Source organism: Shinella sp. R2-11 (assembly GCF_055330205.1).
The window spans coordinates 55,186-111,300 of record NZ_JBVAPC010000009.1 but is presented as its reverse complement, the minus strand read 5'-3'; the positions used below and the strand labels follow the sequence as shown (position 1 = coordinate 111,300).

Annotated in this window: 51 protein-coding genes, 2 tRNA genes and 1 other RNA gene (2 of these 54 cut by a window edge); 22 read left to right on the top strand and 32 right to left on the bottom strand. The window is 67.1% G+C overall.

All coding sequences use genetic code 11. From position 1 onward, the window contains the following. On the top strand, positions 1 to 106 hold the final stretch of the coding sequence (gene fabI / locus ACZ1A1_RS20945) for an enoyl-ACP reductase FabI (RefSeq protein WP_463621434.1). The gene continues 701 nt to the left of window position 1, outside the view; the window shows 106 of its 807 coding nt (coding positions 702-807); the start codon falls outside the window, past its left edge; its stop codon occupies positions 104 to 106. Positions 107 to 161: 55 nt separating this feature from the next. Here fabI and ACZ1A1_RS20940 read toward each other — a convergent pair whose 3' ends face one another. The 11 genes from ACZ1A1_RS20940 to rimP form a co-directional block, all read right to left on the bottom strand. Next, on the bottom strand, positions 162 to 1,178 hold the full coding sequence (locus ACZ1A1_RS20940; RefSeq protein ID WP_463621433.1) for a class I SAM-dependent methyltransferase: 1,017 nt from the start codon (positions 1,176 to 1,178) through the stop codon (positions 162 to 164). Between the two features lie 88 nt (positions 1,179 to 1,266). Beyond that, positions 1,267 to 3,408 (bottom strand): polyribonucleotide nucleotidyltransferase, encoded by a 2,142-nt coding sequence (gene pnp, locus ACZ1A1_RS20935; RefSeq protein ID WP_415213993.1) that lies wholly within the window; start codon positions 3,406 to 3,408, stop codon positions 1,267 to 1,269. Between the two features lie 305 nt (positions 3,409 to 3,713). Then, positions 3,714 to 3,983, bottom strand: coding sequence for a 30S ribosomal protein S15 (rpsO, locus tag ACZ1A1_RS20930; protein WP_119257629.1), 270 nt, complete (start codon positions 3,981 to 3,983; stop codon positions 3,714 to 3,716). Positions 3,984 to 4,143: 160 nt separating this feature from the next. After that, a complete protein-coding gene (locus ACZ1A1_RS20925) occupies positions 4,144 to 4,470 on the bottom strand; it encodes an SH3 domain-containing protein (RefSeq protein ID WP_463621432.1) in 327 nt (108 codons plus the stop codon). A gap of 38 nt (positions 4,471 to 4,508) precedes the next feature. After that, positions 4,509 to 6,236 (bottom strand): sensor histidine kinase, encoded by a 1,728-nt coding sequence (locus ACZ1A1_RS20920; RefSeq protein ID WP_463621514.1) that lies wholly within the window; start codon positions 6,234 to 6,236, stop codon positions 4,509 to 4,511. A 151-nt stretch (positions 6,237 to 6,387) separates the two neighbouring features. After that, positions 6,388 to 7,320 (bottom strand): tRNA pseudouridine(55) synthase TruB, encoded by a 933-nt coding sequence (gene truB / locus ACZ1A1_RS20915; protein ID WP_463621431.1) that lies wholly within the window; start codon positions 7,318 to 7,320, stop codon positions 6,388 to 6,390. Between the two features lie 12 nt (positions 7,321 to 7,332). Further along, positions 7,333 to 7,743, bottom strand: coding sequence for a 30S ribosome-binding factor RbfA (rbfA, locus tag ACZ1A1_RS20910; RefSeq protein ID WP_119257772.1), 411 nt, complete (start codon positions 7,741 to 7,743; stop codon positions 7,333 to 7,335). Between the two features lie 72 nt (positions 7,744 to 7,815). Next, positions 7,816 to 10,473, bottom strand: a complete 2,658-nt coding sequence (gene infB / locus ACZ1A1_RS20905) for a translation initiation factor IF-2 (RefSeq protein ID WP_313194446.1) — start codon at positions 10,471 to 10,473, stop codon at positions 7,816 to 7,818. A gap of 103 nt (positions 10,474 to 10,576) precedes the next feature. Further along, positions 10,577 to 11,230, bottom strand: coding sequence for an RNA-binding protein (locus ACZ1A1_RS20900; protein ID WP_313194447.1), 654 nt, complete (start codon positions 11,228 to 11,230; stop codon positions 10,577 to 10,579). A gap of 76 nt (positions 11,231 to 11,306) precedes the next feature. Beyond that, complete coding sequence (nusA, locus tag ACZ1A1_RS20895; RefSeq protein ID WP_313194448.1) at positions 11,307 to 12,905, bottom strand: transcription termination factor NusA; 1,599 nt, start codon at positions 12,903 to 12,905, stop codon at positions 11,307 to 11,309. Positions 12,906 to 13,018: 113 nt separating this feature from the next. Further along, positions 13,019 to 13,633, bottom strand: a complete 615-nt coding sequence (rimP, locus tag ACZ1A1_RS20890) for a ribosome maturation factor RimP (RefSeq protein WP_119257623.1) — start codon at positions 13,631 to 13,633, stop codon at positions 13,019 to 13,021. A 369-nt stretch (positions 13,634 to 14,002) separates the two neighbouring features. Between rimP and ACZ1A1_RS20885 the strand changes: the two genes are divergently transcribed. Further along, positions 14,003 to 15,631: an MFS transporter gene (locus tag ACZ1A1_RS20885; protein WP_463621513.1), complete on the top strand. Its 1,629-nt coding sequence runs from the start codon at positions 14,003 to 14,005 to the stop codon at positions 15,629 to 15,631. A 19-nt stretch (positions 15,632 to 15,650) separates the two neighbouring features. On the opposite strand, the gene ACZ1A1_RS20880 is transcribed toward ACZ1A1_RS20885, so the two are convergent. Both ACZ1A1_RS20880 and recR read right to left on the bottom strand, forming a co-directional pair. Next, positions 15,651 to 16,856, bottom strand: coding sequence for a lytic murein transglycosylase (locus ACZ1A1_RS20880; protein ID WP_463621430.1), 1,206 nt, complete (start codon positions 16,854 to 16,856; stop codon positions 15,651 to 15,653). Between the two features lie 189 nt (positions 16,857 to 17,045). After that, a complete protein-coding gene (recR, locus tag ACZ1A1_RS20875) occupies positions 17,046 to 17,651 on the bottom strand; it encodes a recombination mediator RecR (protein WP_203317496.1) in 606 nt (201 codons plus the stop codon). Positions 17,652 to 17,710: 59 nt separating this feature from the next. Between recR and ACZ1A1_RS20870 the strand changes: the two genes are divergently transcribed. Further along, entirely contained in the window at positions 17,711 to 18,322 is a 612-nt protein-coding gene (locus ACZ1A1_RS20870; RefSeq protein WP_463621512.1) for an MOSC domain-containing protein, read from the top strand. On the opposite strand, the gene ACZ1A1_RS20865 is transcribed toward ACZ1A1_RS20870, so the two are convergent. The 4 genes from ACZ1A1_RS20865 to ffs all read right to left on the bottom strand — a co-directional run bounded on the left by ACZ1A1_RS20865 (position 18,323) and on the right by ffs (position 21,395). Beyond that, a complete protein-coding gene (locus ACZ1A1_RS20865; protein ID WP_463621429.1) occupies positions 18,323 to 18,934 on the bottom strand; it encodes a LysE family translocator in 612 nt (203 codons plus the stop codon). Between the two features lie 34 nt (positions 18,935 to 18,968). Then, on the bottom strand, positions 18,969 to 19,292 hold the full coding sequence (locus ACZ1A1_RS20860; RefSeq protein WP_203317494.1) for a YbaB/EbfC family nucleoid-associated protein: 324 nt from the start codon (positions 19,290 to 19,292) through the stop codon (positions 18,969 to 18,971). 86 nt (positions 19,293 to 19,378) lie between these two features. Then, complete coding sequence (locus ACZ1A1_RS20855; RefSeq protein WP_463621428.1) at positions 19,379 to 21,253, bottom strand: DNA polymerase III subunit gamma/tau; 1,875 nt, start codon at positions 21,251 to 21,253, stop codon at positions 19,379 to 19,381. Between the two features lie 44 nt (positions 21,254 to 21,297). Beyond that, positions 21,298 to 21,395, bottom strand: an RNA gene (gene ffs / locus ACZ1A1_RS20850) — signal recognition particle sRNA small type. A 144-nt stretch (positions 21,396 to 21,539) separates the two neighbouring features. On the opposite strand from ffs, the gene ACZ1A1_RS20845 reads away from it, so the two are divergent. After that, on the top strand, positions 21,540 to 21,965 hold the full coding sequence (locus tag ACZ1A1_RS20845; protein WP_463621427.1) for an HIT domain-containing protein: 426 nt from the start codon (positions 21,540 to 21,542) through the stop codon (positions 21,963 to 21,965). Continuing rightward, on the top strand, positions 21,962 to 22,936 hold the full coding sequence (gene nudC / locus ACZ1A1_RS20840; RefSeq protein WP_463621426.1) for an NAD(+) diphosphatase: 975 nt from the start codon (positions 21,962 to 21,964) through the stop codon (positions 22,934 to 22,936). The genes ACZ1A1_RS20845 and nudC overlap by 4 nt, the downstream gene beginning before the upstream one ends. On the opposite strand, the gene ACZ1A1_RS20835 is transcribed toward nudC, so the two are convergent. The 3 genes from ACZ1A1_RS20835 to ACZ1A1_RS20825 all read right to left on the bottom strand — a co-directional run bounded on the left by ACZ1A1_RS20835 (position 22,937) and on the right by ACZ1A1_RS20825 (position 24,878). After that, positions 22,937 to 23,173 carry a hypothetical protein gene (locus ACZ1A1_RS20835; RefSeq protein ID WP_463621425.1) on the bottom strand — a complete coding sequence of 79 codons (237 nt, stop codon included), beginning with the start codon at positions 23,171 to 23,173 and terminating at the stop codon, positions 22,937 to 22,939. A gap of 83 nt (positions 23,174 to 23,256) precedes the next feature. Continuing rightward, positions 23,257 to 24,108: a prephenate dehydratase gene (locus tag ACZ1A1_RS20830; protein WP_119257615.1), complete on the bottom strand. Its 852-nt coding sequence runs from the start codon at positions 24,106 to 24,108 to the stop codon at positions 23,257 to 23,259. A 14-nt stretch (positions 24,109 to 24,122) separates the two neighbouring features. Continuing rightward, a complete protein-coding gene (locus ACZ1A1_RS20825; RefSeq protein ID WP_463621424.1) occupies positions 24,123 to 24,878 on the bottom strand; it encodes a 3-deoxy-manno-octulosonate cytidylyltransferase in 756 nt (251 codons plus the stop codon). A 152-nt stretch (positions 24,879 to 25,030) separates the two neighbouring features. Here ACZ1A1_RS20825 and ACZ1A1_RS20820 point away from each other — a divergent pair, with 152 nt between their 5' ends. Continuing rightward, a complete protein-coding gene (locus ACZ1A1_RS20820; protein WP_463621423.1) occupies positions 25,031 to 25,777 on the top strand; it encodes a c-type cytochrome in 747 nt (248 codons plus the stop codon). Between the two features lie 70 nt (positions 25,778 to 25,847). Here ACZ1A1_RS20820 and ACZ1A1_RS20815 read toward each other — a convergent pair whose 3' ends face one another. Beyond that, complete coding sequence (locus ACZ1A1_RS20815; RefSeq protein WP_463621422.1) at positions 25,848 to 26,792, bottom strand: AEC family transporter; 945 nt, start codon at positions 26,790 to 26,792, stop codon at positions 25,848 to 25,850. A 511-nt stretch (positions 26,793 to 27,303) separates the two neighbouring features. Between ACZ1A1_RS20815 and ACZ1A1_RS20810 the strand changes: the two genes are divergently transcribed. After that, on the top strand, positions 27,304 to 32,754 hold the full coding sequence (locus tag ACZ1A1_RS20810) for an alpha-2-macroglobulin family protein (RefSeq protein WP_463621511.1): 5,451 nt from the start codon (positions 27,304 to 27,306) through the stop codon (positions 32,752 to 32,754). 11 nt (positions 32,755 to 32,765) lie between these two features. Further along, positions 32,766 to 34,850: a penicillin-binding protein 1C gene (gene pbpC, locus ACZ1A1_RS20805; RefSeq protein WP_463621421.1), complete on the top strand. Its 2,085-nt coding sequence runs from the start codon at positions 32,766 to 32,768 to the stop codon at positions 34,848 to 34,850. Positions 34,851 to 35,518: 668 nt separating this feature from the next. On the opposite strand, the gene ACZ1A1_RS20800 is transcribed toward pbpC, so the two are convergent. The 8 genes from ACZ1A1_RS20800 to ACZ1A1_RS20765 all read right to left on the bottom strand — a co-directional run bounded on the left by ACZ1A1_RS20800 (position 35,519) and on the right by ACZ1A1_RS20765 (position 45,041). Then, positions 35,519 to 36,319 (bottom strand): crotonase/enoyl-CoA hydratase family protein, encoded by an 801-nt coding sequence (locus ACZ1A1_RS20800; protein WP_463621420.1) that lies wholly within the window; start codon positions 36,317 to 36,319, stop codon positions 35,519 to 35,521. Continuing rightward, positions 36,316 to 37,191, bottom strand: a complete 876-nt coding sequence (locus ACZ1A1_RS20795) for a hydroxymethylglutaryl-CoA lyase (protein WP_463621419.1) — start codon at positions 37,189 to 37,191, stop codon at positions 36,316 to 36,318. Before ACZ1A1_RS20795 ends, ACZ1A1_RS20800 begins: the two co-directional genes overlap by 4 nt. Then, positions 37,188 to 39,173: an acetyl/propionyl/methylcrotonyl-CoA carboxylase subunit alpha gene (locus tag ACZ1A1_RS20790; RefSeq protein WP_463621418.1), complete on the bottom strand. Its 1,986-nt coding sequence runs from the start codon at positions 39,171 to 39,173 to the stop codon at positions 37,188 to 37,190. Before ACZ1A1_RS20790 ends, ACZ1A1_RS20795 begins: the two co-directional genes overlap by 4 nt. A gap of 14 nt (positions 39,174 to 39,187) precedes the next feature. Further along, positions 39,188 to 39,571, bottom strand: a complete 384-nt coding sequence (locus ACZ1A1_RS20785) for a RidA family protein (RefSeq protein WP_463621417.1) — start codon at positions 39,569 to 39,571, stop codon at positions 39,188 to 39,190. 12 nt (positions 39,572 to 39,583) lie between these two features. Next, the gene (locus ACZ1A1_RS20780) at positions 39,584 to 41,191 is read right to left on the bottom strand and encodes a carboxyl transferase domain-containing protein (protein WP_463621416.1); all 1,608 of its coding nucleotides are present in this window, start codon (positions 41,189 to 41,191) and stop codon (positions 39,584 to 39,586) included. Beyond that, positions 41,191 to 42,339, bottom strand: coding sequence for an isovaleryl-CoA dehydrogenase (locus ACZ1A1_RS20775; protein ID WP_463621510.1), 1,149 nt, complete (start codon positions 42,337 to 42,339; stop codon positions 41,191 to 41,193). The genes ACZ1A1_RS20780 and ACZ1A1_RS20775 overlap by 1 nt, the downstream gene beginning before the upstream one ends. 154 nt (positions 42,340 to 42,493) lie before the next feature. Then, the gene (locus ACZ1A1_RS20770) at positions 42,494 to 43,648 is read right to left on the bottom strand and encodes a fumarylacetoacetate hydrolase family protein (protein WP_463621415.1); all 1,155 of its coding nucleotides are present in this window, start codon (positions 43,646 to 43,648) and stop codon (positions 42,494 to 42,496) included. A 202-nt stretch (positions 43,649 to 43,850) separates the two neighbouring features. Beyond that, positions 43,851 to 45,041 carry an MFS transporter gene (locus tag ACZ1A1_RS20765; RefSeq protein WP_463621414.1) on the bottom strand — a complete coding sequence of 397 codons (1,191 nt, stop codon included), beginning with the start codon at positions 45,039 to 45,041 and terminating at the stop codon, positions 43,851 to 43,853. Between the two features lie 78 nt (positions 45,042 to 45,119). Here ACZ1A1_RS20765 and ACZ1A1_RS20760 point away from each other — a divergent pair, with 78 nt between their 5' ends. Continuing rightward, positions 45,120 to 46,142: an AraC family transcriptional regulator gene (locus tag ACZ1A1_RS20760; protein ID WP_463621413.1), complete on the top strand. Its 1,023-nt coding sequence runs from the start codon at positions 45,120 to 45,122 to the stop codon at positions 46,140 to 46,142. On the opposite strand, the gene ACZ1A1_RS20755 is transcribed toward ACZ1A1_RS20760, so the two are convergent. Continuing rightward, positions 46,121 to 46,195: transfer RNA gene (locus ACZ1A1_RS20755), tRNA-Thr, on the bottom strand. The genes ACZ1A1_RS20760 and ACZ1A1_RS20755 overlap by 22 nt on opposite strands. A 147-nt stretch (positions 46,196 to 46,342) precedes the next feature. On the opposite strand from ACZ1A1_RS20755, the gene ACZ1A1_RS20750 reads away from it, so the two are divergent. The 12 genes from ACZ1A1_RS20750 (at position 46,343) to ACZ1A1_RS20695 (ending at position 54,180) form a co-directional block, all read left to right on the top strand. Beyond that, positions 46,343 to 46,531 (top strand): hypothetical protein, encoded by a 189-nt coding sequence (locus ACZ1A1_RS20750; RefSeq protein ID WP_313194470.1) that lies wholly within the window; start codon positions 46,343 to 46,345, stop codon positions 46,529 to 46,531. A 169-nt stretch (positions 46,532 to 46,700) separates the two neighbouring features. Next, positions 46,701 to 47,993 (top strand): UDP-N-acetylglucosamine 1-carboxyvinyltransferase, encoded by a 1,293-nt coding sequence (gene murA / locus ACZ1A1_RS20745; RefSeq protein WP_313194471.1) that lies wholly within the window; start codon positions 46,701 to 46,703, stop codon positions 47,991 to 47,993. Positions 47,994 to 48,087: 94 nt separating this feature from the next. Then, entirely contained in the window at positions 48,088 to 48,525 is a 438-nt protein-coding gene (locus ACZ1A1_RS20740) for a DUF2948 family protein (RefSeq protein ID WP_463621412.1), read from the top strand. 46 nt (positions 48,526 to 48,571) lie between these two features. After that, a complete protein-coding gene (gene hisD, locus ACZ1A1_RS20735) occupies positions 48,572 to 49,870 on the top strand; it encodes a histidinol dehydrogenase (RefSeq protein ID WP_463621411.1) in 1,299 nt (432 codons plus the stop codon). A gap of 3 nt (positions 49,871 to 49,873) precedes the next feature. Continuing rightward, positions 49,874 to 50,350, top strand: coding sequence for a UPF0262 family protein (locus tag ACZ1A1_RS20730; protein WP_415213332.1), 477 nt, complete (start codon positions 49,874 to 49,876; stop codon positions 50,348 to 50,350). Positions 50,351 to 50,354: 4 nt separating this feature from the next. Then, complete coding sequence (locus tag ACZ1A1_RS20725) at positions 50,355 to 50,816, top strand: arsenate-mycothiol transferase ArsC (RefSeq protein WP_119257594.1); 462 nt, start codon at positions 50,355 to 50,357, stop codon at positions 50,814 to 50,816. Positions 50,817 to 50,960: 144 nt separating this feature from the next. Continuing rightward, positions 50,961 to 51,179: a translation initiation factor IF-1 gene (gene infA, locus ACZ1A1_RS20720; protein WP_004435948.1), complete on the top strand. Its 219-nt coding sequence runs from the start codon at positions 50,961 to 50,963 to the stop codon at positions 51,177 to 51,179. Positions 51,180 to 51,272: 93 nt separating this feature from the next. After that, the gene (locus tag ACZ1A1_RS20715; RefSeq protein ID WP_463621409.1) at positions 51,273 to 51,893 is read left to right on the top strand and encodes a Maf-like protein; all 621 of its coding nucleotides are present in this window, start codon (positions 51,273 to 51,275) and stop codon (positions 51,891 to 51,893) included. Between the two features lies 1 nt (position 51,894). Further along, entirely contained in the window at positions 51,895 to 52,104 is a 210-nt protein-coding gene (yacG, locus tag ACZ1A1_RS20710) for a DNA gyrase inhibitor YacG (RefSeq protein WP_415213334.1), read from the top strand. A gap of 174 nt (positions 52,105 to 52,278) precedes the next feature. Then, positions 52,279 to 52,354: transfer RNA gene (locus ACZ1A1_RS20705), tRNA-Phe, on the top strand. 277 nt (positions 52,355 to 52,631) lie between these two features. Beyond that, positions 52,632 to 52,814 (top strand): hypothetical protein, encoded by a 183-nt coding sequence (locus ACZ1A1_RS20700; RefSeq protein ID WP_463621408.1) that lies wholly within the window; start codon positions 52,632 to 52,634, stop codon positions 52,812 to 52,814. Positions 52,815 to 53,013: 199 nt separating this feature from the next. Next, on the top strand, positions 53,014 to 54,180 hold the full coding sequence (locus ACZ1A1_RS20695; RefSeq protein WP_463621407.1) for a pyridoxal phosphate-dependent aminotransferase: 1,167 nt from the start codon (positions 53,014 to 53,016) through the stop codon (positions 54,178 to 54,180). Here ACZ1A1_RS20695 and ACZ1A1_RS20690 read toward each other — a convergent pair whose 3' ends face one another. Beyond that, positions 54,181 to 54,714, bottom strand: coding sequence for an AAA family ATPase (locus tag ACZ1A1_RS20690; RefSeq protein ID WP_463621406.1), 534 nt, complete (start codon positions 54,712 to 54,714; stop codon positions 54,181 to 54,183). It lies immediately after the preceding gene. Between the two features lie 104 nt (positions 54,715 to 54,818). On the opposite strand from ACZ1A1_RS20690, the gene galE reads away from it, so the two are divergent. Continuing rightward, positions 54,819 to 55,811 (top strand): UDP-glucose 4-epimerase GalE, encoded by a 993-nt coding sequence (gene galE, locus ACZ1A1_RS20685; protein ID WP_463621405.1) that lies wholly within the window; start codon positions 54,819 to 54,821, stop codon positions 55,809 to 55,811. Between the two features lie 11 nt (positions 55,812 to 55,822). On the opposite strand, the gene ACZ1A1_RS20680 is transcribed toward galE, so the two are convergent. Beyond that, a protein-coding gene (locus ACZ1A1_RS20680; RefSeq protein ID WP_463621404.1) for a chorismate mutase family protein crosses the window boundary here: on the bottom strand, positions 55,823 to 56,115 show its 3' portion. 7 nt of this gene lie beyond the right edge of the window; only the last 293 of its 300 coding nucleotides appear in the window; its start codon lies off the right edge, out of view; it ends in the stop codon at positions 55,823 to 55,825.

Here is a 56,115-nt window from a genome sequence, read left to right as displayed (position 1 = left end):
CGACATGTCGAGCGGCGTCACCGGCGAGATCCACTACGTGGACGCGGGCTACAACATCACCTCCATGCCGACGCTGGAGCGGCTGGCAAAAGCGGACAGCGAATAAGAAAACGGCGCGAAGGTCTCCCTTCGCGCCGTTTTTGCTTGTCCTCGAATTCCCGTCAGCGCTTGCCCCAGAGCACCTTGAAGCGGGCGTTGCGGCAAAGCTCGCCGCTTTCCTTGAAGACGTCCTTCAGCACCGGCTCATAGGGCAGGCCGCGATTGGCGACCATCAGCAGGCGGCCGCCGATCTTCAGCGACTTGGCCGCCATGCGGATCATGCCCGCGCCCAGCGAATGGTCCGCGGCATGGCCCTCATGGAAGGGCGGGTTCATGACGATGAGGTCGTAGTGATCGCGCGGCGTCTCGGCCGTCAGATCGAACCAGTAGTAACGTGCCGGGATATTCGGGCAGTTCTCCGCCATGTTCTCCTTGGCCGCTTCCAGCGCCTCGTAATGCGCCTCGAAGAGGTCGATGCCCTTTGCCTGCGGCGCGCGGCCACCAAGCATGACCGAGAGATAGCCCCAGCCCGCGCCGAAATCGGCGGCATGGCCGTTGAAATCCTCCGGGATGCGGGTGGCGAGCAGTTCGGAGCCGTCGTCGATGCGGTCATGCGAGAACATGCCCGGCGCGGCCGTGAAGCGGCCGACGATGCGCACCGGCTTGGCCGCAAGCTTCGAGATTGCCTCTGTCGGGTCTTCCGGGCGGGCGAACCAGATGGCGAGGCCATGGTATTTCGGCATGGAATCGCCGGTGAGGCCGAGCTGGTCGAGGCGCTTGCGCATGGACTGCACGCCGTCTTCCTTGCCGCCGGCAACGACGATCAGGCCGCCCGTGCGCACCCGGCGCAGGGCTTCCGCGATGCGGTTCTCGTTCTCGCCCTTGTGCTTGGTCATCAGGATGAGCGCGCCGTCGAAGTCCTCACCCTCGATGACGGGCTTCACGTTGGCACGCACGGCCTCCAGCCCGCGATAGAGCGAGCGTAGCGGCTGTACCGCCTCCAGCGCCGCGCCAAAGCCTTCCGGCGGGCGCTGGCCGGCTTCCGCGCCGAGGAAGAGGTAGCGCTCCCCCTCGCCCGGCAGGCCAAGCGTGCCGGAGGCGAAGGGATGGAACAGGGTTTTCAGGGCGTCGCGGGTCATGGTCGGCTTTCGGCAGGATGGGGAGCGGTCAAAGAAAAGGGGCGCGGAACGTGCCGCTCCGCGCCCCCCTTCATGCATTGGTGTGCGATTACTCGGCGGCTTCGCCGTCGCTCTTCTTCTCGGCGGCGATTTCCTTGCCGGTCGCCTGGTCGACGACCTTCATGGAGAGGCGGACCTTGCCGCGCTCGTCGAAGCCCATCAGCTTGACCCAGACCTTGTCGCCTTCCTTGACGACGTCGGAGGTCTTGGCAACGCGCTCCTGGGCGAGCTGCGAGATGTGCACGAGGCCGTCGCGCGGGCCGAAGAAGTTGACGAAGGCGCCGAAGTCGGCGGTCTTGACGACCGTGCCTTCGTAGACCTGGCCGACTTCCGGTTCCGCGACGATGGAGTGGATCCACTTGCGGGCCGCTTCGATCTCCTTGCCGGACGAGGACGCGATCTTGATCGTGCCGTCGTCTTCGATGTTGATCTTGGCGCCGGTCTTCTCGACGATCTCGCGGATGACCTTGCCGCCCGTGCCGATGACTTCACGGATCTTGTCGACCGGGATGTTCATGACTTCGATGCGCGGTGCGAATTCGCCGAGCTGGCCGCGGCTCTCGGTGATGGCATTGGCCATCTCGCCGAGGATGTGCTTGCGGCCGCCCTGTGCCTGGCCGAGAGCGACCTTCATGATCTCCTCGGTGATGCCGGCAATCTTGATGTCCATCTGCAGCGAGGTGATGCCGTCGGCCGTGCCGGCGACCTTGAAGTCCATGTCGCCGAGGTGGTCTTCGTCGCCGAGGATGTCGGAGAGAACCGCGAAGCGGTCACCTTCCAGGATGAGGCCCATGGCGATGCCGGCAACCGGCTTTGCCAGCGGAACGCCGGCGTCCATGAGGGCGAGCGAGGTGCCGCAGACGGTGGCCATCGAGGACGAGCCGTTCGACTCGGTGATCTCGGAAACGACGCGGAGCGTATAGGGGAACTGTTCCGCCGTCGGCAGCATCGGGCGGATGGCGCGCCATGCGAGCTTGCCGTGGCCGATTTCGCGGCGGCCCGGGGAGCCCATGCGGCCCGTTTCACCGACCGAGTAGGGCGGGAAGTTGTAGTGCAGCAGGAAGCGTTCCTTGTACATGCCGGTCAGGCTGTCGACATACTGCTCGTCCTCGCCGGTGCCGAGCGTGGCGACGACGATCGCCTGCGTCTCGCCGCGGGTGAAGAGGGCCGAGCCGTGCGTGCGCGGCAGGATGCCGACTTCCGAGACGATCGGGCGAACGGTTTCGAGGTCCCGGCCGTCGATGCGGCTCTTGGTGTCGAGGATGTTCCAGCGGACGATCTTGGCCTGCAGGTGCTTGAAGACGGCGCCGATGACTTCGGCGGTGTACTTCGGCTCGACGCCTTCCGGCAGGAAGTGCGCCTTGACCTTGGCCTTCACGGCGTCGACGGCAGCGTAGCGGTCGGCCTTCTGGGTGATCTTGTAGGCGTCGCGCAGTTCCGCTTCGGCAAGGCCGAGCATTTCGGCTTCGAGGGCGGAATAGTCTTCCGGCTGGAAGTCGCGCGGCTCCTTGGCAGCCACTTCAGCGAGCTTGATGATCGCGTCGATGACCGGCTGGAAGCCCTTGTGGCCGAACATGACGGCGCCGAGCATGACGTCTTCGCCAAGTTCCTTGGCTTCGGACTCGACCATCAGGACGGCGTCCTGCGTGCCAGCGACGACGAGGTCGAGAACCGACTCGTCCATCTCGTCGAGATGCGGGTTGAGGACGTATTCGCCGTTGATGTAGCCGACGCGGGCAGCGCCCACCGGACCCATGAAGGGAACGCCGGAGATCGTCAGCGCTGCGGAAGCGGCGACCATCGACAGGACGTCGGGATCGTTTTCGAGGTCATGCTGGACGACCGTGACGACGACCTGCGTGTCGTTCTTGTAGCCTTCCGGGAAGAGCGGGCGGATCGGGCGGTCGATCAGGCGGGAAACCAGCGTTTCCTTTTCCGAGGGACGGCCTTCGCGCTTGAAGTAGCCGCCCGGGATCTTGCCGGCGGCGTAGGTCTTTTCCTGGTAGTTGACGGTCAGCGGGAAGAAGTCCTGGCCGGGCTTCGGCGCCTTGGCGGAAACGACGGTGGCGAGAACGACGGTCTCGCCGTAGGTCGCCAGAACCGCGCCGTCAGCCTGACGGGCGATCTTGCCGGTTTCCAGCTTGAGCGGACGGCCCGCCCATTCGATTTCAACCGTATGGGTATCGAACATGTCTTGTCCTTCTTGGCGGATACGCGCACCGCCGCCCGAAAAGGCGCAGGTGGTCTATCCGCGTTCGTGACGCATCATGGGCAAGACAACGGGAGGCTTCCGTAATGGCGCCGCGCGCCCGAAGCATCCTGCAATCCTGCCCCATGACAGGTCATCGGTTGGTTCCGCAGGACCGGCCCATCCGGCCTGCTGGAAAATCCCGTTCCGCGAGGCGGTCGCAACCGGCACAGGCGAAGCGGTAAGGCGGAAATCTCTTCCGCAAAAGAAAGCGGCGGGCGTTCACGAGGAACGCCCGCCGAAATTGCTTAGCGGCGAATACCGAGGGCAGCAATCAGCTTGCTGTAACGGGCTTCGTCCTTCTTCTTGAGGTAGTCAAGAAGCGAGCGGCGGCTGGAAACCAGCGTCAGAAGGCCACGACGGGAGTGGTTGTCCTTCTTGTGGTCCTTGAAGTGGCCGGTCAGGTTGTTGATACGCTCGGTCAGGATCGCGACCTGAACTTCCGGAGAACCGGTGTCGCCTTCCTTGGTGGCGTATTCCTTGATCAGCGCAGCCTTGCGCTCAGCAGTGATCGACATCGTATGTCCTTTCATGAATGGGAACAAAGGTCGCCAAAAGCCGGGATGTCGTCCAGCGATGGCCGTTAAGGCAAGCGGGCAGACCCGCATTGCTGGCGGTGCCTATAAACCATTAGCGGGCGAAATGGAAGGGGCCGCGATCAACCGCCGCCCGAGGCCGTCAGAAGCGGCTGGCCGGCTGGCTTGGCGCCAGGTCGGGCACGTCGCCGCCCTTCGGGCAGACGACATAGGCGCCGAATATCCAGCCGAGGCGCTCGCCCCCGAGCGAGACGAAAAGCCAGCGCTTGGCGCCGATCCTCGTTTCCTCGATCACCTCGAGCCGCGTGCCGTTCCGCAGCGTCGTCACGATCGGCCCGTTCGGCGCGGAGCGGACATTGAGCGGCGTGCCGGTCGGATCGTCGACCACGCATTCGCCGGCGGCAAGGGCGGGCGTCACGGCGGCCGCGAGGATGGCGGCGGCGATGGCCGCGCGCAGGAAAAGCATCATGGCGTGAACCCCGGCATGGGAGGAAGAAGCAGCTCTCGTCATTCGAAGGAGCCCGGCTGGTGAGCCTCCTCGTCGCGCAGGCGGGCGAGCGGGATCGTCACCCGCCATTCGATGCCGTCGTCATGCACGATGAATTCCAGCGTCGCGTCGAGCGCCATGCCGAGCATGCGCTCCAGCACCACGCTGCCGAAGCCCTTGCGGCTGTCCGCTATGGCCTGCTTGTCGATCGTCGCGCGGCTTTCGAGCCAGACGAGGTCGAGGTTCTCGCCGGCCGTCACCCAGCTCAGCGAGACGATGCCGGTGTCGTTGGCAAGCGCGCCGTATTTGGTGGCATTGGTCGACAGTTCGTGCAGCGCCATGCCGAGCGTCTGGGAGGCCTGCGGATCGAGCAGCACGGCGGGGCCTGCGATGCGCACCCGGCTCGTATCGTCGGGCGTGAAGGGCTTGAGCTGGTTGCGGGCCAGTTCGGCGAGGTTCACGCCCTGCGTCGCATTGGCGATCATCAGGTCGGTCGAGCGGGCAAGGCCCGAGACGCGCCGGCGGAAGGTCTCGGCGAAGTCGGCGGCATTCTCCGCGCCCGCCACCGACTGGTTCAGCATGGCCTGGATGACGGTGAGCTGGTTCTTCGAGCGGTGAGCGACCTCGCGCATCAGGAAGCGCACCTCGTTTTCCGACTTCACGCGGGCATCGGCCGCCTCGGCGAGCGCGCGGGAAACCGTCTCCAGCTCGGAGATCGCATAGCGGCGCGAGGCGACGCGCTCGCCGCGGCCGAGCCGGCGCGCGTCATGCGCCAGGAGCCGCACATCGCGCGAGAGGACGCGCGCGATGCCGACGGCGCCCGCCGCCGCCAGCGCCGCGAAGACCGCCCCGCCAATGGTGAGCCAGAGGAAGGAGGAGACCGCGGGCGCCTGCACGTCGGAGGACTTCGCCCAGGCGATCATCCGCCAGCCGGCCAGCGAGGAGAATTCGGTGACGACCTGGTAGTTGACACTGTCCTGGCGCATCGTGCTGACGCCGAGGCGGAGCGAGGGCACGACGCGCAGGAAGAACGGCTGGCCCGCCTTCTGCTTCTCATCCGTCGAGACGATGACCTTGCCCTCGGTGTCGAGCACCGCCGCGTTCCAGCCGGGCGAGAGGATATCCGGATTGACCGCGCGCCGCAGCGCCTCGGCATTCTTGGTCAGCGTCAGGAGCACCTGCTGGCCGTTGTGAAGGCGCATGGGCTGGTAGACGTTGAAGACCCATTGCTGGGCGGTCTTGCCGAAGAAGAGGTCGGAGACCATGCGCTCGCCGCGCGACAGCGCGAGCCCCGCCGAAGCCGGCTCCGACGCCGCGCTCAGCGCCGTGCCGTAGGGCACGCGCGTGTTGAGGATCTGGTGCATCGTCGGGTCGATGAGGATGAAATAGATGTCGGTGCCTTCGAGCGCCTTGCTCGCCTGCCTGTGCAGGGCGGCATAGTCGCCCTTCTGCAGGCTGTCCGACGTCGAGAGGAAATTCAGCGTCGAGAACATGCCGGAGATCTCACGCTCGACGGCGCGGTTCACGGCGCTCGTCGAGGTGCGCAGCAGCGATTCGAAGATGCGCTCCTGCGCCTCGTTGGTGCGCTTGAGGACAATGATCGAAAACAGGAAGGCCGGAATGACGGCGACGAGGATGAGGCAGACGAGATAGAAGGCGACCGGATGATGCATGCGCCTGCGGGCCTCGCCGGCGTCGGCGCCCCTCTCCACATCCCCGGCGGATGCCGTTCGGTCGTTTGGCATCATCGTCAACGGCCAGCCCCTTCACCCCTTGCCTGCGAGCCGGCCCGGCGGCCAAGCGCCGCCGTGCCCGTCCTAGAACGGACCTCGCCGGCCCATAAAGCCAATAGCTTGTGGTGAAATCAAGTCGGAGGCGTTTCGTTCCGCCCCCCGATTATTAGCCTGCGAAAACCCGCTTGGGACGGAACTCGCCGCCACCGATCTCGCCGATGGCGATCAGCTTTCCGCGCGCCGTGGCATAGGCCTCGTCCGCCGAAACGGGCGCATCGCGGCCGCGAACGATGATCGGGTTGCCCATGCGCAGGCGGTGCGCCTGGTCGTCGTTGACGATGATCTGCGGCAGGCTCGACAGGGCCTCGCCGGTATCGATGAGGAAGGCGTCGAGCGCCGCAAGCCGCTCAGTGTCGTCCTCGATTTTCTCCAGTACCGTCAGGTCCGCCAGCGGCACCATGTCGTCCTCGCCGAAGGGGGCGACGAAGGTGCGGCGCAGAGCCGAGATGTGGCCGTAGCAGCCGAGCTGGCGGCCGAAATCGCGGGCGAGCGCGCGCACATAGGTGCCCTTGCCGCATTCGACCTCGAAGGCGGCCGTATTTTCGTCCGAGCCGATCAGCGTCAGGCGGTGGATCTCCACCTCGCGGGAGGGGATCTCGACCGTCTCGCCTTCGCGGGCGAGGTCATAGGCGCGCTCCCCGTCGATCTTGATGGCGGAGAACTGCGGAGGAACCTGCCGGATGACGCCGGTATAGCCGCCGAGGATCGCGGTGATCTCGTCGGCGGTCGGGCGCTTGCCGGATGTCTCAGTCACCTCGCCCTCGAGGTCGTCCGTCGTGCGCTCCTCGCCCCAGGTCACCGTGAATTCGTAGATCTTGCGGCCGTCCATGACATAGGGAACGGTCTTGGTGGCGTCGCCCAGCGCGATCGGCAGCATGCCGGAGGCGAGCGGATCGAGCGTGCCGGCATGGCCGGCCTTCTGCGCCTTGAACAGCCACTTGATCTTGGAGACGGCCTCGGTCGAGCCGAAGTCGAACGGCTTGTCGAGGATCAGCCAGCCGGAAACCGGCCGGCCCTTGGGTTTGCGGGGTCTGGACATCTGTATCCTGGATTATTGATCGTCGTCGCCGTCTTCGGCGTCAAGATCGCGGGCGACTTCCGGCGAGCGCAGGAGGTCGTCGATCTTCTTGTAGTTGTCGAAGCTGGTATCGTCGCGGAAGCGCACGTCCGGCATATATTTCATCTGGCGAAGCTGCGGGCCGAGACGGCCGCGGATGAACTTCGCATTGCGGTTCAGCGCCTCGATCACCGCCTCGTGGTCCTTCACGCCGAGCGGCGTGACATAGGCGGTCGCGTGCTTCAGGTCGGGCGACATGCGCACTTCCGAGATGGAAATCACGGTCTTCTCCAGAAGCGGATCGCGTACTTCGCCGCGCTGGAGCACCTGGGTGATCGCCGCGCGCACCTGCTCGCCCACGCGCAGCATGCGTTGCGACGGCGCCGAGGATGTTGCTCTGGTCATGGTGGTCACCTTCAAAAAAATGCGAGCGCCGAAAATGTCCGGCGCCCGCATGATGATCTGATCGCCGGCAGCTTACAGCGTGCGCGTGACGTGCTCCACGCGGAAGCATTCGATCTGGTCGCCGACGCGGATGTCCTCGTAGTTCTCGAAGGCCATGCCGCATTCCTGGCCGACATTGACTTCCGAGACCTCGTCCTTGAAGCGCTTGAGCGTCTTGAGCTTGCCTTCGTGGATGACGACGTTGTCGCGCACGAGGCGGACGCCCGAGCCGCGCTCGACCTTGCCTTCGGTGACGCGGCAACCCGCGACCTTGCCGACCTTCGTGATGTTGAACACCTCGAGGATCTCGGCGTAGCCGAGGAAGGTTTCGCGGCGCTCCGGCGAGAGCAGGCCCGACATCGCCGCCTTCACGTCATCCACCAGGTCGTAGATGATGTTGTAGTAGCGGATTTCGATGCCCTGGCGCTCGGCGAGCGAGCGGGCCTGTGCGTTCGCACGGACGTTGAAGCCGATGATGGCGGCGTTGGACGCTTCGGCGAGCGAAATGTCCGACTCGGTGATGGCGCCGGCGCCGGAATGGACGATGCGCACCCGCACCTCGTCCGTGCCGAGCTTGTCGAGCGCGCCGGCAATGGCTTCGATAGAGCCCTGCACGTCGCCCTTGATGAGCAGCGGGAATTCCTTGAGACCGGAATTCTGGAGCTGGTTCATCATCTGCTCGAGCGAGCCGCGCGAACCCGTCTGGCGCGCCACCTGCTTTTCGCGGGCGAGGCGCTGGCGATATTCGGAGATCTCGCGGGCACGGCCCTCGTTCTCGACGACCGCGAACTTGTCGCCCGCAGCTGGCGTGCCGGAAAGACCGAGAACCTCGACCGGCATGGAGGGGCCGGCATCCTTGACATGCTCGCCCTTGTCGTTGACCAGCGCGCGCACACGGCCCCACTGGTCGCCGGCGACGATGATCTGGCCCGGCTTCAGCGTGCCCGTCTGCACGAGGACCGTCGCGACGGCACCGCGGCCGCGGTCGAGCTGGGCTTCGACGACGACGCCCTCGGCCGTGCGGTTCGGGTTCGCCTTGAGGTCGAGGATTTCGGCCTGCAGCAGGATGGCTTCGAGCAGCTTGTCGAGGTTCGTGCCGTTCTTGGCCGAGACTTCGACGTCGAGCGTCTCGCCGCCCATGGATTCGACGAAGACCTCGTGCTGGAGGAGCTGCGTGCGAACGCGCTGGACGTCCGCCGTCGGCTTGTCGATCTTGTTGATCGCCACGATGATCGGGACACCCGCCGCCTTGGCGTGGTTGATGGACTCGATCGTCTGCGGCATCACGCTATCGTCGGCCGCCACCACGAGGATCGCGATGTCGGTCGCCTGCGCGCCGCGGGCACGCATGGCGGTGAAGGCGGCGTGGCCGGGCGTGTCGATGAAGGTGATCTTGTGACCGTCCTGCTCGACCTGGTAGGCGCCGATATGCTGCGTGATGCCACCGGCTTCGCCGGCAACCACGTTGGCGTGGCGGATGGCGTCGAGCAGCGAGGTCTTGCCGTGGTCGACGTGGCCCATGATGGTCACGATCGGCGGACGGGATTCCATGTCGCCTTCCTGGTCGGCGACGTTGAAGATGCCTTCCTCGACGTCGGATTCCGAGACGCGCTTGACCGTGTGGCCGAATTCGCCGGCGATGAGTTCGGCCAGGTCGGCGTCGATCAGATCGCCGGGCTTCATCATCTGGCCTTCCTTCATCAGGTACTTGATGACGTCGACGGCGCGTTCGGACATGCGCTGCGACAGTTCCTGGATGGTGATGGTCTCGGGCAGGACGACTTCGCGCGAAATCTTCTCGCGCGTTTCCTGCATCATGGAGCGCTTGAACTTCTCCTGGCGGCGGCGCATCGCCGAGAGCGAGCGGCCGCGCTGCGAGCCGTCCTCGTCACTCGAAGCGGTGGTGAGCGTCAGCTTGCCCTGGCGGCGGCCGTCGTCGCCCTTCGGGCGTGCGGGTGCCTTGGCCGGTTCCGGGCGCTTGACCGCGCCGCGGTTGGCAGGCGCACCGCCGCGCGGACGCTTGTCGTCGTCCTCGTCGGCTTCGCGGCGGCCACGGCCGGCGACAGGCGCTACGGCCGGAGCCGGCGCGCGGCCGGGCTGCGGGCGGGCTTCGGCGACAGCCGGCGCGGCAGCGGCGGGCTTTGCCACCGGCTGCTCGGCTGCTTCTTCCACGGCGGGAGCCGGTGCGGCTGCCTCGGTGGCGCGGCGCTCGGCCTCTTCCTTCTCGCGGACGATGCGGGCTTCTTCCTCGGCCTTGCGGCGGGCTTCCTCTTCCACCTTGCGGCGGGCCTCGTCCTCGGCGCGCTGGCGCGCCTCGGCGGCGTCGCGAATCTGCGCTTCGGCAAGCGCGCGGCGACGGGCCTCGACCTCATCGGGGGAAAGCTGGTTCAGCACGACGCCGACACGCGGGCGGCTCTGCTCGGCCTGCGGCTGGTGGGCCGGGCGCGAGGGCTGCTGCACGGGACGCGACTGCTGCGGCTCGGGCTGGCGCTGCACCGGCGCGACCGGGGTCACGGGACGCTCGTCTTCCGGGCGGTTGATGCGGCGCTTGCGGGTCTCGACCACAACGGCCTTCGTGCGGCCACGACCCATGTCCTGGCGCACGGTGCCCTGCTGAACGCCCGAAGGCTTCAGGGTCAGGGTCTTCTTGCCCGCCACGCTGATCGTCTTGTCGTCTTTGTTGTCGGTCATTCCGTTCCGTTCCTAAGATCAGGGCCGGATGCGTATCACCAGACCCTGTCGTTCAATTGTTTTCGTCCAATGCGATAGCGGCCGGCGAAAGCCGGTGACCGCGTCATTGGTTTGGCTGGCCAGCGCCGCCATGTGCCCCCACCCGGGCGCCGCCCCGGTATTTTTCGAGCATGATTGCGCGCTTCACTACACCCTCACCCGCCTGCCCTGCAAGCGCTGCGGCATGGATAAAAGCATTCTGGCCCAAAAGGCCCTCCAATTCGCCCTCGGAGAAGAGCCTGAAGGAGGGTATTTCCATCTCGTCTTCGGTGAGGAAGCTTGCAGCCTTCCTCGCCTGGTCGATCTTCCTCACACCGTCCCCGGCCGCATCCGTCGCATGGAACACGGCAAGGGCGGCGAGCGAGCGCACCGCCTGGTCGACCTTCGTCGAGCCGGTGATGAACTGGCCGGCCTTGCGCGCCATGTTCATCATTCCGCCGAGCTGGGCCGCGATAAGCCGGTCCACATCGGCCCCGAGCTCCGGGCCCGCCTTGGCGTCCGCCCGCAGCGCGCGCGCGAAAAGCTTCCTGGCGACCGCCTTGTCGACGATCGCCCGTTCGGCTTTCACCCAGCATCCACGTCCGGGGAGTTCACGCTTCAGGTCCGGCACGACGCTGCCGTCGGGACCTGCGACGAAGCGGATGAGGTCATCCGCATCGCCGCTTTCGCGCGTCACGATGCACATGCGGTCGTTCACGCCGTCGTCCTTCTTGCCCATATAGGTTTCCGCTCTCGCCAACGCAAACCGCTGTGCAACGTGGCCAACGGCATGTCGAACCGCGCGGGACGGCCGGTCAGGCGTCCTGCTCGGCGCCTTCCACGGCCTCTTCCTCGGTGGCGAGGTCCTCTTCCGTGATCCAGCCGGCCGCAAGGCGGGCCTGCACGATCATGGCCTCGGCCTCGGCGCGGGAGACCTCGAACTTCGAGAAGAGACCCTCGAACTTCTTCGTCTCGCCGTCCTTGCGCTCGGTCCAGCCGACGAGGTCGTCGGCGGCGCAGCCGGCGAAGTCCTCGATCGTCTTGATGCCGTCCTCGCCGAGGGCGACGAGCATCTGGCCCGTCATGCCGTCGATCTGACGCAGCTCGTCGGCAACGCCGAGTTCCTTGCGCTTGGCGTCCATCTCGGCCTCGATGCGCTCGAGATATTCGCGGGCGCGGGTCTGGATCTCCTGGGCCGTGTCCTCGTCGAAACCGTCGATGGAGGCGATTTCGTCGAGATCGACATAGGCCAGTTCCTCGACGGCGGCGAAGCCTTCCGAGGCCAGGACCTGGCCGACCATCTCGTCGACGTCGAGCGAGTCCATGAAGAGGTTGGTGCGCTCGTTGAATTCCTTCTGGCGGCGCTCGGATTCCTCGGCTTCCGTCAGGATGTCGATATCCCAGCCGGTGAGCTGCGAGGCGAGGCGCACGTTCTGGCCGCGGCGACCGATGGCGAGCGAGAGCTGCTCGTCGGGAACGACCACTTCGATGCGCTCGGCATCCTCGTCCAGAACGACCTTGGCGACTTCCGCCGGCTGCAGGGCGTTGACGATGAAGGAGGCCGGGTCCTGCGACCACGGAATGATGTCGATCTTCTCGCCCTGCAACTCGCCGACGACGGCCTGGACGCGCGAGCCGCGCATACCGACGCAGGCGCCGACCGGATCGATGGACGAGTCGTTCGAGATGACGGCGATCTTGGCGCGCGAGCCCGGATCGCGGGCGACCGACTTGATCTGGATGATGCCGTCGTAGATTTCCGGCACTTCCATGGTGAAGAGCTTCACCATGAACTGCGGATGGGTGCGCGACAGGAAGATCTGCGGGCCGCGCTGCTCGCGGCGCACGTCGTAGACATAGGCGCGGACGCGGTCGCCGTAGCGCATGTTCTCGCGCGGGATCATCTCGTCGCGGCGGATGATGCCTTCGCCGCGGCCGAGGTCGACGATGACGTTGCCGTATTCGACGCGCTTGACCGTGCCGTTGACGATCTCGCCGATGCGGTCCTTGTATTCGTCGTACTGGCGGTCACGCTCGGCCTCGCGCACCTTCTGCACGATGACCTGCTTGGCCGACTGGGCGGCGATGCGGCCGAAATCCATCGGCGGCAGCGGGTCGGCGATGAAGTCGCCGAGCTTGGCATCCGGGTTGCGGTCGCGCGCCAGTTCCAGCGGGATCTGGGTGGAATAGTCCTCGGCATGCTCGACGACTTCCAGCAGGCGCTGGAGGCGGATTTCGCCGGTCTTGGAATTGATGTCGGCGCGGATGTTGGATTCCGTGCCGTAACGCGAGCGGGCCGCCTTCTGGATGGCGTCGGCCATCGCGGCAAGCACGATCTCGCGGTCGATGACCTTTTCACGGGCCACGGCATCCGCGATCTGCAGAAGCTCAAGCCGGTTCGCACTGACTGCCATTGTCTCAGGTCTCCATGGTCGAGCCGGGGCGTTGCCGCCGGCATCCGTGGAGCGGCGCACCGCTCCGGTTCCGTCCTCTTCGCTCCGCCGCGAGGGCGGAGCGCACTCACAAACTATTCTTCGTCGTCGCCGTCTTCGTCGTTCTGGTTGGCGGCCTGCGCGGCCTTCGCCTTCTTGTCGGCGGCCAGCGCGTCGCGGATCAGCTCGTCGGTCAGGATCAGCCGGCCCTCGGCAAGCGCCGTGAAGGGGATGACGACCGTCGGCTCGTCGCCGGCGGCGGGCTGGTCGCGTTCCAGCGTGAAGCCGTTCTCGTCGGTCGCGACGATCTTGCCGCGGAAGCGCTTGCGCCCGTCGACGAGGATCGACGTCTCGCATTTCAGGAGGTGGCCGAGCCACCGCGAAAAGTCCGACTTGCGCACCATCGGCCGGTCGATGCCGGGCGACGACACTTCCAGATGATACGCCTTGTCGATCGGATCCTCAACGTCGAGCACCGGCGAGACGGCCATGGAGACCTGCTCGCAGTCCTCCACGGTCATCGTGCCGTCCGGGCGTTCGCACATGATCTGCAGCGTCGCGCCGTTCTGCGCGGAAAGCCGGACCCGCACGAGGCGGTAGCCGATCTGCTCGATGGTCGGCTCGATGATGTCGGCAACGCGCCGGTCGAGGCCGGTCTCGACGACGAGCCGCGGTTCGGCGGCGATTTCTGTCTGGGTCGTGTCGGTCATGACATGCCCTCCCGGGAAAGTCGTTATGATGCGCTCGATCGGGGCAATAAAAAAGAGCGGGTCCTCGCGGGCCCACTCTTCATCTGACGATCAAGAATTTGAGGGTGATATAGACCGGGTTCGCCGGAATTGCAAGTTCCGCGTAAGTTCGCCTTCGCCAGCCGGCATTTGCCCACGGGGGGAGAAAGATGGAGGCTTGCTCATCGTTCGAAATGGAATGCAGAGGGCACGGCACATTAAGCCCCTCCCCCTTGTGGGGAGGGGTTGGGGAGGGGACTTTCTTCCCCGCCAATTTCCCGCCACCGGCTTGCCGCTTTCGTCCCATGGACTAGATTGCACACAACGCTGCGTCGAGAATGAGTGCCCATCGTGCCGGACCGGACATCCCCCCTCGCCCCCTTCCGAAACGAAACCTTCCGGCTGATCTGGGCGGCAAGCCTGATCTCCAATTTCGGCGGGCTGATCCAGTCCGTCGGCGCGGCCTGGATGATGGCCTCGATCTCCTCCTCCGCCAACATGGTGGCGCTGGTGCAGGCCTCGACTTCCCTGCCGATCATGCTCTTCTCCGTCGCCGCCGGGGCGCTTGCCGACAATTTCGACCGGCGCAGGCTGATGCTGACGGCGCAGTGTTTCATGTTCGCGGTCTCGATCGCGTTGACGGTCTGCGCGTGGTACGGCGTCATCACGCCCTGGCTGCTCCTCGCCTTCACCTTCCTGATCGGCTGCGGCACCGCGCTCAACAACCCGGCCTGGCAGGCCTCGGTCGGCGACATGGTGCCGCGCGAGGACCTGCCGGCGGCCGTCTCGCTCAACAGCATGGGCTTCAACATCACCCGCAGCGTCGGCCCGGCCATCGGCGGCGTGATCGTCGCGGCGGCGGGCGCGGCGGCCGCCTTCGCCGCGAACGCGCTCAGCTATTTCGCCCTGCTCTATGCGCTCTTCCGCTGGAAGCCCGACATCTCGCCGCGCGCCTTGCCGCGCGAGGATTTCGGCCGCGCCATCTCGGCGGGGCTGCGCTATGTCTCCATGTCGCCCAATATCGGCAAGGTGCTGCTGCGCGGCTTCGCCTTCGGCCTTGCGACCAGCTCAATCCTCTCGCTGCTGCCGCTGATCGCCCGCGACCTCGTTGCCGGCGGGCCGCTCACCTTCGGCATCCTGCTCGGCTGTTTCGGGCTCGGCGCCATCAGCGGCGCGCTGATGAATGCCTCGGTGCGCGAGCGCCTGACCAGCGAGACCATCGCGCGCCTTGCCTTTGCGGGCTTTGCGGCAAGCGCGAGCGTCTGCGCGCTCAGCTCTTCCGCCATCCTCACCGGCGCGGTGCTCCTGATCGCCGGTGCCTCCTGGGTGATGGCGCTCTCTCTGTTCAACACGACCGTCCAGCTCTCGACGCCGCGCTGGGTCGTCGCCCGCGCGCTCTCGCTCTACCAGACGACGACCTTCGGCGGCATCGCCGCCGGAAGCTGGATCTGGGGCACGACGGCCGACACGCATGGCGCGCAGGCCGCGCTTCTCGCCTCCGCGGTCGTTATGATCGCCGGCGCGGCTCTCGGCCTTCGCTACGGCCTGCCGGAACTGCAGAGCCTCAATGTCGATCCGCTGGGCCGCTTCAGCGAGCCGGACCTGCCGCTCGACCTGAAGCCGCGCAGCGGGCCTATCGTCATCCTCATCGACTACGAGATCGCGGAAGCGGATATCCCCGAATTCCTGGAGACCATGACCGAGCGGCGGCGCATCCGCATCCGCGACGGCGCCGGCCAGTGGGCGCTGATGCGCGACCTGGAGAACCCGACGGTCTGGACGGAGACCTACCATGTGCCGACCTGGGTGGAATATGTGCGCCACAACCAGCGCCGCACCCATGCGGACGCCGCCAACGGCGAAAAGTTGAGCCTCCTGCATCGCGGCACCGAGCCACCGCGCGTCCACCGCATGATCGAGCGGCAGACGATCGTCCCGCATCAATACGAGCGGTTCAAGCAGCAGATGGAAATCCACTGAGGCGGAGCCGCCTCAAGCGTCAGCGAAGCCGGGATTTCAGCGAGGCATCCGGATAGCAGGTCGGCGCGAGGCCGCTCTTGGCCTGCCAGTCACCGAGCGAACGGCGCGTCTTGTAGCCGGGCAGGCCGTCGACCTTGCCGACATCGTAGCCCTTGGCGACGAGCGCCTTCTGCATGGCCAGCACATCAGAGCGCAGCATCTTGCCGACATCGCCCCATTCGCCCCGGAACGGGCCGCTGCCGAAGGCGATGCGGTCGGCGAGATTGCCGATGAAGAGGGCGTAGAGGTCGGAATTGTTGTATTCCTTGATCACGTAGAAATTCGGCGTGACGATGAATTCCGGCCCGTGCGTTCCCGCCGGCACCAGCATCATGCCGGATGCCTTCGCCTCGCCGGCCGGAAACGCCTTTCCGGAAATGCGCGTAATGCCGCTCGATGCCCAGGCCGAGATCGGCTTGGCGAGGTCCGGGCCTTCCTGCGCGCAGGAGACGCCATCCGGAATGGAGACCTCGTAGCCCCAGCCGCGGCCGGGCTGCCAGCCCTTCTGCGCCAGGTAGTTGGCGATGGAGGCAAGGCTGTCCGGCACCGAGCCCCAGATGTCGCGCACGCCGTCGCCGTCGAAATCGACGGCATATTTCAGGAAGCTCGTCGGCATGAACTGCGGCTGGCCGAGCGCGCCGGCCCAGGACCCCTTGAGCTGGTCCACCGTGCGGTCGCCGCCGTCGACGATATGGAGCGCGGCGATCAACTCCTTGCGGAACATGTCCTTGCGCGTCGACATGAAGGCCTTCGTCGCCAGCACGTCCACGGCGGAATAGGGGATCTTCGCGCTGCCGAAGCCGGATTCGCGGCCCCACACGGCAAGGACGACCTCGCCCGGCACGCCGAAGCGCTTCTCGATCCTTCGCAGCGTGGCAGCATAGGTCCTGGCAAGGCTGCCTCCCCGGCCGGCAAGGCTCTGTAGCCGCTTTTCGGAGAAATAGGCGCCCGGCGAGGAGAACTCCGCCTGGCTCTGCGCCTGCTCCTTCTTCGGTCTGGAGCCGGGCGGAACGAGGTCGGGCAGGTCCCAGTTGAGCGTCGCGCCCTGCATGGCGGCGCGGAAGGTCTTCTCGCCGATGCCGGCCTTCTGCGCGGACGGCCATAGGTCCTTGTCGATCCAGGCGCGGAACATCTTCTCCACCTCGGCCTTGGAGGCGGCATGGGCGGGGAGAGCGGCAAGGGTCATGGCAATTGCGAGCACGAGGCGGGTTGCGATACCCCCCTCTGCCCTGCCGGGCATCTCCCCCACAGGGGGGGAGATTGAATCGTGGCACCGCCTCGCCCCCAGCCGATCTCCCCCCTTGTGGGGGAGATGCCCGGCAGGGCAGAGGGGGGTGAAACGCCGCAGCCATCCAAGCATCGTCAAAAACCTTCCTCAGATCGCCGTGCGGGCGCGCAGCGCCGCTGTCAGGGTGCCTTCGTCGAGATAATCGAGCTCGCCGCCGACGGGCACGCCATGGGCGAGCCGCGTGATCTTCACGTCGAGGCCGGAGAGCTGGTCGGTAATGTAATGCGCCGTCGTCTGGCCCTCGACGGTCGCGTTGACGGCGATGATCAGCTCGCGCACGTCCCCTTTCGCCACCCGGTCGACGAGCCCGCGGATGTTGAGATCATCAGGCCCGACGCCGTCGAGCGGCGAGAGCGTGCCGCCGAGAACGTGGTAGGCAGCGTTCATCGCGCCGGCGCGCTCCAGCGCCCAGAGGTCGGAGACGTCCTCGACGACGATGATGACCGACTGGTCGCGCCGCACATCGGTGCAGACCGTGCAGGGATCGCTGGTATCGACATTGCCGCAGCAGGAGCAGATGCGCACCTTGCGATGCGCCTCGCCCATCGCCTCGGCGAGGGGACCGAGAAGCTGGTCCTTCTTCTTGACGAGATGCAGCGCCGCGCGGCGCGCCGAGCGGGGCCCGAGGCCCGGCACCTTCGCCAGAAGCTGGATGAGTTTTTCGATTTCGGGGCCGGTGACTCGTTTTGCCATTGCCGGTATCTAGCCCATATCAAGGGGAAACGGAATCCACCTCGCGGGAGGCAGCACTGATCAGGATAGTCGCGGTATGCACGGGCCTTGCCCGGCCGGTTCCCGGCAAAAGCTACAAGACCGGCATTTTCAAGACACCGACCGAGGCTGCCGTGGTCGTCGACCGCGAAGGCCTTCTCGGCGACGCCATCTGCAACCGCAAACACCATGGCGGGCCGGAACAGGCGGTCTACGGCCTCGGCTCCGTCGATCTCGACTGGTGGTCGAAGGAGCTCGGCCGGACCGTCGCGCCCGGCACCTTCGGCGAAAACCTCGTCATCTCGGGCGTCGACAGCCGCAGTGTTTCCGTCGGCGACCGGTTCGAGACGGAGAGCGTGCTCCTCGAAGTGACCTCCACCCGCATTCCCTGCAACACGCTGACCGCCCGGATGGGCGATCCGGCCTTTGCGAAACGCTTCATGCAGGCGGGCCGGCCGGGCTTCTATTGCCGCGTCCTGCGCGACGGCGTCATCCAGGCCGGCGATGCCGTGACCTACACGCCCTTCGACGGCGAGCCCGTCACCATGCCGGAGCTGCTGCGCACCTACGGCAAGAACCTTGCCGAGGAGGACCGCCTCCGCTACCTCGCCGCGCCGATCAACGACAAGCTGCGCGCGGCGCTCACCGGCTGATCAGCGGGTGGCGATGGCGGCCGCCGCACCGGCCATCGTGCCGGCGCTGACGCGGTTTGCGATGCGCACGGCGCGCGGGCTCTTCAGGAAGAGACGGGCGCGTGAAGCGAGGAAGACCCAGGCGAGATCGATGGCGACGAGCACGACGAACATGGTCGCCACCAGCTCCGCCCAGCCGGCGAGCGTGACGGCGCTAAGATCGATGATCGCCGGCAGCAGCGCGACATAGAACATCATGATCTTGGGATTGCCGAGCGTCACCGTCAGCCCGGCGAAGAAGAGCTTTGCGCCCGAGCGCGCCTCGGGCAAGGCCTCCTCGCCCGTATCGGCCGGCGCGGACCACATCTTCCAGGCGAGATAGAAGAGATAGGCGACGCCGAGCCACTTGATGGCGACGAAAGCGGCCTGGAAGGTCTCGGCGATCGCGGCAAGGCCGAGCACGGCGCAGGTGAGCCAGACGCCCTCGCCGATCCACATGGCGGCGAGGAAGGGAAGCACGTCCCTCGGCCCGCGGGACAGCACACGGGCGACCAGAGCGGCGATGCTCGGGCCGGGCGAGCCGGCCGCCATCATCAGCGCGCCGGCAAAGACAAGCAGGGTCGTCAGGCTCATGGGAATTCCTCCTCGGAGCCCTAAACCTACAGGATCAGAACGGCAGTTTGAAGCCGGGCGGGATCGGCAGGCCGGCGGTCAGCGCCTTGGTCTTCTCCGCCGCCTCGGCCTCGGCCTTGTCCTTGGCATCCTTGTGGGCGGCGACGATCAGGTCCTCGAGGATCTCGACATCGTCTTCCTTGAAGAGCGAGGGATCGATCTTCAGGCCCTTGAGCGTGCCCTTGCCGTCGAGCGTGACGGAGACGAGGCCGCCGCCGGAGGTGCCGCTCACTTCGAGCGCGGCGATCTCCTCCTGCATCTTCTCCATCTTGGCCTGCATTTCCTTGACCTTGCCCATCATGCCCATGATGTCGCGCATCGGCCTCTCCTCTTCGTCTCGTGCTGTTAGAGTCTTTGTTTTCGCAATCCCGGACGCAAAACCGCTTCGCACTTCTGCCGGGATTGCTAGTGTTCGATATCGTCGCCGGGCAGGATGTCGCCCTCGGCGGATTCGGCGGCGGCCACGGCCTCGACGGTCTCGGCCTCGTCTTCCGTTTCCTGCACCTTGATCCGTACGTCGGTGATCTTGGCGCCTGGGAAGCGCTGCAGGATGGCGGCGACGTCGGGGTCCTGGCGGGCATCGGCGACGCGCGCTTCCTGCGCCATGGTTTCGGCTTCCGACAGGGTCGGCCCGCCGGCTTCGCGCGAGAGGATCACCAGCCAGCGCATGCCCGTCCATTCGACGAGCCGGTTCTGGAGATCGGCGACGAGCGATTTCGGCGCATCCGGGGCAAGGCCGATTTCCAGCTTGCCGGGCTCGACGCTCACGGGGCGGACAAAGGCACGCACGAGGGCGCGCAGGCGGATGTCGCGGTTCTTCGTGCAGAGATCGGCGATGTCGGAGATCGACGTGACCGGAACCTTCGGCGTGGCGGTCGGCTGCTCGGCGGGAGCGGCCTCGGTGCGGCCAATGGGCTGGGGCGCGGGATCGGCCTGCGGCACGGCACGCAGCATGGTTGCGCCGTTCGACTGGGCGCGCAGAGGTGCATCCGGCTGGCGCGCGACGGCGGAAACGGACGCCTGCGCCGAGGGCTGGCCGGAAGAAGCGCCGGATTGCGGCGCGCGGCCGCCATTGCCGCCGCCCTCGCCGCTCGAAAGCTCGGCGAGCCGGCGCGCGGCCTCTTCCGGCGAGGGAAGGTTGGCGGCATGGGCGAGGCGGATGATGACCATCTCGGCGGCACCCGCAGGGCGGCTGGAGGCCTCCGTTTCCGGAATGCCCTTCAGCAACATCTGCCACATGCGCGAAAGCGCGGTGACGGCGATGGAATTGGCGAACTCGACGCCGCGCGTGCGCTCGATCTCGCTCAGCGACTGGTCGCCGGTGGCATCGGGCACATATTTCATGCGAGTGACGAGATGGGTGAAATCGGCAAGGTCCGTCAGCACGACCGAGGGGCTGGCGCCCGCCTCGTACTGCGCGGCGAATTCGGCCAGCGCCGCCGCCGCATCGCCCTTCACGACATGCTCGAAGAGATCGACGATGCGGGCGCGGTCTGCAAGGCCGAGCATGGAGCGCACGGCCTCCACCTCGACACGGCCCGCGCCATGGGCGATCGCCTGGTCGAGCAGCGACAGGCCGTCGCGTGCCGAGCCCTCGGCCGCGCGGGCGACCATGGCGAGCGCGTCCGGCTCGAACTCGACGCCTTCCTTGCCGAGGATGGTGGTGAAGAGGCCGACGAGATCCGACGCGCCGATGCGGCGCAGGTCGAAGCGCTGGCAGCGCGACAGGACGGTGATCGGCACTTTCCGGATTTCCGTCGTCGCGAAGATGAACTTCACATGCTCCGGCGGCTCTTCCAGCGTCTTCAAGAGGCCGTTGAAGGCCTGCGTGGAGAGCATGTGCACTTCGTCGATGATATAGACTTTATAGCGCGCCGAGACCGGGCGGTAGCGCACCTGCTCGATGATCTCGCGGATATCGTCGATGCCGGTATGGGAGGCGGCGTCCATCTCGATGACGTCGACATGGCGGCCTTCCATGATCGCCTGGCAGTGCTCGCCGGGCACGCGAAGGTCGATGGTCGGCTTGTCGATCTCCGGCGTCTTGTAGTTCAGCGCGCGGGCGAGGATGCGGGCGGTCGTCGTCTTGCCGACGCCGCGCACGCCGGTCAGCATGTAGGCCTGGGCGATGCGCCCGGTCTCGAAGGCGTTGGTCAGCGTGCGGACCATCGGCTCCTGGCCGACCATGAGATCGGAGAAGTCCTTCGGACGATACTTGCGGGCAAGCACGCGGTAGGCGGCCGGCTTCTCGGTGGACGGATTTGAGGTTGCGTCGCTCATCGACCCTGCCGTTAATCGAACGTCTGTCCCGACAGGACGGAAAGGTGGGAGGCTGGCACGATGACCCGTGCCGGGGCTCGTTAGGGCTGCTTCCTTCCGGACCTGACCCGGTTGGCGAGTGGCTCGTCCACCACCAACCTCCCGCTCCCCATATCGGCAATATTCCATCCGAATGCAAGCGGAGGCGATAAAAAACTGTTGGAGCGAAATCGGGTGCGTGGCATGAATCGTCCGTTCCGGACGCAAAACCAGCTTGAGCTTTTGCCGGTAGTGCGTTGCAACGAGCATGCGGGAGGGCCCCTTGAGCGATTTTCGACCCGACGAACGGCTGGTTCGCGACAGCGATCTCGTAACGAGGATCGGCCTGTGCGAATTGCGCCTCATGAAGGACAAGCGCTGGCCCTGGCTGGTGCTCGTGCCGCAGCGGGCGGATGTCAGCGAGGTCTTCGACCTGACGCCGCTCGACCAGACCATGCTGACCTTCGAGACCAATCTCGTGGCCGAGACGCTGAAGACGGTGACCGGCGCGACGAAGATCAACACCGGCGCGCTCGGCAACATCGTCCGCCAGCTCCATGTGCATGTCGTCGCGCGCAGCGAGGGCGACCCGAACTGGCCCGGCCCCGTCTGGGGCCACGGCACTGCCGAGCCGCGCTCGGCCGAGGAAACCAAGGCCTTCGCCGCCAAGCTGCTGGACGCACTGACCCCATGAAGCCATCGCTTTTCGATCTCTACCGCCCACATCCGGAACCCAGCACCATGGTGGCCTTTGCGGAAAACAGCCTCGACCGCCAGTCGGAGCACCGTGCGCCGGACTGCCTGGAGCAGGCTTTCAGGGCGGAGAACGTGCATGCCTTCGCGCTGGCCGGCGGCAAGCTGGTCGTCAAGCATGACGAGAAGATCATCGATCCGCTCTTCGCCCCCTACGAGCTCGCCGAACTCGGCCCGATGCCGGAGGACGCCGTCCTGCTCGGCTACCTGAAGAACGGCGAGCCGCGGCTGGCGATCCCCGTCAAGGCCGATCCCGATACGCTGCAGGAGCCGCTGAAGGCGGCCGACGGGCGCACGCTCTACCGCCAGCAAATGCTCGACGACGACCTGCTCGGCCAGTTCGCCCAGGCCTCCAGCCTGATGACCTGGAACGGCAACAACCGTTTCTGCGGCAAGTGCGGTTCGCCGACCCGCTCGGAGATCGGCGGCTACCGCCGCGTCTGCGAGGCCTGCGGCCACACGATCTTCCCGCGCACCGACCCGGTCGCGATCATGCTGGTCATCGATATCGAGCGGGACCTGTGCCTGCTCGGCCGCTCGCCGCATTTCCCGGAGGGCATGTATTCCTGCCTTGCCGGCTTCCTGGAGCCGGGCGAGACGATCGAGCATACCGTGCGTCGCGAGACCTTCGAGGAATCCGGCATCCGGGTCGGCCGCGTGCGCTACCACGCCTCGCAACCCTGGCCGATGCCGCATTCATTGATGATCGGCTGCTATGGCGAGGCGATCTCCTTCGACATCCGCCGCGACGAGCAGGAGCTGGAGGACTGCCGCTGGTTCACCCGCGAGGAGACGGCGGCGATGGTGGCGCGCGGCGCGCTGTCGGGCGTCGCGCCCGGCATGACCACGCCGCCGCCGAAGGGTGCCATCGCGCACCGGCTGATGCGTGACTGGCTCGACTGGGACGGCTGATCAGCGCAGGCCGAGACGAGGCTGGTCGCCGGGATGCTGGCGCAGCCTGAGGCTCGGCGCCATGAAGCGCGCAATGACCGGGCTGACGAGGAAGGTGACGACGATCCAGGCCGGCAGCAGGTATTTCGCGTGCTCGTTGAGGACCGGAACGGCGAGGATGGCGATGGCGCCGGCACCGAAGACGACGGCGTTCACCATCATCGATACGAGAATGGTAATATAGGTGATCGTGCGCATGGGCATCTCCTTTCCATGGAAAATGCCCGCGCGGCGGCGCGGTTCCGCGCCGCCTGACGATCGTCAAGTCCTGGACGGATCGCTCAGAACGCGCTGCGCATCGGATGCGCGCGATAGGTGCCGAGGATGCGGACCTTTTCCGAGAAGAAGCGCAGCTCCTCCAGCGCGCGGCGCACCGGCAGGTCGTCCGGATGGCCCTCGATATCGGCATAGAACTGCGTGGCGTAGAACTTGCCGCCGATCTGGTAGCTTTCCAGCTTCGTCATGTTGATGCCGTTGGTGGCGAAGCCGCCCATCGCCTTGTAGAGCGCAGCCGGGATGTTGCGCACGTTGAAGACGAAGGTGGTGACGATGGTCTCGTCGCCGTCACGCACGACCGGCACCGGATCGCGCGAGAGCACGACGAAGCGGGTGACGTTGCTCTCCGTATCCTCGACATTCTCGGCGATGATCGACAGGCCGTAGAGGTCGGCGGCAAGGCGCGGGGCGAGCGCCGCCATGGTGCGGTCGCCGGTCTCCGAGACGAGCTTGGCCGCGCCCGCCGTGTCGCCGGCGATCACCGGCTTCCAGCCGTTGAGGCGGACAATCTTGCGGCACTGGCCGAGCGCGTGGATATGGCTGTGGACCGTGCGCACCTCGTCCTTCGTCACGCCCGGCAGGACCATGAGCTGGAAGCGGATCGGCATGAAATATTCGCCGACGATGTGCAGGCGCGATTCCGGCAGGAGATGATGAATGTCGGCGACGCGGCCGGCAATCGTGTTCTCGATCGGGATCATGCCGAGATCGGCATCGCCGTTCTCGACGGCAAGGAACGCGTCCTCGAAGGTCTGGCAGGGCAGCGGCTCCATGTTCGGGAACATGTCGCGGCTCGCCATGTCGGAATTCGCGCCGAACTCGCCCTGGAAGGCGATCTTGTTGGTCTTCGTGATCATGGCAGGTATCCGTATCAGATGGGATGGGCGGCGAGCATCGCGCGGGCCTTTTCGAGGTCGGCGGGAGTATCGACACCGAGCGGAACGGTGTCAACGATCTCCGCATCGATGCGCATGCCGGCCTCCAGCGCCCGAAGCTGCTCCAGCGATTCCCGCCTTTCCAGCGTCGAGGGCGGCAGCGTCACGAAGGTCTCCAGCGCCTTGCGGCGATAGGCATAAAGGCCGATGTGGTGGTAGAGCGGGCCGTTGCCGTAGGGCGCGGTCGCGCGCGTGAAATAGAGCGCGCGCAGGCGGCTTTCGCCGATGGGCGAGCCGACGACCTTGACCACGTTGGGATTGGCCTTCTCGTGCTCGTCGCGGATCTCGGTGGTCAGCGTCGCGATGTCGGTCGCGGCGTTCTCCAGCGGGCGCAGGGCGGCGCGGATGGTTTCCGGGTCGATGGTCGGCAGGTCGCCCTGGACATTGATGACGAACTCGGCGCGGCCTTCCGGGTCGCTCTTGGTCAGCGCCTCGTGGATGCGGTCGGAGCCGGACTGGTGGTCGACACGGGTCATCACCGCCGCAAAGCCCGCCGCGACGACGGCGTCGAAAATGTCCTGGTGATCGACGGCGACGACGACGCGGCCGACATCGGCCGCGGCGGCCCGGCGCGCAACCTGCACGATCATCGGCAGGCCCGCAATGTCGGCGAGCGGCTTGCCGGGAAGCCGGGTCGAGGCCATGCGCGCGGGAATGAGGACGAGGCTCTTGTCAAAATTGGCGCGATTCATCTCAGGCCCTTCAAAACCCCCTGGAAAAGTGTCAATAAGTCTCAGTGCGGGGGCTACAATCACTGTTGCAACGAAGCAGCAAAAGACATAGGTTCCGCGCGATTTCAAGACTGGCCGGTGTCAGGTCCGCCGGTTGCTAGGGGAGCGTTTGGATGAACTCTTATGTGAACATGGGCGTGGGTGCCCTTCTGGGCACCGTCTTCGTACTGATGTCCGTGTCGATCGCTTCTGAAGGCATTTTCCATTCGGGCGCTCCCGAGAAGGAAGGCTTCGCGATCGTGGCCGAGGAAGCAGGCGGCGAGGCAGCGGGCGGCGATGAAGCCGCGAAGGCCGTTCCGATCGCGACCCTGCTTGCCAGCGCCGACGCGGGCGCAGGCGAAACCGTCTTCAAGAAATGTGCGAGCTGTCACACCGGGGAGAAGGGCGGACCGAACAAGGTCGGCCCCAACCTCTGGGACGTCGTCAACCGCCCGATCGCCTCGCATGAGGGCTTCAGCTATTCCGCAGGCATGACCACCTTCTCCGAAGGCCACAAGGTCGTCTGGGACTTCGATCACCTGAACTTCTTCCTCGAAGCGCCGAAGAAGCACGTTCCGGGCACCGCCATGGGCTTCGCCGGCCTCAAGAAGGACGACGAGCGCGCCAACCTGATCGCCTACCTGCGCACGCTCTCCGACAATCCGGCGCCGCTGCCGACCGCTTCGAGCGAAGGCGCGGCTGCGACGGAAGGCGCAGCCCCCGCTGAGGGCGGCGCGGCCACCGAAGGCGGCGCTGCGGCAACGCAGGACGGTGCGGCGACCCCGGCCGAAGGCGGCGCGGCAACCACGACCGAGGGCGCGGCTCCGGCCGAGGGCGGCGCGACGCAGGGCACCACCACGGAACAGCCGGCCGCTCAGTAAGGAGCGCCAGCCACGGATTTGGAAAACCCGGCCTTCGCGCCGGGTTTTTTGTTGCCGGCGAAAGGGGATCTCAACCGAGCAGCCAGGCCCAGAAGGAAACGGTGAAGACGCCGAGCGCCGTCGTCATGGTGATGGTCGAGGAGGCGAGCGCGTGGCCGACGCCGAAATGGTTGGCGAGCAGCCAGGCGTTGACGCCGGTCGGCACGGAAGAGGTCAGCACCATCGCCGCCGTCCATTCCGGCGAAAGGCCGAGCAGCCGGCAGGCGACATAGACGGAGCCCGGCAGGACGAGGAGCTTGAGGCCGGTCATGGCGAGCGCGATGCCGGCATTGCCGCCGACCTTGTACTTGTTGAGCGCCATGCCGATGGAGACGAGCGCGGCCGGCGCGGCAAGGGCGGCGAGCTGGTCGATCACCACCTTCACCGGGCCGGAGAGCGGAACGCCGCCGGTATGGAACAGCGCGCCGGCGACGAGGCCGATCACCAGCGGGTTGCGCGCGAGGCTCCGGCCGATGCCGAGCAGCAGCGCCGCAAAACTCTGCGGCTCGCGCGTGTGCTCCTTGCGCTCGGCCCGCTCCATCAGCACCGTACCGGCAATCATCATGACCGGCAGGTGCACGGAGATGAGGACGGAGAGCGCTACCACGCCGTCGTTGCCGACGATGCGCGAGACGAGCGGCAAGCCGATGAAGATGGTGTTGGCGAAGGCGGAGGAGACCCCGGCGAGCACGCCGATGCGCCGGTCGCGCCCGAAACCCAGCGTCGCCGCGAAATGGGCTACGGTCCAGGTGAAGGCGACGCCCGCGAAATAGGCGACCCAGATGCGCAGCGGCGATTCACCGGAGAAATTCGCCTCCGCGATGGTGCGGAAGAGCAGCACCGGCACGGCGACGCGGAAGACGAACTCGCCGAGCCCCTCGCCCAGCTCCTCCCTGAGATAGCCGGTGCGGACCAGCAGCCAGCCGATCAGGATCAGCGCGAAGATGGGCAGGACATTGAAGGCGACGTCCGACATGAAACCGTCCGGGAAGCGGGAGGAGCCGCAGGGCGGCCGCCCTGCGGCCTCATGGGTAGGGCAATCGGCGGGCCGGAGCAATTCCGCCCGGCGCGGAACCCGGCCGTACAAATGAAAAAAGCGAGGGTTGCACCCCCGCTTCCTCATCCCGGCCTGACCGGGGAAGTGTTTCGCGCAGGTGCCAGTACATCCGTGGTCACCGCGTTTGCGAAACACGACTTTCGTGTCTGACGAGGTTCTAGCTGCCCGCCGTTACAGCGGTATGACAGAAGAGCGCCCGTCGATGTTTTGCAGTCTGCGTCCATATGGTTAACAAAAGGTTAACGCGGCAGGGATCGAAAAATTTCGCATTTCCGGCGATTGAACGGCGGATCTCAAACGTCTTCCCCCTGATTTCCTGCGCCACCTCTTGCAAGGCTCTCCGAAACGCCCGGTCTTTCGATTGACAAGCCGGGACGGGGTCTGAAGAGTGGCGGCAACGAGACGGCAGCGGTAGGAGGACTTGATGTCTATGCGCGCATTCTTCGGTTTCACGGCTCTGGTTCTCTCGGCCGTCGCCTCGCCACCGCAGGCCGCCCATGCGGAAGAAACCCGCACCATCGTCACCACCGAGAACAGCGACTATTTCGGCTTCGACCTGCGCACCGTGCAGGACGTCACGCTCGACCAGTGCAAGACCGACTGCATCGACGACATGTCGTGCCGCGCCTTCACCTATAATCCCAAGGTGAAGTGGTGCTTCCTGAAGAGCGACTTCAACCAGATCAACCATTTCCAGGGCGCCATCGCCGGCAAGATCGTCAAGGCCGACAATGCCGCCGATATCGGCGCCGCGCCCGCGCTCTCCTTCATCAGCGAATACATGATGAACGACGCCCGCGCCTTCCGCGACAATCTCGCCTTGCCGGCGGATCAGGTCGGCCAGGGGGCGGAAAGCCTCGCCTCGCTCGGCCGCATCGAGACGGCCTCCGACCGCTTCGACCAGGCGCTCGCCGCCTTCCGCGGGGCGCTGTCGCTGGCGCCGGACGACTATTATCTCTGGATCGAGACGGCCGAATCCATGAGCCGCGCGACCAACAACAGCTATCTCGCCGGCCAGGGCGCGCTGGCGGCGATCAACGCCTACCAGCTTTCGCGCACGAGCGAGACGCGCGCCCGGGCACTTGCCGTGCTCGGCGACACGCTCGACGTTTCCGGCAGCTACCGCGCCGGCATCAATGCCTACAAGGCGAGCCTCGAAGAGAAGGAAGACGTCGCCGTCCGCTCGGCCTATCTTAACCTCCGGGCCCGGCAGGGCTTCCGCGTGGTGAGTCACACGATCGATTCCGACAGCGCCAGCCCGCGGGCCTGCGTGGAATTCTCCGAGCCGCTGGTGAAGTCCGGCGCCGACTACGCCTCCTTCGTCACGCTCGACGGCGCAGCGCCCAAGGCCGTGGAAGCCAAGGACCGGCAGATCTGCGTGGAGGGCCTGAAGCACGGCCAGCGCTACAAGATCGCCTTCCGCCCCGGCCTGCCCTCCTCCGTCGACGAGCCGCTCGCGGCCGCCGTCGACCTCGACATCTACGTGCAGGACCGCACCGCCATGGTGCGTTTCACCGGCGACGGCTTCGTGCTGCCCGGCAGCGTCCGCCGCGGCATTCCCATCGTCTCGGTCAACACCGACAGCGCCGACCTGAAGCTCTACCGCGTCGGCGACCGCGCCATCGCCGGACTGCTCGCCGACAGCCGCTTCCTCACCCAGCTCGACGGCTATTCGGCGAGCAATATCGAGAACCAGAACGGCGAGCTCGTCTGGGAAGGCAAGATCGACATCTCGCCGGAGCTCAACAAGGACGTCGTCACCAGCTTCCCGGTCGACGAGGCGCTGCCCGAGCGCAAGCCCGGCGTCTACGTGCTGACCGCCGCGGCGACGAACGGCCGCAGCAACGAATGGGACTCGAAGGCGACGCAATGGTTCGTCGTCTCGGATGTCGGCCTCACCACCTATGCCGGCACGGACGGGCTCAACGTCTTCGCCCGCTCGCTCGACAGCGCCGGCCCGCTGGAAGGCGTCGAGCTGCAGCTCATCGCCAGGAACAACGAGGTGCTCGGCACCGCGACGACCGATGCCGACGGCCGCGCCACCTTCACCGCCGGCCTCATCCGCGGCACCGCCGCCAACACGCCCGCCGTGATCCTCGCGAAGAAGGGCGAGGGCGACTTCGTCTTCCTCGACATGACGCGCGCCGGCTTCGACCTTTCCGACCGCGGCGTCACCGGCCGCCCGGCGCCGGGCGCCATCGACGTGCTCACCTGGACGGAACGCGGCATCTACCGCGCCGGCGAGACGGTGCATGTCGCGGCGCTTGCCCGCGACATCGAATCGAACGGCGTCGAGAAGCTGCCGCTCACCTTCGTCTTCAGCCGCCCTGATGGCGTCGAGGACCGCCGCATGGTGGCCGACGGCGCGGCGCTCGGCGGCTATGCCGTCGACCTGCCGCTCATGGAAAACAGCATGCGCGGCACCTGGACCATGCAGGTCTACACCGACCCGAAGGGCACGGCGATCGCCGAAAAGCAGTTCCTCGTCGACGACTTCGTGCCGGACCGCATCGAATTCGACATGAAGACGGACGCGAAGTTCGTCGATGCCGAGACGCCGGCCCCCATCACGGTCGAGGGCCGCTATCTCTACGGCGCGCCGGGCGCGGGGCTCGAGATCGAGGGCGACGTCGCCCTGAAGCCGACGCGCCAGGATGCCGCCTATCCGAACTATGTCTTCGGCCTTGCCGACGAGGAGGCACTGGAGGAGAACCGCATCCCGCTCGACGGCCTCGACGTGCTCGACGAGGAGGGCAGGACGACCTTCGACCTCACCGTCTCCGACCTTCCCTCCACCACGCAGCGCCTCGAAGCGCTTGTGACGCTGCGCATGAAGGAGGCGGGCGGCCGCGCGGTCGAACGCAACCTGACGCTGCCCGTCAAGGCATCCGGCCCGATGATCGGTGTGAAGCCGGAATTTGCCGGCGAGCTTTCGGAGAACAGCGTCGCCAACTTCCACGTCGTCGCCGTCGATCCTGATGGCGCGAAGGCGGCGATGCAGGGCCTGCCCTGGAAGCTGCTTTCCGTCGAGCGGAACTATCAATGGTATCGCGACGGCAGCTCCTGGCGCTACGAGCCGGTGCTCTCGACGACGCAGATCGCCAACGGCACGCTGGACGTGACCGCCGACGGCGGCCGCATCTCGGTTCCCGTCACCTGGGGCCGCTACCGCCTCGAAGTGGAGAGCCCCGAGCCGGACGGCCCGGCGACCAGCATCGAGTTCGACGCCGGCTGGTATGTCGCGGCGACCTCGACGGAAACGCCCGACGCGCTGGAAATCTCGCTCGACAAGGAAAGTTATGCCGTCGGCGAGACGGCGAAGCTCAAGGTCTCGCCGCGCCATGCCGGCCAGCTCCTCGTCACCATCGGCGCGGAAAGCCTGATCGCCACCCAGACCGCCACCATCGGCGCCGAAGGCGGCGAGGTGGAAATCCCGGTCACCGAGGAATGGGGCTCCGGCTCCTATGTCACCGCGACGCTCTTCCGCCCCGGCTCCGACCAGCAAAGCCGCATGCCGATGCGCGCCATCGGCATCACCTGGCTGAAGGTCGATCCCGCCGCGCGCAAGCTGAACATCGCGCTCGACGTGCCGGAAAAGACCCTGCCGCGCCAGCCGCTCGACATTTCGCTGAAGGTCGCGGGCGCCGGCGCCAATGAGGAGGCCTATATCACCGTCGCCGCCGTCGATGTCGGCATCCTCAACCTCACCCGCTACGAGGCGCCCGATCCGGCCGGCTGGTATTTCGGCCAGCGCCGCCTCGGCATGGAGATCCGCGACATCTACGGCCGCCTGATCGACGGCTCGCTCGGCACGACGGGGCGCCTGCGCACCGGCGGCGACGGCGGCGAAGGGGCGCTGCAAGGTAACCCGCCGAAGGAAAAGCTCGTCGCCTTCTTCGCCGGCCCGGTGAAGCTGGATGCGGAGGGCAACGCCAAGGTCAGCTTCGACATTCCGCAGTTCAACGGCACCGCCCGCGTCATGGCCGTAGCCTGGACGAAGACGGGCGTCGGCAGCGCGTCGAAGGACGTCGTCATCCGCGATCCGGTCGTGGTGACGGCGAGCCTGCCGAAGTTCCTCGCCCCCGGGGACCGTGCGGACCTGAGGCTCGACATCGCCAATACCGATGCGCCGGCCGGCGACTACACGGTCGAGGTCACGCACAATGCCTCGGTCATGGTCGATCAGACCGGCGCCGGCCAGACGCTGACGCTGGAGCCCGGCGGCAAGACCGCGCTCACCCTGCCGCTGATCGGCGGAGAAGCCGGTGACGGCCTCGTCACCGTCAGGCTGACGAACGGCGCCGACATGTCGCTGGAGCAGGTGCTCAACGTGCCGGTGCGCCCGGCCGCCATGCCCATCACCACGCGCCGGCCCATCGAGATCGCCGCGAACGGGAGCCTGACCATCGACGACCAGCTGCTCGCCGACAGCCAGCTTGCCGGCGCCTCGGTCAGCCTCAACGTCTCGCGCGCCGCCGCCTTCGACATTCCGGCCCTCCTGATGGCGCTCGACCGCTATCCCTATGGCTGCACGGAGCAGACGACGAGCCGCGCCCTGCCGCTCCTCTATCTGAGCGAGCTTTCCAGGCAGTCCGGCCTGCCGGAGGACACGGAAACGCAGAAGCGGGTGCAGGACGCCATCTATCGCGTCCTCGCCAACCAGTCCTCCTCCGGCAGCTTCGGCCTCTGGTCTCCCGGCTATGGCGACCTCTGGCTCGACGCCTTCGTCACCGACTTCCTGACCCGCGCCCGCGAGCAGAAGTTCGAGGTGCCGGAACAGGCGATGGTGCAGGCGCTCTCCAACCTGCAGAACGCCCTCTCCTATGACGTCAACGTCTCGACCCAGGGCAACGAGATCGCCTATGCGCTCTACGTGCTCGCCCGCAACCGCAAGGCCGCGATCAGCGACCTGCGCTATTATGCGGATACGAAGCTCCCGGAGTTCTCCTCGCCGCTCGCCCGCGCGCAGATCGCCGGCGCGCTCGGCCTCTATGGCGATGCCCAGCGCTCGATGACCATCTTCTCCAACGCGCTCGGCCTTTCGCGCGAGACCGTCATGAATGCCAGCCTCTCGCGCACCGACTACGGCTCGTCGCTGCGCGACGGCGCGGCGATCCTGGCGCTCGCCGCGGAAAGCCGGCCGGTTCCCGATGTCATTCCGGACCTGACCAAGCTCGTCGCCAAGCAGTGGGATAACAAGCGCTGGACCAGCACGCAGGAACAGACCTGGATGCTGCTCGCCGCGCGATCCGTGCGGGATGCTGACAAGGGCCTTAAGCTGGAGATCAACGGCGCGCCGCGCGACGGCGGCTATGCCGCGCAGATGACCGGTAAGTCCCTGCTGGAGCATCCGCTGACCATCGCCAACCGCACCGGCGAGCCGGTCTCGGCCATGCTGACCACCGTCGCGGCCCCGGCCGATCCGCTACCGGCCGGCGGCGACGGCTTTGCCATCGAGCGTACCTACTACACGCTCGACGGTGAGGAGGCGAACATCACGGAGGCGACGCAGAACGAGCGCTACGTCGTGGTGCTGAAGGTGACGGAGCACAACAGCTGGCCGTCGCGCATCATCATCACCGACCTCCTGCCCGCCGGCTTCGAGATCGACAATCCGAGCCTCGTCGACAGCGCGAAGCTTTCCAACTTCGACTGGCTCGGCGAGACCGAGGCGGCGCATACGGAGTTCCGCTACGACCGCTTCGTGGCGGCCTTCAACCGCAGCGAGGGCGACAACCGCGAGGTGACGCTCGCCTATGTCGTGCGCGCCGTGACCCCCGGCACCTACGACCTGCCGGCCGCGCAGGTGGAGGACATGTACCGTCCGCAATACTCCGCCCGCACGGCGACCGGCCGCATGCAGGTCGTCAAGGCCGAGTAGGAGGAGGCGCCATGGCGCTCTGGCGCAAGCTCCTCGTCGGTTCCCTGAGCGGGGCGGCGGCTATTGCCGCCCTCGCCTTCGGGCTCGACCGTGCGGACCACGCCTATCCGCCGCCCGTCGGGGTGGTGGATACCGTCTCGAAGGAAGTGCTCGACCGCGACGGCCGGCTGCTGCGCGCCTTCGCGACGCCGCAGGGGCACTGGCGGCTGAAGACCACGGCCGCCGATGTCGATCCGCAGTTCGTCCGCATGCTGCTTGCCTATGAGGACCGGCGCTTCAACGCGCATTCCGGCATCGATCCGCTGGCGCTGCTGCGCGCCGCCGGCCAGTTCGTCACCAGCGGCCATATCGTTTCGGGCGGCTCGACGCTCTCCATGCAGGTCGCCCGCCTGATCGAACCGCGCGAGAGCCGGTCGATGCTCGCCAAGCTGCGCCAGATGGCGCGCGCCGTCCAGCTCGAGCGGCGGCTCTCCAAGGCCGAGATCCTCGACCTCTACCTGACGCTCGCCCCCTATGGCGGCAATCTCGAAGGGGTGCGGGCGGCGAGCCTCGCCTGGTTCGGCAAGGAGCCGAAGCGGCTGTCCGTCGCCGAAGCCGCCCTCCTCGTCGCCCTGCCGCAGCTTCCCGAAAAGCGCCGGCCCGACCGGCACCGGGACGTCGCGGAAAAGGCGCGCGAGCGCGTTCTGAACCGCATGGCCGTCTCCGATATCATCGGCGAGGGGGAGGCCGAGCGCGCGAGCGCCGAGGCCATCCCCACCCGCCGCCGGCAGCTTCCGTCCTATGCCGCCCACCTTTCGGAGCTCGCGCTGCGCAAGGATCCGAAGGCGGTCACGCGCAGCACCACGCTCGACCGCACCGTGCAGGACGGGCTGGAGACCGTCGCCCGCGAGGCGGCCGAACGGCTCGGGCCGAAGGTCTCCATCGCCATGGTGATGGCCGATGCCCGCACCGGCGAGATCCTCGGCGAAGTCGGCTCGGCGGATTATTTCGACGGCAGCCGCGCCGGCTGGATCGACATGACGCGCATCCGCCGCTCGCCCGGCTCGGCGCTGAAGCCGTTCATCTACGGCCTCGCCTTCGAGGAGGGCCTCGTCGCGCAGGAGACCATCGTCGAGGATCGCCCCGCCGATTTCTCCGGCTATCGCCCGCGCAATTTCGACATGACCTACCAGGGCGACATCAGCGTGCGCAAGGCCCTGCAACTGTCCCTCAACGTGCCCGCCGTGCGCCTGCTCGACGCCGTCGGCCCGACGCGGCTGATGGTGCGCTTCCGCCGCGCCGAGGTGCGGCCCGAGCTGCCGCCGGGCGAGACGCCCGGCCTTGCCATCGGCCTCGGCGGCCTCGGCATCACGCTGCGCGACCTCACCCAGCTCTATGCCGCGCTCGCCAATCGCGGCATGCCGGTCCGGCTCGGCGACGGCATCACGGGGGATGCCGCCGTCATCGACGGCGATCCGCTGCTCGATCCCGTCGCCGTCTGGCATGTCTCGGACGTGCTGTCCGGCGTCATCCCGCCGACCGGCAGCCGCCGGCTCGGCATCGCCTACAAGACCGGCACGAGCTACGGCTACCGCGACGCCTGGTCGATCGGATACGACGGCCGGCATGTGCTCGGCGTCTGGGTCGGCCGCGCCGACAACGGCGCCGTGCCGGGCCTGACGGGCTACGGCGCCGCCGCGCCCATCCTCTTCGAAGCCTTCTCGCGCTCCGGCGTCGCCATCACCGCGCTGCCGCGCGCGCCGGCCGGCGCCGTGCGCATCGCGCAATCGGAACTGCCGGCCAGCATGCGCCGCTTCTCCACCACGTCGAGCGGCCTCGTCGTGACCGCCGGGCGCGAGCCGGCGCCGGAGATCGTCTATCCGCCGGAGGGTGCCCATGTGGAGCTCGGCGCGACGGCGGCGGGCGCGATCTCGCCGCTCGTCCTGAAGCTCCAGGGCGGCCGCGCACCCTTCCGCTGGCTCGCCAATGGCAAGGTGCTGCCCGACGCCGCACGCCGGCGCACGACGCAGTGGACGCCGGAAGGCGCGGGCTTCTCGACGCTGACGGTGATCGACGCTGCCGGGCGAGCGGCAAGCGTGCGGGTGTTCATCGAGTAGGGGTGACGCTTCTCATGGGGCGGGTCTGCCCCTCATCCGGCCTGCCGGCCACCTTCTCCCCGCAAGCGGGGAGAAGGAGATATGCCGCGCCGGTTTCCTCAACCAATGGTCGCAAGTGGGGTACACCCCTGCTCCCGTAGGCGGCAGGGTCACCGCCTATGGAATTCGACGTCGCCGTCCTTCCCTTCTCCCCTCGGGGAGAAGGTGGCCCGAAGGGTCGGATGAGGGGGGCGGCAAAGAGAAACTTTTCTTTCTGCCTTCGGCATCCCCCCTCATCCGCCTGCCGGCACCTTCTCCCCGCTGGGGAGAAGGGGATATGCCGCAACGGTTTCCCAAACTTCCAAGGTTGCGTGGGGCAAGTCCCCTCTCCCCGCTTGCGGGGAGAGCGACTGTCTTGAATTGCAAGACGGTAAGAGGCTTTGGAACGAGGAGTTTGTTGAGAATTTCGGTGCCCCATCCTTGCGCATAGCGGGCTTGGTCCCCGGCCGGAGCTTGGCCCAAGCGACTGTACGGGCTTGGGAAATCCCGGCGAGTGTCCCAAGCTCTCCCACGAACTTTAAGTTCTCAGAGCTATCGGGCTTGGTCGCCGATCTCCCCGGGCCGGCCAGCCCAGGGAGCAAAATCCAAGTTACAAGGGTTAGGGTGAGGGGCAAGCCAAACTCGCAACGTCACGCTTTCGTGTCGACCAATACCCAGCCCGGCTTGCGCTTCTCCAGAAAGGCCGAAATCCCCTCCCCCGCTTCGGGCGTCTCCCAGGTATCGGCAAGCCGGGTCAGCGTCATCTCGATGACCTTGTCGTCGATGGGCGGGGCGAGCGCATGGGCGAGCGCCTTCGCCGCCGCCACCGCATTTGGCGAGGCCGCGAAATAAGGCGCGATCTCCGCCTCCACGGCCTCGTCCAGCGCCTCCGGCGCCACGATACGGCTGACGAGGCCGATGTCGCGCGCGACCGCCGCATCGAACAGGCGGGCGGAGGTGGCGAAGCGCAGGAAGGCCGCGGGGCCGATGCGCGCGGCGACATAGGGGCTGATCGTCGCCGGGATAAGGCCGAGGCGGGTTTCGGTGAGGCCGAAGCGGGCGCCCTCCACGGCGATCGCCGCATCGCAGACGCTGATGAGCCCGACGCCCCCGCCATAGGCCTGCCCGTTGACGCGGGCGACGAGCGGCTTCGGCAGGTCGCGCAGGGCCTTCAGCATCAGCGCGAGGCGGCGCGCCTCGGCGATGCGTTCCTCGCGCGTCGCGGCGATCTGCTCCTTCATCCAGTTGAGGTCCCCGCCGGCGCAGAAGCTCTCGCCCTCCCCGGTGAGGACGACGACGCGCACCGCCCTGTCCTCGGAAAGCAGGCCGGCGACGGCGGTCAACTCGCGGATCATCAGGCCGGACAGCGCGTTGTGCTGGGCGTGGCGACGTAGCGTGAGAGCGGCGACGCCGCGCCGATCGACGGATACGGAAATCGTCTCGAAATTCATGGCTGCACCTCCTCATGATGCATGCCGGTGATGCGGCGGGCGAAGGCCGCGGCAGCGGCGAGCTTTTCCGGGTCGAGCCCCGTTTCGTAGTCCGTCTCGGCCAGCATGTCGGCGACGGCGAGCGTATCCACATTGCCGCGCGCGCCTGGCGCGAAGGGGCAGCCGCCGAGCCCGCCGACCGAGGCGTCGAAGACGGAGAGCCCATGATCGAGCGCGACGCGGATATTGTCGAGCGCCATTCCGCTCGTATCGTGAAAATGGCCGGCGAGGTTTTCCGGCGCGGCGATCTCCAGCACCGCCTCCAGCATGGCCGCAATCTCGCTCGGCCACGCGCGCCCGATCGTGTCGCCGAGGCTCACCTCATGGCAGCCGAGGTCGAGGAGCTGGCTGGCGACCTCCGCCACGGCCTGCGGCGCGACCGGCCCGTCATAGGGGCAGCGCACGACGCAGCTGACATAGCCGCGCAGCGGAACGCCGTCGCGCCGCGCCGCTTCCGCCACCGGGCGGGCGCGTTCTATGCTCTCGGCGATCGAGCAGTTGAGATTGGCGCGCGAAAAGCCCTCGGAGGCCGAGAGGAAGACGGCGACCTCGTCGACGCCGGCCGCCCGCGCCGCCTCGTAGCCCTTCATGTTGGGCACCAGCGCCGAATAGGAAACGCCCGGCCGGCGCCGGATGCCGGCCATCACCTCGGCGCCGTCGGCAAGCTGCGGCACCCATTTCGGGCTGACGAAGCTCGTCGCCTCGATGCGCCGGAAGCCGCAGGCGGACAGGAGTTCGATCAGCGCGATCTTGTCGGCGGCCGGAATGATCGCCTTCTCGTTCTGCAGGCCGTCGCGGGCCGCCATTTCCACGATTTCGATGCGCCGCCTCATGTCGCCTCCTCGGGCTCCAGCGCAAGAAGCAGCGCGCCTTCCGCCACCTGGTCGCCCACCGCCACCGGCACCGCCGCCACCACGCCGTCGCGCGGGGCGGCCAGCACCAGTTCCATCTTCATCGCCTCCATGGTGACGAGCGGCTCGCCCCTTGCGACGCGCGCGCCCGGCCCCACCGCCACGATCCGCACCAGCCCCGGCATCGGCGCCGAAAGCCGGTCGCCGCCCGCTCCCGCCTCGCCTTGATGGCCGGCCTCCCCGGCAATCGCGAAGGCATGGCCGTGGCCGCCGAAGAAGACGGCGATATCGGCCCCGTCGCGATGAACCGTCGCCGGCAGCACGCGGCCGTCGAAATCGACCCGCAGGGACGCGCCGTCCGCCAAGAGCACGCGCAGGTCCGTCGCCACGCCATCGTGCTCGATCCGGAAGCCGTCCCCGCCGCGGATCGTCACGCGAAGCGCGTGCTCCGTTCCGCCATGATCGAGAAAGACCGTCTGCGCCGCCTCTTCCCACAGCCGGAAGCCACGGAGCCGGCCCCATGGATCTGGATCGGCAGGCGCTTTAAGGAAGCCGAGCGCGGAGAGGGCGGCGAGCGCGAAAACCTCCTCGGATGCCTCGGGATCGGCCAGCAGCCCCTCGCCCGCGCGGCCGATCAGCCCCGTATCGACATCCCCTTCCGCGAAGGCCGGCAGGCGGCAGAGGCGGGCGAGGAAGCCGGCATTGGTCACCAGCCTGCCGACGCGGCATGCTTCGAGCGCCGTTTCCAGCTTCGCCAGCGCCTCGGCGCGATCGCGGCCATGGGTGATCACCTTGGCGATCATCGGGTCGTAATAGGGGGTGACGACATCGCCGGCGCGCACGCCGGAATCGACGCGGGCGCCTTCCGGCAGGTCGAAGACCGAGAGGCGGCCGGTCGCCGGCAGAAAGTCGCGGGCCGGGTTTTCCGCATAAAGCCGCGCCTCGAAGGCCCAGCCGTCGATGGAGAGCGCCTCCTGCCGCTTCGGCAGCGGCTCGCCCGAAGCGACGCGGAGCTGCCATTCGACGAGGTCGAGCCCGGTGATAGCCTCCGTCACCGGATGCTCCACCTGCAGGCGGGTGTTCATCTCCATGAAATAGAACCGGTCCTGCCGGAGCCCCCCGGAAACGTCGGCGATGAACTCCACCGTGCCGGCGCCGCTGTAGCCGATCGCCGCGGCCGCGCGCACGGCCGCCGCGCCCATTACCGCACGCATCTGCGCCGTCATGCCGGGCGCCGGCGCTTCCTCGATCACCTTCTGGTGCCGGCGCTGGAGCGAGCAGTCCCGCTCGAAGAGGTGCACGACATCGCCGTGCCCGTCGCCGAAGACCTGCACCTCGATGTGGCGGGGCTTGGCCATGTATTTCTCGACCAGCACGCGGCCGTCCCCGAAGGCGCTTTCGGCCTCGCGGCGGGCGCTTTCCAGCGCGGCGGAAAAATCGGCGGGGTCATCCACCCGCCGCATGCCCTTGCCGCCGCCGCCGGCGCGCGCCTTGATCAGCACGGGATAGCCGATGGCCTCGGCCTCGCCGGCGAGGAAGGCGGTGTCCTGCCTGTCGCCGTGATAGCCGGGCACGACGGGCACGCCCGCCTTTTCCATCAGCGCCTTGGCGGCGTCCTTGAGGCCCATGGCCCGGATGGCGTTGGCGGAGGGGCCGATGAAGACGAGGCGCGCGGCCTCCACCGCCTCGACGAAACCGGGGTTTTCCGAAAGGAAGCCGTAGCCGGGATGCACCGCCTCGGCGCCGCTCGCCTTTGCCGCCTCGATGATCGCCGGGCCGTTCAGGTAGCTCTTTGCCGCCTCCGCCGGGCCGATGCGGATCGCCTCGTCGGCCATCCCGACATGCAGCGCCGCCCGGTCGGCATCCGAATAGACGGCGACCGTCGCCACACCCATGCGCCTTGCGGTGCGGATGATGCGGCAGGCGATTTCGCCGCGATTGGCGATGAGGATCTTCCTGAACATCCCGGCTCCGCTTCTCACTGGGCTGCGACGGCTTCGACTTCCAGCAGCCATTTTCCATCGAAGATCGAGGTGATGACGACGCTCATCGCCGGCGCGAGGGCGCCGAGATATTCGCTGCGGATCTCGCGGTTGGCGGTGGCGTGGTGCCGGTCGGAGAGGAAGGTCGTGACCTTGACGAGGTCCGCCTTCGTCATGCCCGCCGCCTTCAGCTGCGCGTCGACATTGCGCCAGACGAGCCGCGCCTGGTCCTCGAAACTCTCCGGCACCTTGTCGTCGTCCGAGACGGGGATCTGGCCGCTGACGAAGACCAGCGCCTTGAAATCCTCGATCTTCACGGCCTGCGAATAGCCGCCGCGCGGGGCGGGTGCATTTTTGGCATTGATCGATTCGCGTTTCATGACTTGCCTCCTCTACATCCTGAAGACGCCGAAACGGGTGGGCTCGACGGGCGCGTTGAGCGCCGCCGAGAGCGAGAGCGCCAGGACGTCGCGCGTCCGGCGCGGATCGACGATGCCGTCGTCCCAGAGCCTTGCCGAGGCATAGAGCGGGTGGCTCTGGCGGGCGAACATGTCGATGGTCGGCTGCCTGAAGGCGGCCTCCTCCTCCATGCTCCAGCTCCCGCCCGCCCGCTCGATGCCCTCGCGCTTGACCGTCGCCAGAACGCCGGCCGCCTGCTCGCCGCCCATGACGGCGATGCGGCTGTTCGGCCAGGTCCAGAGGAAACGCGGCGAATAGGCCCGGCCGCACATGCCGTAATTGCCCGCGCCGTAGGAGCCGCCGATCAGCACCGTGATCTTCGGCACGCTTGCGGTCGCGACCGCAGTGACGAGCTTGGCGCCATGCTTGGCGATGCCCTCCGCCTCGTATTTGCGGCCGACCATGAAGCCGGTGATGTTCTGCAGGAAGAGAAGTGAGATGGAACGCTGGGCGCAGAGCTCAATGAAATGCGCCCCCTTCAGCGCCGCCTCGGAGAAGAGCACGCCATTGCTGGCGATAATGCCGACGGGCAGGCCATGCAGGGCGGCGAAGCCGCAGACGAGCGTGGTGCCGAAGCGGGCCTTGAATTCGTCGAAGCGCGAGCCGTCGACCACGCGGGCGATCACCTCGCGCACGTCATAGGGCGTGCGCGTGTCGGCCGGCACGATGCCGAGAAGCTCTTCCGGGTCGTAGAGCGGGGCATCGCCCGCGCCGGACCTCACGACCGGCGGCTTGTGCGTGTTGAGATTGGCGGCGATCCCCCGGGCGATGGCGAGCGCATGGCGATCATCGCGCGCCAGATGATCGGCGACGCCGGAAAGGCGGGTGTGCACATCGCCGCCGCCGAGGTCCTCGGCCGTCACCACCTCGCCCGTCGCGGCCTTCACCAGAGGCGGGCCGGCGAGGAAGATCGTGCCCTGGTTCTCGACGATGACGGTCTCGTCGCTCATCGCCGGCACATAGGCCCCGCCCGCCGTGCAGCTTCCCATGACCACGGCGACCTGCGGGATGCCGGCGGCGGACATCTGCGCCTGGTTGTAGAAGATGCGGCCGAAGTGGTCGCGGTCGGGGAAGACCTCGTCCTGGTTGGGCAGGTTCGCCCCGCCGGAATCGACGAGATAGATGCAGGGCAGACGGTTTTCCGCGGCGATCTCCTGCGCGCGCAGATGCTTCTTCACGGTGATGGGGTAATAGGTGCCGCCCTTCACCGTCGCGTCGTTGCAGACGATCATGCATTCGCGGCCCGAGACGCGGCCGATGCCGGCGATCATGCCGCCGGAGGGCGAGGCGCCGTCATAGAGGCCATGGCCAGCGGTCAGGCCGATTTCGAGGAAGGGCGAGCCGGGGTCGAGAAGCTGCGCCACTCGGTCGCGCGGCAACAGCTTGCCGCGCGAAAGGTGGCGCTCGCGCGCCTTCGCCCCGCCGCCGTCCATGGCAAGGCTCGCGGCCTCTTCCACCAAGGCCAGCGCGTCCAGCATCGCCTTGCGGTTTGCCGCGAAGGTCTCGCTGCGCGTGTTCACGGCCGAAGGGAGAACCGGCATCACAGCGTCTCCTGGAAGATTTCGCGGCCGATCAGCATGCGGCGGATTTCCGAGGTGCCGGCGCCGATCTCGTAGAGTTTCGCATCGCGCAGCAGGCGGCCAGTCGGATAGTCGTTGATATAGCCGTTGCCGCCGAGCGACTGGATGGCCTCCAGCGCCAGCCTGGTCGCCATCTCGGCGGAATGGAGGATGCAGCCGGCGGCGTCCTTGCGCGTCGTTTCGCCCCGGTCGCAGGCGCTCGCCACGGCATAGACATAGGCGCGGCAGGCATTGAGCGCGACATACATGTCGGCCACCTTGCCCTGCATGAGCTGGAACTCGCCGATGGGCCGGTCGAACTGCTTGCGCTCGTGAAGATAGGGCACGACGATGTCGAGACAGGCGGCCATGATGCCGAGCGGGCCGCCGGACAGCACGACGCGCTCGTAATCGAGGCCGGACATCAGCACGTTGACGCCACGCCCCACGGTGCCCATCACGTTCTCCTCCGGCACCTCGCAGTCGGTGAAGACCAGCTCGCAGGTATTGGAGCCGCGCATGCCGAGCTTGTCGAGCTTCTGCGCGGTGGAGAAGCCCTTGAAGCCCTTCTCGACGAGGAAGGCGGTGATACCGCGCGACCCGGCTTCGGGATCGGTCTTGGCATAGACCACCAGCACGTCCGCATCCGGCCCGTTGGTGATCCACATCTTGCTGCCGTTGAGGATATAGCGCGGCCCACGCTTTTCCGCCCGCAGCTTCATCGAGACGACATCCGACCCCGCCCCCGGCTCGGACATGGCGAGCGCGCCGACATGTTCGCCGGAGATCAGCTTGGGCAGGTACCGTTCCCGCTGCTCCCGGCTGGCATTGCGGACGATCTGGTTGACGCAGAGATTGGAATGGGCGCCGTAGCTGAGGCCGACCGAGGCCGAGGCGCGGCTGATCTCCTCCATCGCCACGCAATGGGCGAGATAACCCATGCCGGCACCGCCGAAACTTTCCGGCGCGGTGATGCCGAGAAGGCCGAGATCGCCCAGTTCCCGCCAGAGCGGCATCGGAAAATCGTTGCTGCGGTCTATCCCGGCGGCCTGCGGGGCAATCCTGTCGGCCGCAAAGCGCCGCACGCTCTCGCGCAGCGCCTCGATATCCTCGCCAAGCCCGAAGCTCATGCCGGCGTCATACATGTCGTCCTCCCTCGCGGCCGCGCGGCGGCCCGCAGGCCCTCCTCCACGAAAGCCACGTCCCTAATGTAGTCGCTTTGGCGGGGATTGGGAGGAGCGGCCCCTTATTTTCGGGGCCGCGGATCATGCATTCAAGAATGCATCAGAGAAGGTCGCGCGAAACGAGGTTGCGCATCAGCGCCGCGACGCCGAAGGTCCATGGCGGGCATTCGGTGGAAAGGCGCACGGTGTTGACCAGCGCGCCGAGCTCCGCATTGGAGATCGTCACCCGGTCGCCCATCCTGTGGGTGAAGCCCTGCCCCGGCGCGTCGCGGTCCTCGACGGGCGCGAACAGCGTGCCCATGAACAGCATGAAGCCGTCCGGATACTGGTGATGCCTGCCGATGGTCTGGGAAACGAGATCGAGCGGATCGCGGCTGATCTCGCGCATGGTGCTGCGGCCCTTCAGCACGAAGCCGTCCTCGCCTTCGATCAGGAGATCGAGATCGGCCTTGCGCACGTCCTCGATGGAATAGGTCTCGTCGAAGAGGCGGATGAAGGGGCCGATGGCGGCGGAGGCATTGTTGTCCTTCGCCTTGCCGAGCAGCAGGGCCGAGCGGCCCTCGACGTCGCGCAGGTTGACGTCGTTGCCGAGCGTCGCGCCCTTGACGCGGCCGGCGCTGTCGACCGCGAGCACGACTTCCGGCTCCGGATTGTTCCACCTGGAGATCGGGTGCAGGCCGACGGATGCGCCCCAGCCGACGGCGGCAAGCACCGGGGCCTTGGTGAAGACCTCCGCATCCGGCCCGATGCCGACTTCGAGATATTGCGACCAGACGCCTTCCTCGATCAGCGCGGCCTTGACCTTCGCGGCGGCTTGCGAACCCGCCTTCAGGTCGCGCAGGCTGTCGCCGATGATGGCCGTGACGCGCGTGCGCATCTTTTCCGCCAGCGCCGGATCGCCCGCCGCCTTCTCCTCGATCACGCGCTCGATCATCGAGCGGGCGAAGGTGACGCCGCAGGCCTTCACCGCCTGGAGGTCGCAGGGCGCGAGCAGGTGGAGCCGGGAGACATCGCCGGTCCCTTCGTCCGAGGCTTCCAGCACCGCATCGAGCGCGCCGAGGTCTTCCCCTCCGGCCGCGCGGACGACCGCTGCCGGATCGTCGGCCTCCAGCAGGTCCCGCATGGTGGGCGCGGCCCCGGAGGTGATGTCATGCAGCTTGCCGTCCCGCAGCGCCACGACCGCCGGCCCCTGTACATCCGGCCGCCAGACGCGCCCGACAAACGTTCCCCGCGAAAAATCTCCAGCCCTCGTCATCGTGCAACAACGCTCCTTCCAGTTTCTTCGACGGGTGTTCTAGACCGAAAAGGTCGGAAGATGACAGCCCTATCAGTGCGGGCTGGCACAGGTCCATGGAGAGGAGACGGAGAGCCCGTTCCCGAGCTGCATGAAATTCATGATTGGCCCGGCTTCATGCCGGCAGAAAGCGGCGGCGGCTCACTGGGGCCGCCGCCCGCGATCACGCCGGGCGGGTGCGGACCGCCGAGACGATGGTGAGCGCGGCAAGGATCAGCACGGCGCCGCTTGCGACGAAGACGCTCGCAACGCCGCTCGCATCGAACAGCGCCCCGCCGGCCGCCGCCCCCGTCGCGATGGCGAAGTTGATCGCCGCGACGAAGAGGCCGCCGGCGCTTTCGGCTTCGTCCGGCACCGCCCGGGTGATCCAGGTCGACCAGGCGACCGGCACGGCGCCGAAGGCAAGGCCCCAGAGCGCGACCATGGCCGCATCGCCCGCGAGATTGCCGCCGAAGGCCGAGAGCGACAGCGCCAGCACGGCCATCACGACCGGCATGATCGCGAGCGTGAAGCGCACGGAGCGTTCGAGCAGCACCGCGCCGAGATAGTTGCCGAAGAAGGTGGCGACGCCGAAGCCGAGCAGCACGGCCGAGACACCCTCGACGCCGACGCCCGTCACCGTTTCGAGGAACGGCCTTACATAGGTGAAGAAGGCGAAATGACCGGTGAAGACGAGCAGGATCGCGAACATCGCAAAGCCGACGCCCGGCCGCGTCAGCACCTCGACGAGCGTGCCGAAGCGCGAATGGCCGCGCGGCGGCAGCGAGGGGAGCGTGGCGAGCTGCACGACGAGCGCGATCGCGCCGAGCACGGCGGCGCCGAGGAAGACATTCCGCCAGCCGACGATATCGCCGACATAGCTGCCGACGGGCGCGGCGAAGACCGTCGCCGCCGAAACGCCGAGGAACATCACCGACAGGGCTTTGGCCACATAGGGCTCCGGCACAAGCCGCATCATGGTCGCCGCGGAGAGCGTCCAGAAGCCGCCGAGCGCCATGCCGAGCAGCACCCGGCCGAGGAGCAGCATGGGCAGGTTCGCGGCCATCGCGACCAGGAGGTTCGAGAAGATCAGCAGGACCGAAAGCCCGACGAGCACGAGCCGCCGGTCGAGCCTGCGCGTCACTACGGTGATGAGAAGGCTCGTCACCAGCGCGACGGCGGCCGTCGCCGTCACCGCCTGCCCGGCCATGCCCTCGGAGATGCGAAGATCCGCCGCCATCGGCGTCAGCAGGCTTGCCGGCAGAAACTCCGCGCCCACCAGCCCGAACACGCCGAGCGTCATCGCCAGGACCGCGCCCCAGGCGGGGCGCGCATCCGCTTCGCTCTCTGCCGCCACGATTGTTGCATCCGTCATCTGCCATCCCTTTCCTGTTGCAGTGCGTGACCCAGAAGTGGGTTGAAATGCAAGACGCACAATGTCATTTTATCCGCAATGTTTGATCCATCGTCCGACCCGTCGAAAAATGCGCACGATCCCGTCAGCGAGCTGCTGATGGGCATGCGCCTGCGCGGCGCCAGCTACGGCCGGCTCCAGCTCAGCCCGCCCTTCGGCATCCGCTTTCCCGCGGGGCCGGAAGCCCGCTTCCATTTCATCGCGCGCGGCAACGTTCTTCTGCGCGCACCCGGACAGGTGCAGCGGGAACTCTGCTGCGGCGATGCCGTGCTCCTGCCGCGCGGCGAGGTGCACGAGATCGTCACCGCCGCGAACGTCACGATCCGCGATTACGAGAGCTATACGCGAAAGCCGCTATGCTCCGACGTCGCGGCCGTGGAGGCCTGCGTCAGGGAGACGAACCGGGAAAACGACGTCCTCATCTTCACCGGCCGCATGGAATTCGAGCTGGACACGCTGCATCCGCTGGTCGGGCTCATGCCGCAGGTCATGTCCGTCGGCGCGCTGATCGGCCGCCAGCCCGAGCTGATGCCGCTGCTCGACGCGATGGAGCGGGAAATGGCCGAGGAGCGCGTCGGCTCGGCCGGCATCCTCGCCCGCCTTGCCGACGTCATCGCCGCCTCCATCGTGCGCGGCTGGGTGGAATGCGGCTGCGGCGACGCCACGGGCTGGATCGAGGCCCTGCGCGACCCGCGGCTCGGCCGCGTCATCGCCGCGCTCCACCGCGAGCCCGGCCGCAACTGGACGCTCGCCGACATGGCGCGGGAAATGGGCAGCTCCCGCTCCGTCTTCGCCAAGCGCTTCGTCGAGGTGACGGGCGTCACGCCGCAGCGCTACGTGCTGGCGCTGCGCATGCGCCTTGCCGAACAATGGTTCCGCCGCGACAAGCTCGCCATAGACACCGCCGCCCGCCGCCTCGGCTTCGGCTCCCAGGCCGCCTTCGCCAGAGCCTTCAAACGCATCGTTGGAGAACCGCCCGGACAGACGCGAAGGAAGGCGGCTGTGGGCAACATGGAGACTGGAAAAACGGGGAGAAAGAATGGTGCTGCTAGAGAGATTTGAACTCTCGGCCTCTCCCTTACCAAGGGAGTGCTCTACCCCTGAGCTATAGCAGCATCCGGCGGAACGATGCTGTTCCGCGTGAGCGAGGGCCTATTGCCACAGGTGACCGGGCAGCGCAAGCGGCCAATTTGCGATTATCGCAACAAATCTGATGCGGGCGGCGCTTTTTTCGGGGCGCGGATTTCATTATGAGAAGGGATATGAGCGGGAAGGACGAGACGAAAGACCGGAAGATCAGGACGGAGGCGGAGCTTCGGGCCGAGCGGCTGGCGAAGACGCTGAGGGAGAACCTGCAGCGCCGCAAGCAGCAGGCGCGCGCCCGGCGCGCGGGTGATGCGGACGAGACGACGGGTCTTCCTGCCGCAAAAAAAGACGAATCGGACGGTTAGTCGAAGCTGTCTTCATCACGAAGGCGACGGGGGACGGTTTCCGGAACCGGGCGCAAATAACCATGCGGCCGGCACGGTCTTCATTTTTCGATCGCGATGCTCTAAGAAGCCGCCATCTCCGAAAGCCGATATTCTTCTCAGGAAAGGCGGGCCCGGCCCGTAGTCACACATGGATCGTATCAGGATTGTAGGCGGCAATGAGCTTCGGGGCATCATCCCGATCTCCGGCGCCAAGAATGCCGCACTGCCGCTGATGATCGCCTCGCTCCTCACCGACGACACGCTGACGCTGGAAAACGTGCCGCATCTTGCCGACGTCGAGCAGCTCATCCGCATCCTCGGCAACCACGGCGCCGATATCTCCGTCAACGGCCGCCGCGAGCGCCAGGGCGAGGGCTATTCGCGCACCGTCCACTTCACCTCGCGCAACATCGTCGACACGACCGCCCCCTACGAGCTGGTCTCGAAGATGCGCGCCTCCTTCTGGGTCATCGGCCCGCTGCTCGCCCGCGAGGGCAAGGCCCGCGTCTCGCTGCCGGGCGGCTGCGCCATCGGCACGCGCCCGGTCGACCTCTTCATCGAGGCGCTCGCCGCGCTCGGCGCGAAGATCGAGATCGACGGCGGCTATGTCGAGGCGACGGCGCCCGAGGGCGGCCTGATCGGCGCGCGCTACACCTTCCCGAAGGTCTCCGTCGGCGCGACCCATGTCATGATGATGGCGGCGACGCTCGCCCGCGGCACGACCGTGATCGGCAACGCCGCCCGCGAGCCCGAGGTGCAGGACCTCGCCAAGTGCCTCAACGCCATGGGCGCGAAGATCTCCGGCGCCGGCACCTCCACCATCACCGTCGAAGGCGTCGACCAGCTTTCCGGCGCGCGCCATCGCGTGCTGCCCGACCGCATCGAGACCGGCACCTATGCCATGGCCGTCGCCATGACCGGCGGCGACGTCGTGCTGGAAGGCACGGATGCGGCCCTGCTCGACACCGCGCTCGAAGCGATCCGCCGCTCCGGCGCCGAGATCACCTCGACAGAAAGCGGTATCCGCATCGTGCGCAACGGCGGCGGCATCAAGCCGGTCGATGTCGTGACCGATCCCTTCCCCGGCTTCCCGACGGACCTGCAAGCGCAGTTCATGGGCCTGATGACCAAGTCGAACGGCATTTCGCACATCACCGAGACGATCTTCGAGAACCGCTTCATGCATGTGCAGGAGCTGGCCCGCCTCGGCGCGAAGATTTCGCTCTCCGGCCAGACGGCCAAGATCGAGGGCGTCGAGCGGCTGCGCGGCGCACCCGTCATGGCGACGGACCTGCGCGCCTCCGTCTCGCTCGTCATCGCCGGCCTTGCCGCCGAGGGCGAGACGACGGTCTCGCGAGTCTATCACCTCGACCGCGGCTTCGAGAGGCTGGAAGAAAAGCTCACGCGCTGCGGCGCGGTCGTCGAACGCGTCAGCGATTGATGTTCTACGCGCGGCGGAGTTGCAGTCCGCCGCGCGCCGTCCTATCTCGTGATCGATATTCGAGATACCGCACATCCGCGGGAAGGACTTGCCAATGGACAGCCTGAAACTGCTCGCCCTCGACACGGAGGACCTCTCCGTCGTCTCGGCCCACCTGCAGGACGCGGTCTTCAAGACCGACGGCCTTGCCTATGACGCCCGCCACCATGTCTTTTCGCTCGCCGTCAACCGCTTCGCCTGGGAAAAGGCGGGGACGCGCGGCAAGAGCTTCGAGCGCCGCCGCGCCGTCCTCGCCTTCAAGCGCGTCGAGGCCGTGCGCTCGCTCGGCATCGACCGCAAGGACCGGGAAGCCGTCTTCTCCCTCCTCGCCGTGAACTTCGCCCGGAAGGGCGAAGGCCCCGAGGGCACCGTCGAGCTCGTGCTCTCCGGCAATGCCTCCATCGCCCTCGATGTGGAATGCGTCGAAGTTCAGCTTGCAGATACCGGCGGGGCATGGGAAACCAGCTTGAAACCCCGCCATCCGGCGGTTTGAGCATTGGTCCGGCGCTTTTGCCGGGAGACGACAGGGACGTGACGACTTGGCGATCAGACTCGACTACCAGAGCAGCGATTTCGAAACCCGCTTCGCTGCCTTCCTGACCACCAAGCGCGAGGTCTCCGAGGACGTCAACGCCATCGTGCGCACCATCATCGACGATGTGCGCGCCCGCGGCGACGCGGCGCTCGCCGACTATACGAAGAAATTCGACGGCCTCGATCTTGCAACCAACTCCATGCGCGTGTCGCTGGAGGAGATCGATGCGGCCTATGACGCCGTCGACCCCAAGATCATCGCCGCGCTGGAGCTTGCCGCCCAGCGCATCGAGAAGCATCATGCCCGCCAGAAGCCGAAGGACGACATCTACGAGGACGCCATCGGCGTCGGCCTTGGCTCGCGCTGGACGGCGATCGACGCCGTCGGTCTCTATGTCCCCGGCGGCACGGCGAGCTATCCGAGCTCGGTGCTGATGAACGCCGTGCCGGCCAAGGTCGCCGGCGTGCCGCGCATCGTCATGGTGGTGCCCGCCAAGGAAGGCGAGATCAATCCCGCCGTGCTTGCAGCCGCGCGCATTGCCGGCGTCGACGAGATCTACCGCATCGGCGGCGCGCAGGCCGTCGCGGCGCTCGCCTATGGCACGCAGACCATCGCGCCCGTCGCCAAGATCACCGGTCCCGGCAACGCCTTCGTCGCCGCCGCCAAGCGCCAGGTCTTCGGCACGGTCGGCATCGACATGATCGCCGGCCCCTCGGAAGTGCTCGTCATCGCCGATGCCGACAACGATCCGGACTGGCTGGCCGCTGACCTTCTCGCCCAGGCCGAGCACGATGTCGGCGCGCAGTCGATCCTCGTCACCGACAGCGCGGCCCTTGCCGATGCCGTCGAGGCCGCCGTCGAGCGGCAGCTCAAGACGCTGGCGCGCTCGCAGACCGCCGCCGCGAGCTGGCGCGATTTCGGCGCGACCATCCTCGTCCCGGACCTTGCAAAGGCCGTGCCGCTGGCCAACCGTATCGCCGCCGAGCACCTGGAGATCGCCACCGCCGATCCCGACGCGCTGCTGCCGGAAATCCGCAATGCCGGCGCCATCTTCGTCGGCCGCCACACGCCGGAGGTCATCGGCGATTATGTCGGCGGCTCCAACCACGTGCTGCCGACCGCCCGTTCCGCGCGCTTCTCCTCGGGCCTCTCCGTGCTCGACTATATGAAGCGCACGTCGATCCTGCGCCTCGGCCCGGACCAGCTTCGCGCCCTCGGCCCCGCCGCCGTGACGCTCGCCGAAGCCGAAGGGCTCGGCGCCCATGCCCGTTCCGTCGCCATCCGGCTCAACATGGAGACGTGAGGCATGGGCACGAAGGGCAACTTCCGCCTCTGCGACGTGGTGCTGGACGATACGATCGGCCAGGCCACGCCGGATGTGGAGCACGAGCGTGCCGTTGCCATCTTCGATCTCATCGAGGAAAACACCTTCGAGCCGATCGGCCATGCCGGCGGCCCCTACCGCCTGCACATCTCGCTGCTCGATTCCAAGCTGGTCTTCGCGATCCGCACGGAGGCCGGCGAGGCGGTCGCCACCCATATCCTCTCGCTGACGCCCTTCCGCCGCATCGTGAAGGATTATTTCCTGATCTGCGAGAGCTACTACCAGGCGATCCGCTCGGCCACGCCAAGCCAGATCGAGGCGATCGACATGGGCCGGCGCGGCATCCACAACGAGGGATCGCAGACATTGATGGACAGGCTTTCCGGCAAGATCCGTTTCGATTTCGACACGGCCCGGCGCCTGTTCACGCTCGTCTGCGTTCTCTACTGGCGCGGGTGAGCGGATGGAGGGTGCCTTCCCGGCAGTGCAGGACGCCCGGCCGCGAACGCCCCGTTCGATCCTCTTCATGTGCCGCATGAATGCGGTGCGCTCGCCGATGGCCGAGACGATCGCCCGCAGCCTCCTGCCCGGCACCTATGTCGCCTCGGCGGGCGTGCGCCCCGGCGAGCGCGATCCCTTCGTTGATGCGGTGCTCGGCGAGGTCGGCCTTTCGCTCGGCCGCCACGCGCCCCATTCGCTCGACGAGCTGGAGGACGATTACTTCGACCTCATCGTCACGCTCGCCCCGGAGGCGCACCATGCCGCCCTCGAGCTGACACGTTCCATGGCCGTCGACGTGATGTACTGGCCGACGCCCGATCCGACGGTCGCCACCGGCACGCGCGAGCAGATCCTGGCATCCTACCGGGACGTTCGCGAGTTCCTGAAGATGCTGATCGAGAAGCGGCTGAAAGGCCCCGGCTGACGCGGAAACGGCCGCAAGAACGGCAAATGCAGAAAGCCGGCGCTTCGGTGTTCACAAAGCACCGGGGATTGTGTAGTTTCCGGCAACTTTTCGAGGCGGGCATCCTGCCTCCCCGAATCCACCTCACAGGAATATCGCTCAAAGATGGCAAAAGAAGAAGTCCTCGAATTCCCCGGCGTCGTGACGGAACTGCTCCCGAACGCGACCTTCCGCGTCAAGCTCGAAAACGAGCACGAGATCATCGCGCACACCGCAGGCCGCATGCGCAAGAACCGCATCCGCGTTCTCGCCGGCGACAAGGTGCTGGTCGAGATGACCCCCTACGACCTCACCAAGGGTCGCATCACCTATCGTTTCAAGTAAGCGGCTTCCCGCAAGCCCCGGAGGCCGCGCCCTCGCCCGGCATTGCGCCGCGAAGCGAAGTCCGGCGCATCCCGGCGCTTTTCCGGAGACATCATGGCGCAGACCGAAAAGCTCATCCTCGCCTCCGGCTCGCCGCGCCGCGTCGAACTGCTCGCGCAGGCGGGCATTGCGCCCGCGCGCTTGATGCCGATGGATATCGACGAGACGCCGAAGCGTTCCGAGCATCCCCGCTCGCTGGCGCGGCGCCTGTCGACCGGCAAGGCCGAGGCGGCGCTCGCCGCCGTCAAGGGCGACGCGGCCTTTGCCGGCAGCTACATCCTTGCGGCCGACACGGTCGTTTCCGTCGGCCGGCGTATCCTGCCGAAGACGGAGATGATCGACGAGGCCTCCAGCGCGCTGCATCTTCTCTCCGGTCGCAGCCACCGCGTCTTCACCGGCGTCTGCCTCATCACGCCGGATCGCACCGTGCGCCAGAGGGTCATCGACACCAAGGTGCGCTTCAAGCGGCTCTCGGCCAGCGACATCGAGCATTACCTCGCCTCCGGCCAATGGCGCGGCAAGGCGGGCGGCTATGCCATCCAGGGCATTGCCGGCAGCTTCGTCGTCAAGCTGGTGGGCTCCTATACCAATGTCGTCGGCCTGCCGCTCTACGAGACGCTCGCCCTCCTTTCCGGCGAGGGCTTCGACGTGCATGCCGGCTGGGCGGATGCCTGACATGGCCGACGAGACCGAAAAGCCCTCCGCCACCGTGGCGCCCCTGCGCAAGGCCATCCCCTGCCCGATCTGCCGGCGCCCCTCCTCGCGCGAGCATTATCCCTTCTGTTCCAGCCGCTGCCGCGACGTCGACCTCAACCGCTGGCTCTCCGGCTCCTATGCCATCCCCGTCGCCGACGACGAGACCAAAGCCGACGAAGACGACCGGTAACGCCTCGCCGCGCAGGCAAAAACGCAATCTTTTCCACAACTTGAAAAGCCCGCCATTTTTCCCGCAAAAAACCGCCGATGGGGCTGGACACATTTTCGCAAGATGCTATAACCCCGCTCGCTTCCGGGGCGAAACCAAGCGCCCCACGGATTTCACCCGAAATCCAAGCCGGATGCCCGGATAGCTCAGTTGGTAGAGCAGCGGATTGAAAATCCGCGTGTCGGTGGTTCAAATCCGCCTCCGGGCACCACTCACTCTCCTTCAAGAAGCCGCAAAGTTTCCTGACATTTTGCCTGCGACTCGATCGCCGTTTCGGCGTGACTGCAGGCGCAGCCGGCGTTTCCGACCGGTCCTCCGCCGCTTACGGCACCACTTCGTTTCAGGGGATTCTCACGCAAGGTAGACCTGATAAGCTAGGCGAATCAGAGTGAAAGACCATTCGAGTGACAGTGAGCGTGACATTTCGTGAGCCGGGCGTCGTGGAAGCCGGCGTTTCCTTGCAGAGCAATCCGGAAAAGGATGCGACAATGCGGAAGTCCGAATCGTCAGAGCCTGCCTTCCTTCCCGCAATCGACATCGCGGCCGCCCGTGAAAGGGACATGCAGAACATCGTGCATGCGCTTTCCGCGCTGGCCGAGGTCGCCCAGAGCCTCAAGAACGTTCCCCTTCGCCGCCCGCGGGCGGAAGACCTGATGGGGCTTGACGGCTGAGCGAGGGGTGAGCGTCCTCCCATCACCGAATTCGATGCATCCGTCAGCGAAACTCGCGTGAACGGCCGCGGAAAAACCGCTAGAGCATTTGCAGCCGAGGCGGGATCGCTTCGGCGTCGGACAATGCGGTTGAAACACAAAGCTCCGGATCCTGGGCGCTTCGCCGTTCCGGACGAAGGCGGGATTGCGGAGTGAAGCCATGACCATCGTCGAAAGCCTCAGCCCCCGCTCGCTCCGTGCGCCGGAGAGCGGGATCGTCGAAGTCGTCAACTATGCGCGCGGGCGCGAAGGGCTGATCCCGCTCTGGGTCGGCGAAGGGGACCTGCCGACGCCCGGGTTCATCGCGCGCGCGGCCTCCGACGCGCTGCTGCGGGGCGAGACCTTCTACACCTGGCAGCGGGGGATTCCGGAGCTTCGGGCGGCGCTGTCGCGCTACTATGCGCGGCGCTTCGGCGCTTTCCTGCCGGACGAGCATTTCTACGTGGTCGGCTCGGGCATGCAGGCGATCAAGCTTGCCATCGAGGCGCTCGTCTCGCCGGGCGACGACATGGTCTACCTGACGCCGGCCTGGCCGAATTTTGCCGCGGCGGCGGAGCTTTCCGGCGCCAACACCATCGCCGTGCCGCTCGATTTTTCCGGCGGGCGCTGGCAGCTCGACCTTGGCCGCATCGAGGCCGCGATCACGCCGAAGACGCGCGTGCTCTTCGTCAACACGCCGTCGAACCCGACAGGCTGGACAGCGACGCGCGAGGACCTTGCCAGCCTCCTCGCCATCGCCCGGCGGCACGATCTGTGGATCATGGCCGACGAGATCTATGCGCTCTATCACTATGCCGGCGGCCGGGCGCCCTCCTTCCTCGACGTGATGGAGGACGGCGACCGGGTGATCTTCGTCAACTCCTTCTCGAAGAACTGGTCGATGACCGGCTGGCGCGTCGGCTGGATCGTCGCCCCACCGGAAATCGGCCAGGTTCTGGAAAACCTCATCCAGTATTCCACCTCCGGCGTGCCGCAGTTCCTGCAGCAGGGCGCTATCGTGGCGCTCGACGAGGGCGACGCCTTCGTGCAGGCGAATATCGACAAGGCGGCGCGGAATCGCGACATCTTCTGCGACGCGCTGATCGCCACCAACCGGGTGGAGACGCTGAAGCCGGACGGCGCGCTCTATGCCTTCCTGAAGATCGACGGCATGACGGATTCGCGCCTCGCCGCGCTCGACATCGTCGACCGCACCAATGTCGGCCTTGCGCCGGGCACGGCCTTCGGCCCCGGCGGCGAACGCTTCATGCGGGCCTGCTTCCTTCGGGATGGCGGCCAGGTCGCGGAAGCGGCCGAGCGGCTGGCCCGCTACATCGCCGCGCGCTGATCATTCCGCCAGACGGGCGAGCAGGAAATCGGCGCGCTCGGCGACCGGCGCCTTCGGCAGGATCACTGTCTCGTAGCCGAGCAGCGGATAGGTCGTTTCGAGACGGGCATATTCGGCAAGCGCGGCGTCGAAGTCGTGGCGGCGCGCCGCATCGCCGGCATAGATTTCCGGCCAGGGCGGGGTGAGGAAAACCTTGCGGTTATAGCGATGTGCGGCGGCAAGCGCCGCCAGGACCGGCTCGCCGCCGGATGCCTCCAGCGCGGATGCGGCATCGATCAACCCGCGATCGAAGAAGACGAGACCGGGGTGATCGGCCATGCGCTGCCGGTCTGCGAGCGCCACCTCCACCGCACGGCGTGCGAAGGCGGCGAGGTCGAGCCAGGGCAGCGCACTGCCGCCGGCGGCCAGTTCCTCCTGCACGATGCGGCGGCCGGGCTCCTCGACGACGGCATGGCCGCGCCGGGCGAGCTCTTCCAGCAGGGTGGACTTTCCGCCGCCGGAGCAGCCGGACAGCACGATGAAGCGATCGGACATATTCTTACCTTTCTCGGACGGGAAAAGGGCCCGACGCAATTGCGGTTGCGTCCCATGGGCAGGCAGGCTGATATGCCTGCTATTCTTGCGATTCGGAGGTTGGCATGGCGGTTCTGGTTACGGGTGGGGCGGGCTATATCGGCAGCCACATGGTCTGGGCGCTGGTCGATGCCGGCGAGGAGGTCGTGGTGCTCGACCGGCTCTCCACCGGGTTCCGCTGGGCGCTGGCGCCGGAAGCCTGCTTCTACGAGGGCGACATCGCCGATGCCGCGCTGCTGACGCAGATCTTCGCGGAAAACCGCATCGATGCGATCATCCACTTCGCCGGCTCGATCGTGGTGCCGGAATCGGTCGCCGATCCCCTCTCCTATTACGAGAACAACACGGTGAAGTCACGCGCGCTGATCGCCGCGGCCGTCGCGGCGAAGGTGCCGCATTTCGTCTTCTCGTCCACCGCCGCCGTCTACGGCACGCCGGGCGGCACCGAGCCGGTGTCGGAGACCGCCGCGCTCCGGCCGGAATCGCCCTACGGCTCCTCCAAGCTGATGACCGAGATCATGCTGCGCGATACCGCCGCCGCACATGACTTCACCTATACGGCGCTGCGCTACTTCAACGTGGCGGGGGCCGATCCGCGCGGGCGCACCGGCCAGTCGACCAAAGGCGCGACCCATCTCATCAAGGTCGCCTGCGAAGCCGCGCTCGGCAAGCGCACGGGCATGGAGGTCTACGGCACGGACTATCCGACGCCGGACGGCACCTGCATCCGCGACTACATCCACGTCTCCGACCTTGCCAATGCCCATCTGAAGGCGCTGCAGCGCATGCGGGCGGGCGGCGGGTCCATCGTCGCCAATTGCGGCTATGGCCGCGGCTTCTCGGTGCTGGAGGTGCTGGAGAAGGTCAGGGCCGCGTCCGGCAAGGACTTCCCGGTGCGATTCGCCGCGCGGCGGCCGGGCGACGCGGTGCTCGTCGTCGCCGATCCGGCGGTCGCCATGAAGGAACTCGGCTGGACGCCCGAGCACAACGACCTTTCCTTCATCGTGCGCACCGCGCTCGACTGGGAGGATCATCTCGGCCGGCGCAACCAGGTCTAGCTCCGGCTAGATCAGGATTCGCCGAGTTCCGCCTTCTCGTAGGCGATGGCGTGCTGGATGAGCTGCGCCCAGATCTCCTCGTAGAAGCCGCCTTCGAGGCCGTGTGCCTCGGCATTGCGGTGGGCGTTGTCGCGCACCTGCTTCACGCGCTCCGGCACGTCGGCGGGAATGCCGAGGCCCGCCTTGATCTCGGCGGCGCGGCGGATGAAGGTCCAGCGTTCGGCGAAGAGCGCCATCAGCCCGTTGTCGACCCGGTCGATGTTCTCCCGGATTTCCGCCATCGTCGTGCAGTCTGCCGCAGTCT

Coding starts and splice junctions, on each gene's coding strand:
- ACZ1A1_RS20940 (WP_463621433.1), bottom strand. CDS start 1,178: ATGACCCGCGACGCCCTGAAAACCCTGTTCCATCCCTTCGCCTCCGGC.
- pnp (WP_415213993.1), bottom strand. CDS start 3,408: ATGTTCGATACCCATACGGTTGAAATCGAATGGGCGGGCCGTCCGCTC.
- rpsO (WP_119257629.1), bottom strand. CDS start 3,983: ATGTCGATCACTGCTGAGCGCAAGGCTGCGCTGATCAAGGAATACGCC.
- ACZ1A1_RS20925 (WP_463621432.1), bottom strand. CDS start 4,470: ATGATGCTTTTCCTGCGCGCGGCCATCGCCGCCGCCATCCTCGCGGCC.
- ACZ1A1_RS20920 (WP_463621514.1), bottom strand. CDS start 6,236: ATGATGCCAAACGACCGAACGGCATCCGCCGGGGATGTGGAGAGGGGC.
- truB (WP_463621431.1), bottom strand. CDS start 7,320: ATGTCCAGACCCCGCAAACCCAAGGGCCGGCCGGTTTCCGGCTGGCTG.
- rbfA (WP_119257772.1), bottom strand. CDS start 7,743: ATGACCAGAGCAACATCCTCGGCGCCGTCGCAACGCATGCTGCGCGTG.
- infB (WP_313194446.1), bottom strand. CDS start 10,473: ATGACCGACAACAAAGACGACAAGACGATCAGCGTGGCGGGCAAGAAG.
- ACZ1A1_RS20900 (WP_313194447.1), bottom strand. CDS start 11,230: ATGGGCAAGAAGGACGACGGCGTGAACGACCGCATGTGCATCGTGACG.
- nusA (WP_313194448.1), bottom strand. CDS start 12,905: ATGGCAGTCAGTGCGAACCGGCTTGAGCTTCTGCAGATCGCGGATGCC.
- rimP (WP_119257623.1), bottom strand. CDS start 13,633: ATGACCGACACGACCCAGACAGAAATCGCCGCCGAACCGCGGCTCGTC.
- ACZ1A1_RS20880 (WP_463621430.1), bottom strand. CDS start 16,856: ATGACCCTTGCCGCTCTCCCCGCCCATGCCGCCTCCAAGGCCGAGGTG.
- recR (WP_203317496.1), bottom strand. CDS start 17,651: ATGGCAAAACGAGTCACCGGCCCCGAAATCGAAAAACTCATCCAGCTT.
- ACZ1A1_RS20865 (WP_463621429.1), bottom strand. CDS start 18,934: ATGAGCCTGACGACCCTGCTTGTCTTTGCCGGCGCGCTGATGATGGCG.
- ACZ1A1_RS20860 (WP_203317494.1), bottom strand. CDS start 19,292: ATGCGCGACATCATGGGCATGATGGGCAAGGTCAAGGAAATGCAGGCC.
- ACZ1A1_RS20855 (WP_463621428.1), bottom strand. CDS start 21,253: ATGAGCGACGCAACCTCAAATCCGTCCACCGAGAAGCCGGCCGCCTAC.
- ACZ1A1_RS20845 (WP_463621427.1), top strand. CDS start 21,540: ATGCGGGAGGGCCCCTTGAGCGATTTTCGACCCGACGAACGGCTGGTT.
- nudC (WP_463621426.1), top strand. CDS start 21,962: ATGAAGCCATCGCTTTTCGATCTCTACCGCCCACATCCGGAACCCAGC.
- ACZ1A1_RS20835 (WP_463621425.1), bottom strand. CDS start 23,173: ATGCGCACGATCACCTATATTACCATTCTCGTATCGATGATGGTGAAC.
- ACZ1A1_RS20830 (WP_119257615.1), bottom strand. CDS start 24,108: ATGATCACGAAGACCAACAAGATCGCCTTCCAGGGCGAGTTCGGCGCG.
- ACZ1A1_RS20825 (WP_463621424.1), bottom strand. CDS start 24,878: ATGAATCGCGCCAATTTTGACAAGAGCCTCGTCCTCATTCCCGCGCGC.
- ACZ1A1_RS20820 (WP_463621423.1), top strand. CDS start 25,031: ATGAACTCTTATGTGAACATGGGCGTGGGTGCCCTTCTGGGCACCGTC.
- ACZ1A1_RS20815 (WP_463621422.1), bottom strand. CDS start 26,792: ATGTCGGACGTCGCCTTCAATGTCCTGCCCATCTTCGCGCTGATCCTG.
- ACZ1A1_RS20810 (WP_463621511.1), top strand. CDS start 27,304: ATGCGCGCATTCTTCGGTTTCACGGCTCTGGTTCTCTCGGCCGTCGCC.
- pbpC (WP_463621421.1), top strand. CDS start 32,766: ATGGCGCTCTGGCGCAAGCTCCTCGTCGGTTCCCTGAGCGGGGCGGCG.
- ACZ1A1_RS20800 (WP_463621420.1), bottom strand. CDS start 36,319: ATGAATTTCGAGACGATTTCCGTATCCGTCGATCGGCGCGGCGTCGCC.
- ACZ1A1_RS20795 (WP_463621419.1), bottom strand. CDS start 37,191: ATGAGGCGGCGCATCGAAATCGTGGAAATGGCGGCCCGCGACGGCCTG.
- ACZ1A1_RS20790 (WP_463621418.1), bottom strand. CDS start 39,173: ATGTTCAGGAAGATCCTCATCGCCAATCGCGGCGAAATCGCCTGCCGC.
- ACZ1A1_RS20785 (WP_463621417.1), bottom strand. CDS start 39,571: ATGAAACGCGAATCGATCAATGCCAAAAATGCACCCGCCCCGCGCGGC.
- ACZ1A1_RS20780 (WP_463621416.1), bottom strand. CDS start 41,191: ATGCCGGTTCTCCCTTCGGCCGTGAACACGCGCAGCGAGACCTTCGCG.
- ACZ1A1_RS20775 (WP_463621510.1), bottom strand. CDS start 42,339: ATGAGCTTCGGGCTTGGCGAGGATATCGAGGCGCTGCGCGAGAGCGTG.
- ACZ1A1_RS20770 (WP_463621415.1), bottom strand. CDS start 43,648: ATGACGAGGGCTGGAGATTTTTCGCGGGGAACGTTTGTCGGGCGCGTC.
- ACZ1A1_RS20765 (WP_463621414.1), bottom strand. CDS start 45,041: ATGACGGATGCAACAATCGTGGCGGCAGAGAGCGAAGCGGATGCGCGC.
- ACZ1A1_RS20760 (WP_463621413.1), top strand. CDS start 45,120: ATGTTTGATCCATCGTCCGACCCGTCGAAAAATGCGCACGATCCCGTC.
- ACZ1A1_RS20750 (WP_313194470.1), top strand. CDS start 46,343: ATGAGCGGGAAGGACGAGACGAAAGACCGGAAGATCAGGACGGAGGCG.
- murA (WP_313194471.1), top strand. CDS start 46,701: ATGGATCGTATCAGGATTGTAGGCGGCAATGAGCTTCGGGGCATCATC.
- ACZ1A1_RS20740 (WP_463621412.1), top strand. CDS start 48,088: ATGGACAGCCTGAAACTGCTCGCCCTCGACACGGAGGACCTCTCCGTC.
- ACZ1A1_RS20730 (WP_415213332.1), top strand. CDS start 49,874: ATGGGCACGAAGGGCAACTTCCGCCTCTGCGACGTGGTGCTGGACGAT.
- ACZ1A1_RS20725 (WP_119257594.1), top strand. CDS start 50,355: ATGGAGGGTGCCTTCCCGGCAGTGCAGGACGCCCGGCCGCGAACGCCC.
- infA (WP_004435948.1), top strand. CDS start 50,961: ATGGCAAAAGAAGAAGTCCTCGAATTCCCCGGCGTCGTGACGGAACTG.
- ACZ1A1_RS20715 (WP_463621409.1), top strand. CDS start 51,273: ATGGCGCAGACCGAAAAGCTCATCCTCGCCTCCGGCTCGCCGCGCCGC.
- yacG (WP_415213334.1), top strand. CDS start 51,895: ATGGCCGACGAGACCGAAAAGCCCTCCGCCACCGTGGCGCCCCTGCGC.
- ACZ1A1_RS20700 (WP_463621408.1), top strand. CDS start 52,632: ATGCGGAAGTCCGAATCGTCAGAGCCTGCCTTCCTTCCCGCAATCGAC.
- ACZ1A1_RS20695 (WP_463621407.1), top strand. CDS start 53,014: ATGACCATCGTCGAAAGCCTCAGCCCCCGCTCGCTCCGTGCGCCGGAG.
- ACZ1A1_RS20690 (WP_463621406.1), bottom strand. CDS start 54,714: ATGTCCGATCGCTTCATCGTGCTGTCCGGCTGCTCCGGCGGCGGAAAG.
- galE (WP_463621405.1), top strand. CDS start 54,819: ATGGCGGTTCTGGTTACGGGTGGGGCGGGCTATATCGGCAGCCACATG.